The organism is Streptomyces corynorhini, assembly GCF_003346515.1.
Lineage (GTDB): Bacteria > Actinomycetota > Actinomycetes > Streptomycetales > Streptomycetaceae > Streptomyces > Streptomyces corynorhini.
The window spans coordinates 1-40,835 of record NZ_QQNA01000064.1 but is presented as its reverse complement, the minus strand read 5'-3'; the positions used below and the strand labels follow the sequence as shown (position 1 = coordinate 40,835).

At 70.8% G+C, this 40,835-nt stretch carries 30 protein-coding genes and 1 tRNA gene; 18 read left to right on the top strand and 13 right to left on the bottom strand.

What is annotated here, in order from left to right:
• Positions 1-216: 216 nt before the first annotated feature.
• Positions 217-289 (top strand) — tRNA-Thr (locus DVH02_RS10240).
• Positions 290-349: 60 nt separating this feature from the next.
• On the opposite strand, the gene DVH02_RS10235 is transcribed toward DVH02_RS10240, so the two are convergent.
• Positions 350-2,977: a SpoIIE family protein phosphatase gene (locus tag DVH02_RS10235; RefSeq protein ID WP_114623455.1), complete on the bottom strand. Its 2,628-nt coding sequence runs from the start codon at positions 2,975-2,977 to the stop codon at positions 350-352.
• 475 nt (positions 2,978-3,452) lie between these two features.
• Here DVH02_RS10235 and DVH02_RS10230 point away from each other — a divergent pair, with 475 nt between their 5' ends.
• The 10 genes from DVH02_RS10230 (at position 3,453) to DVH02_RS10185 (ending at position 18,667) form a co-directional block, all read left to right on the top strand.
• Complete coding sequence (locus DVH02_RS10230) at positions 3,453-8,915, top strand: hybrid sensor histidine kinase/response regulator (RefSeq protein WP_233518137.1); 5,463 nt, start codon at positions 3,453-3,455, stop codon at positions 8,913-8,915.
• Between the two features lie 277 nt (positions 8,916-9,192).
• Positions 9,193-9,861: a response regulator gene (locus DVH02_RS10225; protein WP_114623453.1), complete on the top strand. Its 669-nt coding sequence runs from the start codon at positions 9,193-9,195 to the stop codon at positions 9,859-9,861.
• 165 nt (positions 9,862-10,026) lie between these two features.
• Positions 10,027-12,891 carry a DNA translocase FtsK gene (locus tag DVH02_RS10220; RefSeq protein ID WP_114623460.1) on the top strand — a complete coding sequence of 955 codons (2,865 nt, stop codon included), beginning with the start codon at positions 10,027-10,029 and terminating at the stop codon, positions 12,889-12,891.
• A 335-nt stretch (positions 12,892-13,226) separates the two neighbouring features.
• Positions 13,227-14,144, top strand: coding sequence for a helix-turn-helix domain-containing protein (locus DVH02_RS10215; protein WP_114623452.1), 918 nt, complete (start codon positions 13,227-13,229; stop codon positions 14,142-14,144).
• Positions 14,145-14,192: 48 nt separating this feature from the next.
• Positions 14,193-15,710, top strand: coding sequence for a 30S ribosomal protein S12 methylthiotransferase RimO (gene rimO / locus DVH02_RS10210; protein ID WP_114623451.1), 1,518 nt, complete (start codon positions 14,193-14,195; stop codon positions 15,708-15,710).
• Positions 15,707-16,456, top strand: coding sequence for a CDP-diacylglycerol--glycerol-3-phosphate 3-phosphatidyltransferase (pgsA, locus tag DVH02_RS10205; protein WP_114623450.1), 750 nt, complete (start codon positions 15,707-15,709; stop codon positions 16,454-16,456). The genes rimO and pgsA overlap by 4 nt, the downstream gene beginning before the upstream one ends.
• Positions 16,453-17,013, top strand: coding sequence for a CinA family protein (locus tag DVH02_RS10200; protein WP_407697607.1), 561 nt, complete (start codon positions 16,453-16,455; stop codon positions 17,011-17,013). The genes pgsA and DVH02_RS10200 overlap by 4 nt, the downstream gene beginning before the upstream one ends.
• 109 nt (positions 17,014-17,122) lie before the next feature.
• Entirely contained in the window at positions 17,123-17,506 is a 384-nt protein-coding gene (locus DVH02_RS10195) for a helix-turn-helix domain-containing protein (RefSeq protein ID WP_114623449.1), read from the top strand.
• Between the two features lie 180 nt (positions 17,507-17,686).
• Positions 17,687-18,157 carry a Dps family protein gene (locus DVH02_RS10190; protein WP_114623448.1) on the top strand — a complete coding sequence of 157 codons (471 nt, stop codon included), beginning with the start codon at positions 17,687-17,689 and terminating at the stop codon, positions 18,155-18,157.
• Positions 18,158-18,421: 264 nt separating this feature from the next.
• Complete coding sequence (locus DVH02_RS10185) at positions 18,422-18,667, top strand: hypothetical protein (RefSeq protein ID WP_114623447.1); 246 nt, start codon at positions 18,422-18,424, stop codon at positions 18,665-18,667.
• A 122-nt stretch (positions 18,668-18,789) separates the two neighbouring features.
• On the opposite strand, the gene DVH02_RS10180 is transcribed toward DVH02_RS10185, so the two are convergent.
• The 3 genes from DVH02_RS10180 to DVH02_RS10170 form a co-directional block, all read right to left on the bottom strand.
• Entirely contained in the window at positions 18,790-19,548 is a 759-nt protein-coding gene (locus DVH02_RS10180) for an Fpg/Nei family DNA glycosylase (protein ID WP_114623446.1), read from the bottom strand.
• Between the two features lie 61 nt (positions 19,549-19,609).
• Positions 19,610-24,226, bottom strand: a complete 4,617-nt coding sequence (locus DVH02_RS10175) for an ATP-dependent helicase (RefSeq protein WP_114623445.1) — start codon at positions 24,224-24,226, stop codon at positions 19,610-19,612.
• 108 nt (positions 24,227-24,334) lie between these two features.
• Positions 24,335-25,276, bottom strand: coding sequence for a prenyltransferase/squalene oxidase repeat-containing protein (locus DVH02_RS10170; protein ID WP_114623444.1), 942 nt, complete (start codon positions 25,274-25,276; stop codon positions 24,335-24,337).
• 79 nt (positions 25,277-25,355) lie between these two features.
• On the opposite strand from DVH02_RS10170, the gene DVH02_RS10165 reads away from it, so the two are divergent.
• The 4 genes from DVH02_RS10165 (at position 25,356) to recX (ending at position 28,787) form a co-directional block, all read left to right on the top strand.
• Complete coding sequence (locus DVH02_RS10165; RefSeq protein WP_114623443.1) at positions 25,356-25,550, top strand: DUF3046 domain-containing protein; 195 nt, start codon at positions 25,356-25,358, stop codon at positions 25,548-25,550.
• A gap of 201 nt (positions 25,551-25,751) precedes the next feature.
• On the top strand, positions 25,752-26,867 hold the full coding sequence (locus DVH02_RS10160) for an AI-2E family transporter (RefSeq protein WP_114623442.1): 1,116 nt from the start codon (positions 25,752-25,754) through the stop codon (positions 26,865-26,867).
• Positions 26,868-27,068: 201 nt separating this feature from the next.
• Entirely contained in the window at positions 27,069-28,196 is a 1,128-nt protein-coding gene (recA, locus tag DVH02_RS10155) for a recombinase RecA (RefSeq protein WP_114623441.1), read from the top strand.
• Between the two features lie 9 nt (positions 28,197-28,205).
• Positions 28,206-28,787, top strand: a complete 582-nt coding sequence (gene recX / locus DVH02_RS10150) for a recombination regulator RecX (protein WP_114623440.1) — start codon at positions 28,206-28,208, stop codon at positions 28,785-28,787.
• 97 nt (positions 28,788-28,884) lie between these two features.
• On the opposite strand, the gene DVH02_RS10145 is transcribed toward recX, so the two are convergent.
• The 8 genes from DVH02_RS10145 to DVH02_RS10115 all read right to left on the bottom strand — a co-directional run bounded on the left by DVH02_RS10145 (position 28,885) and on the right by DVH02_RS10115 (position 35,408).
• Positions 28,885-29,274, bottom strand: coding sequence for a rhodanese-like domain-containing protein (locus DVH02_RS10145; RefSeq protein WP_114623458.1), 390 nt, complete (start codon positions 29,272-29,274; stop codon positions 28,885-28,887).
• Between the two features lie 53 nt (positions 29,275-29,327).
• On the bottom strand, positions 29,328-29,903 hold the full coding sequence (locus tag DVH02_RS10140) for a cupin domain-containing protein (protein ID WP_114623439.1): 576 nt from the start codon (positions 29,901-29,903) through the stop codon (positions 29,328-29,330).
• A gap of 77 nt (positions 29,904-29,980) precedes the next feature.
• On the bottom strand, positions 29,981-30,052 hold the full coding sequence (locus tag DVH02_RS36925; protein ID WP_310851512.1) for a putative leader peptide: 72 nt from the start codon (positions 30,050-30,052) through the stop codon (positions 29,981-29,983).
• A 47-nt stretch (positions 30,053-30,099) separates the two neighbouring features.
• A complete protein-coding gene (locus DVH02_RS10135; protein ID WP_114623438.1) occupies positions 30,100-31,779 on the bottom strand; it encodes an FAD-dependent monooxygenase in 1,680 nt (559 codons plus the stop codon).
• A 143-nt stretch (positions 31,780-31,922) separates the two neighbouring features.
• Positions 31,923-32,828 carry an amino acid ABC transporter permease gene (locus tag DVH02_RS10130; RefSeq protein WP_114623437.1) on the bottom strand — a complete coding sequence of 302 codons (906 nt, stop codon included), beginning with the start codon at positions 32,826-32,828 and terminating at the stop codon, positions 31,923-31,925.
• The gene (locus DVH02_RS10125; RefSeq protein ID WP_114623436.1) at positions 32,825-33,499 is read right to left on the bottom strand and encodes an amino acid ABC transporter permease; all 675 of its coding nucleotides are present in this window, start codon (positions 33,497-33,499) and stop codon (positions 32,825-32,827) included. Before DVH02_RS10125 ends, DVH02_RS10130 begins: the two co-directional genes overlap by 4 nt.
• A gap of 75 nt (positions 33,500-33,574) precedes the next feature.
• Entirely contained in the window at positions 33,575-34,408 is an 834-nt protein-coding gene (locus tag DVH02_RS10120) for a glutamate ABC transporter substrate-binding protein (RefSeq protein WP_114623435.1), read from the bottom strand.
• A 214-nt stretch (positions 34,409-34,622) separates the two neighbouring features.
• Positions 34,623-35,408: an amino acid ABC transporter ATP-binding protein gene (locus DVH02_RS10115; RefSeq protein WP_114623434.1), complete on the bottom strand. Its 786-nt coding sequence runs from the start codon at positions 35,406-35,408 to the stop codon at positions 34,623-34,625.
• A 305-nt stretch (positions 35,409-35,713) separates the two neighbouring features.
• Here DVH02_RS10115 and DVH02_RS10110 point away from each other — a divergent pair, with 305 nt between their 5' ends.
• Both DVH02_RS10110 and DVH02_RS10105 read left to right on the top strand, forming a co-directional pair.
• Positions 35,714-36,427, top strand: coding sequence for a response regulator transcription factor (locus DVH02_RS10110; RefSeq protein ID WP_114623457.1), 714 nt, complete (start codon positions 35,714-35,716; stop codon positions 36,425-36,427).
• A 6-nt stretch (positions 36,428-36,433) separates the two neighbouring features.
• The gene (locus tag DVH02_RS10105; RefSeq protein ID WP_114623433.1) at positions 36,434-37,825 is read left to right on the top strand and encodes a sensor histidine kinase; all 1,392 of its coding nucleotides are present in this window, start codon (positions 36,434-36,436) and stop codon (positions 37,823-37,825) included.
• A gap of 96 nt (positions 37,826-37,921) precedes the next feature.
• On the opposite strand, the gene DVH02_RS10100 is transcribed toward DVH02_RS10105, so the two are convergent.
• Positions 37,922-38,923 carry a TAXI family TRAP transporter solute-binding subunit gene (locus DVH02_RS10100; protein WP_114623432.1) on the bottom strand — a complete coding sequence of 334 codons (1,002 nt, stop codon included), beginning with the start codon at positions 38,921-38,923 and terminating at the stop codon, positions 37,922-37,924.
• Between the two features lie 117 nt (positions 38,924-39,040).
• On the opposite strand from DVH02_RS10100, the gene miaB reads away from it, so the two are divergent.
• Positions 39,041-40,528, top strand: a complete 1,488-nt coding sequence (gene miaB, locus DVH02_RS10095; RefSeq protein WP_114623456.1) for a tRNA (N6-isopentenyl adenosine(37)-C2)-methylthiotransferase MiaB — start codon at positions 39,041-39,043, stop codon at positions 40,526-40,528.
• Positions 40,529-40,835 lie beyond the last annotated feature (307 nt).

Genomic DNA, 40,835 nt, shown 5'->3' with positions numbered 1-40,835 from the left:
CCTGTGGGAGAGTAGGACGCCGCCGAACAATTATTGTGGGAATGCCCCGCACCTTCTGGTGCGGGGCATTTCTGCGTTCACGACCCAAAACTCTCAGTTCGCTCGGAGGAGCCATGTTCATGGGACAGGTCCCTCCCGTCGACGTGCCGGCCTGAGAGTAGCCAGGACCCGTGGTGAGCACGCCTGATCATCAGGTATGCTTCTTCTTGTTGCCGCGCCCCAATAGCTCAGTCGGTAGAGCGTCTCCATGGTAAGGAGAAGGTCTACGGTTCGATTCCGTATTGGGGCTCAACAAAGAGAAAGGCCCCCGCCGGTTGGCGGGGGCCTTTCTCTCTGTCCGTCCCTCGGCTCAGTCGGTCGGCAGCGGTTCCGGTACCCGCATCGCGAGGATGGCCATGTCGTCCGAGGCCGGTTCCGCCGCGAAGCGTTCCACGGCACGCAGCACGCGCGAGGCGACCGCGCCGGCCGTGAGTCCCGTACACGTCGTCAGGACATCGGCCAAGCCGTCGTCGCCCAGCATGCGGGTGCCCTCCCTGCGCTCCGTGACACCGTCGGTGACGCACAGGAGGACGTCTCCCGGGTCCAGGGTGACCGTCTGCTCGTACAGCTCCAGATCCTCCATGACGCCCAGCAGCGGCTGTGGTTCCGCGGCCGGTTCCACGGTGCCGTCCTGGCGGAGCCTGAGCGGCAGCGGGTGGCCCGCGCAGACCACCTTCAGGAGCGCGCTGCCGTCCTCCTGCGGCCACAACTCGCCGTAGAGCAGCGTCAGGAAGCGGCTGCGGGAGCCCTCGTCGAGGATCGCCGCGTTCAGCCGCTCCAGCACCGCCGGCCCGCTGAAGCCCTCGCGAGCCAGCAGCCGCAGGGCGTGGCGGGCCAGACCGGTGACGGCCGCGGCCTCCGGGCCCGTACCGCAGACGTCTCCGATGGCGAAGCCGTAGGAGTCGTCCCCGATGGGGAACAGGTCGTAGAAGTCGCCGCCGACCTCGTTGCCCTCGCCTGCCGCGCGGTAGATCACGTCGACCTCCACGCCCGGCACCTGGGGCAGGCCCGGCGGCAGCAGGCTGCGCTGGAGGGCCTGGCTGATGGCGGTCCGCTCCGAGTACAGCCGCGCGTTGTCGAGGGCGAGGGCCGCGCGGCGGGAGAGATCCTCGGCGAGTTCCAGGATCTCCTGACGGAAGTGGTCGTCGGAGGGCTTCCCGAGGGTCAGCATGCCGATGACGCGATTGCGCGCCACCAGGGGCAGGACCACGGTCTCGCCGCCGACCGCGGCGGCCGTGGCGAGCGTGGTGCCGACGCTGGACAGCGCGTGGTCGGAGCTTCTGCCCAGATCACGCATGGACGTGCGCAGCGCCGCCCGGTGGGCGGCGTCGGCGGGGGCGGTCCAGACGCGGGCGCCGGGGGCCGGAACCGGTTCCGGCGGGTCGATCTTGGACAGGAGGGCCTTGAGGCCGTCGATGCGGTCCTCGTCCTCGTGCAGCACGAAAGAGAGGTACGGGTCCGACGCCTGGTCCGCGATCGTGTAGACGGCGCACCAGGTGGCCAGGGTCGGCACGGTCATCTGGGCCATCAACGCGAGCGTCTGATCGCGGTCCAGGGTGCCCGCGAGGAGGTCGGACGCCTCCACGAGGAAGGAGAGCGAGCCGCGGCGGAGCCGCTCCAACTCGCCGAGGCGGGCCGATTCGACGGCCAGGGCGATACGGTCCGCGGCGAACTGGAGGCGCAGCGCCTCCTCGTTCGAGTAGCGCGCGGCGCCTTCGGCCGCGACGCCCAGCGACCCGGTGAGCCGGCCCTCGACCTTGAGCGGGACGGTCACGACGGAGCGCATCCCGGTGTTGTCGAGGAGCGGGACGGCGCCGGGGACGGCCGTGAGGTCCTCGTGGACGGCGGGCATCCTGGCCGAGCCGTAACGTCCCGTGCCGGCTTCCACCGGGACCCTGGCGAACCGCTGGCGGGCCGAGGGCAGCCCGGTGGAGGCCCGCACCTCCAGCTCCGTCTCGTCGTCCGTCGCGAGCAGCAGGAAGGCCGAGTCGCCGTCGAGCATGTCGCGGGCGCGTTCCACCGTGCGCTGGAGCAGGCCGTCGAGGTCGTCCGGGGCGGGGGAGCCGATGAAGACCTCGAAGGGGTCCGCCGCACGGCTCTCCGTACCGGCCTCGCTCACGGGGGCGCGCAGAGGCGTCTGGATGACGGCGCGCTCGTAATCCCGTACGAGAAGACAGACGGTGGAGGGCTCGCCGTGGGTGTCGCGGACCCGCAGATGGGTGGCGTACACGGGAATGACCCGGCCGTCGGCTCCCCTGATGCCGTAACTGCCCTCCCAGCGCGAGAGCCGGAGCGCCTCGTCGAAGCCGGTGCCGATACCGGGCGTCTGGGGCCAGGCGGCGATATCGGCGAGAGGCTTTCCGACGATCTTGTCGGCGGAGTATCCGAAGACGCTCTCGGCGTCCTCGTTCCAGTTGACCACCGTGCCGCCGCCGTCGATCTGGACGACGGCGACCCTCACGCGTTCGTCGGCGACCGGCAGCAGGTCGGTGGGGAGGACGGGGCCGGACGAGCGCGTGCCCACCTGGCGCTGCGGAAGTTCGAGCTGGAACCACACCTGTTTGAAGGTCGGCGTGTACTCGACGCCCCAGCGTGAGGCCAGGGCGGCGCACAGCAGCAGCCCCCGGCCGTTCTCCTGGTCGGGCGAGGCGAAGGACCGGCCCGACGCCTGGACGGGCACCTCGCGCTCCGGATAGCGGTCCGCCACCTCGATGCGTACGCCGTCCTCCGTGCGCAGACAGAGCACGTCGGCCGCGGTGCCCGCGTGGATGACGGCGTTGGTGACGAGTTCGCTGGTGAGTACGACGGCGTCGTCGACGACATCCGAGTATCCCCACCCCTGGAGCGTGTCACGGACAAAGGCACGGGCCGTCGCCACGGACCGCCCTACCGGGTCGAAGGTGGCAGCCGCACGCGCGGTGATCACAGCACTCCCCATTGGTCTTTCGTCGCTCCCCCGAGTTCTGTGCCCGTTTCTCGCGGCTTCGATTCGCTTGCCAGGCTAGACGGTCGCCCTGGGCCACGTGTGACGGAGTCCCGACTCGGTGGAGGCGAGGTGCGGTCCGCGGTCGTGCGCGGTGCCTCGGCGGGGGTGCGTGAGAGGTACGGGCCCTCGCGCCGGACCCTGGGGTCGGGGCGAGGACATGACCGCCCTTGTAGGCTTCAACGATTTGACGCTCACGTGGTCACGCGCCAACTGTTGGTGGTGACGGTGAGCCGCAGTGAAACACTGGGCAGGCTTGCCCAGAAGGCTCGGGCAGTTCGGAAGACCCTGCGGGAGGGACACGGTGGAGTCTGGCACGGCAGCGCGTGGCACGAGCACGCGCGCGAAAGGCGGACGGTCCCGGAGCGGGGGCGCGGTGGTCGACGTGGACGCGGCCGAGCTGAGCAGGCTGCTCGCGGCCCTGGTCGCGATGCGGGACGGGAACTTCCGCAAGCGCCTGACCGTCTCGGGCGACGACGTGATGGCGGAGATCGCCGCCGTCTTCAACGAGGTCGCCGACCGTAATCTGCACCTCACCGGGGAGCTGGCCCGGGTACGGCGGGTGGTCGGGCGCGAGGGCAAGCTCACGGAGCGGCTGGAGACCGGGACCTGCGAGGGCTCCTGGGCCGCCGCGATCGACGCGTCGAACGCCCTGGTGGACGATCTGGCGCGGCCCGTCTCCGAGGTGGGCCGGGTGCTCTCCGCGGTCGCGGACGGCGATCTGGAGCAGCGCATGGAGCTGCGCTCCCAGTCCTCGGACGGGCCGGAGCGCCCGTTGCGCGGCGAGTTCCTCAAGGTCGCCCGTACCGTCAACAACCTGGTCGACCAGCTCTCCGCGTTCACCGACGAGGTGACCCGGGTGGCCCTGGAGGTCGGTACCGAGGGCAAACTCGGCGGCCAGGCCAAGGTGCGCGGGATGTCCGGGTCCTGGAAGGACCTCACGGACTCCGTCAACACGATGGCCTACCGGTTGACCGCTCAGGTGCGTGACATCGCGCTCGTCACGACGGCCGTCGCCAAGGGCGATCTGTCGCGCAAGGTCACGGTCCATGTCGCCGGCGAGATGCTCCAGCTGAAGAACACCGTCAACACCATGGTGGATCAGCTGTCGTCGTTCTCCTCCGAGGTCACCAGAGTGGCCCGTGAGGTGGGTACCGAGGGCGAGCTGGGCGGTCAGGCGACCGTGCCGGGCGTCGCCGGGGTCTGGAAGGACCTCACCGATTCGGTGAACACGATGGCCGGGAACCTGACGAGCCAGGTGCGGGGCATCGCCGAGGTGACGGCCGCGGTCGCCAGCGGTGACCTGTCGCAGAAGGTCACGGTGAGCGCGCGCGGCGAGATGGCGCAGCTCGCCGAGACGATCAACCAGATGACCGAGACGCTGCGCACCTTCGCCGACGAGGTGACCCGGGTCGCCAGCGAGGTCGGGGCCGAGGGGCTGCTCGGCGGTCAGGCGCAGGTGCCGGGGGCGGCGGGTACGTGGAAGGACCTGACGGACTCCGTCAACACGGCCTTCCGCAATCTCACGGGTCAGGTGCGGGATATCGCGCAGGTGACGACGGCGGTGGCCAACGGTGACCTGTCGCAGAAGGTCACCGTGGACGTCGCCGGGGAGATGCTGGAGCTGAAGAACACCGTCAACACGATGGTGGACCAGCTCTCGGCCTTCGGTTCCGAGGTGACGCGCGTCGCCCGTGAGGTCGGCGTGGAGGGCCGGCTCGGCGGCCAGGCCGAGGTGCCGGGGGCGGCGGGCACCTGGAAGGACCTGACGGACTCCGTCAACACCGCTTTCCGCAATCTCACGGGTCAGGTGCGGGATATCGCGCAGGTGACGACGGCGGTGGCCAACGGTGACCTGTCGCAGAAGGTCACCGTCGATGTCGCGGGCGAAATGCTGGAGCTGAAGAACACCGTCAACACGATGGTGGCGCAGCTGTCCTCGTTCGCCGACCAGGTGACGGTGATGGCCCGGGACGTGGGGACGGAGGGCCGGCTCGGCGGTCAGGCGCGGGTCGACGGCGTCAGCGGTACGTGGAAGGAGCTGACGGACTCCGTCAACTTCATGGCGGGGAACCTCACCGATCAGGTCCGTAACATCGCGCAGGTGACCACGGCGGTGGCGCGGGGGGATCTGTCGCAGAAGATCGACGTGGACGCGCGCGGCGAGATCCTGGAGCTGAAGAACACGATCAACACGATGGTCGACCAGCTCTCGGCCTTCGCCGAGCAGGTCACCAGGGTCGCCCGCGAGGTGGGTACGGACGGCCGGCTCGGCGGTCAGGCGCAGGTGCCCGGTGTGGCCGGGGTCTGGCGGGATCTGACCGACTCGGTGAACGGTATGGCCGGCAATCTGACCGACCAGGTCCGTAACATCGCCCAAGTCGCCACGGCGGTGGCGCGGGGGGATCTGTCGCAGAAGATCGACGTGGACGCGCGCGGCGAGATCCTGGAGCTGAAGAACACCCTGAACACGATGGTGGACCAGCTGTCCAACTTCGCCGAGCAGGTGACCCGCGTCGCCCGTGAGGTGGGCACGGAGGGCATCCTCGGGGGTCAGGCCGAGGTGCAGGGCGTCTCGGGCACCTGGAAGGACCTGACGCAGTCCGTCAACTTCATGGCGAACAATCTGACCTCCCAGGTGCGCAACATCGCCGAGGTCACGACGGCCGTCGCCAAGGGCGATCTGTCGAAGAAGATCACCGTCGACGCGCGGGGCGAGATCCTCGATCTGGTGACGACCGTCAACACGATGGTCGATCAGCTGCTGAACTTCGCCGACGAGGTGACGCGGGTCGCGCGTGAGGTGGGCACGGAAGGCATTCTGGGCGGCCAGGCCAGGGTCCGGGGCGTCACCGGGATCTGGAAGGACCTCAGCGACAACGTCAACACCATGGCCAACAACCTGACCAGTCAGGTGCGGAACATCTCGCGCGTCTCCTCGGCCGTGGCCAACGGCGATCTGACCAAGAAGGTGACGGTGGAGGCGCGCGGCGAGGTCGCGGAGCTGGCCGACACCGTCAACACGATGGTGACGACGCTGTCGTCCTTCGCGGACGAGGTGACGCGGGTCGCCCGCGAGGTGGGTACCGAGGGCGAGCTGGGCGGCCAGGCCCGGGTGCCGGGTGTCTCCGGTACGTGGAAGGACCTCACCGAGTCCGTGAACTCGATGGCGTCCAATCTGACCGGTCAGGTGCGTCAGATCGCCACGGTCACCACCGCCATCGCCAAGGGCGATCTCACCAAGAAGATCGACATCGACGCGCGGGGGGAGATCCTGGAGCTGAAGAACACCATCAACACGATGGTGGACCAGCTCTCCTCGTTCGCCGACCAGGTCACCAGGGTGGCCCGTGAGGTGGGTACGGACGGCCAGCTGGGCGGTCAGGCCCGGGTGCGGGACGTCGACGGGACCTGGCGCGACCTCACCGAGTCGGTGAACGAGATGGCCGGGAACCTGACACGTCAGGTACGGGCGATCGCCGCCGTGGCCACCGCGGTGACCAGGGGCGATCTCAACCTCAAGGTCGATGTCGACGCGGCGGGCGAGATCCAGGTCCTCCAGGACAACATCAATACGATGATCGCCAATCTCCGGGACACCACGCTCGCCAACGAGGAGCAGGACTGGCTGAAGGGCAACCTCGCCCGGATCTCCGGTCTGATGCAGGGCCGGCGCGACCTGGAGGACGTGGCCTCGCTCATCATGAGCGAGCTGACCCCGGTGGTGTCGGCGCAGCACGGCGCGTTCTTCCTGGCGATGCAGACGGGCACGGTGCCCCAGGTCGGCACGGATGTGGGCAGGGACGGTTCGTACGAGCTGTGCATGCGCGGCAGTTACGGCTACTCGGCCGGTTCGATGCCGACGTCGTTCCGGCCCGGTGAGACGCTCATCGGTACGGCGGCCGAGGAGAAGCGCACCATCCAGGTCAATGTGCCGCCGGGGTATCTGAAGATCTCGTCCGGTCTGGGGGAGGCGTCCCCGGCGCATGTGATCGTTCTTCCGGTGCTCTTCGAGGGGAAGGTCCTCGGCGTGATCGAGCTGGCGTCGTTCCAGCCGTTCACCCAGATCCAGCGGGACTTTTTGAACCAGATCGCCGAGATGATCGCGACCAGCGTCAACACCATCAGCGTCAACTCGAAGACCGAGGTGCTGCTGAAGCAGTCGCAGGAGTTGACCGAGCAGCTGCGGGAGCGGTCGGCGGAGCTGGAGAACCGGCAGAAGGCCCTTCAGGAGTCCAACGCGGAGCTGGAGGACAAGGCCGAGCTGCTGGCGCAGCAGAACCGCGACATCGAGGTGAAGAACACCGAGATCGAAGAGGCCAGGCAGGTGTTGGAGGAGCGGGCCGAGCAGCTCGCCGTCTCCATGCGCTACAAGTCGGAGTTCCTGGCGAACATGTCGCACGAGCTGCGCACGCCGCTCAACTCGCTGCTGATCCTGGCGAAGCTGCTGGCGGACAACGCGGAGTCGAATCTTTCCCCGAAGCAGGTGGAGTTCGCGGAGACGATCCACGGCGCGGGGTCGGACCTGTTGCAGCTGATCAACGACATCCTGGATCTGTCCAAGGTCGAGGCGGGGAAGATGGACGTGAGTCCGACCCGGATCGCCCTGGTCCAGCTCGTCGACTATGTGGAGGCGACGTTCCGGCCGCTCACGGCGGAGAAGGGGCTCGACTTCTCGGTGCGGGTCTCGCCCGAGCTGCCCGCGACGCTGCACACGGACGAGCAGCGGCTGCTGCAGGTCCTGCGCAACCTGCTCTCCAACGCGGTGAAGTTCACCGACGGAGGCGCGGTGGAGCTGGTGATCCGGCCGGCGGGCACGGATGTGCCGGACGCCATCAGGGAGCAGCTGCTGGAGGCCGGTTCGCTGCGTGACGCGGACGGTGACCTGATCGCGTTCTCGGTGACGGACACGGGCATCGGTATCGCGGCGAGCAAGATGCGGGTGATCTTCGAGGCGTTCAAGCAGGCCGACGGCACGACGAGCCGGAAGTACGGCGGTACGGGGCTGGGGCTGTCCATCAGCCGTGAGATCGCCCGGCTGCTCGGCGGTGAGATCCACGCGGCGAGCGAGCCGGGGCGCGGTTCCACCTTCACGCTGTATCTGCCGCTGCACCCGAGCCAACTGCCTCCGCAGGGCTATCCGCAGCTGCCGCCCGCGGGGATGCAGTCGCCGTCACGGGCGGCGGAGGACGCGGCGGCGGAGGACGCGGCGGCGGAGGCGGCCGGACAGGCGCGCCCCGAGGCGTCTCCTCCGGCGGAGCTGCCGGGGCCCGCGGCGCTGTTCAGGCGGCGCCGCAAGGGCGTCGGCGCCGGTTCAGGGGCGCAGGGCGTGGGCGAGTCCGGCCAGGCTCCGGGCTCCCGCACCTGGGAAGCCGCCTCAGCGGCCGCTGAGGCGGCTGCAGGGGAGGTGTCCGGGGGCGGAGCCATGTGGGGGGCCGGGGCCGCTGTGCCCGTGCACCAGGAGCCTTCGGGCGAAGCGGCCGGGGAAGCGCCGGTGGAGAGCCGTCAGTTCATGTTCACCGGGGAGAAGGTGCTGATCGTCGACGACGACATCCGTAACGTCTTCGCTCTCACCAGCGTGCTGGAACAGCACGGTCTTTCGGTGCTGTACGCGGAGAACGGCCGCGAGGGTATCGAAGTCCTCGAGCAGCATGACAACGTGACGGTCGTTCTGATGGACATCATGATGCCGGAGATGGACGGTTACGCGACGACGTCGGCGATCCGCCGGATGCCGCAGTTCGCCGGACTGCCCATCATCGCGCTCACCGCGAAGGCGATGAAGGGCGACAAGGAGAAGGCCCTGGACGCCGGTGCTTCCGACTATGTGACGAAGCCTGTCGATCCGGATCATCTGCTGTCGGTGATGGAGCAGTGGATGCACGGCGAGTGACCGAACCACATGACAATCGGATCGCAATGGAGCCCAAGTGCGTCCGTGGGCGTGTGAGCCACCGATATCCGGGGAACCTTCTGGGCTTCCGCGACGTTTCCGCTTCGGACACAGTGACATCACAGTGACAGGGTGTGGCGACGGGCGGGGTGCGGCTACCATGACCGGCACAAGGACGGACGGCGTAAGGGAGTCGTTTCCTGCGGTGGCGCCCGGTGTTGCACCGGGCCTCGCGAACAGGGAACGCCCCGTGCCGGGGCGAGGAGGGCGGGCGGCCATGGTGCAGAAGGCCAAGATCCTCCTGGTCGATGACCGGCCGGAGAATCTGCTGGCGCTGGAGGCCATTCTCTCCGCGCTCGATCAGACGCTGGTGCGGGCATCGTCAGGGGAGGAAGCGCTCAAAGCGCTGCTGACGGACGACTTCGCGGTCATTCTGCTGGATGTCCAGATGCCGGGGATGGACGGGTTCGAGACCGCCGCGCACATCAAGCGGCGCGAGCGCACCCGCGACATCCCGATCATTTTTCTCACAGCGATCAATCACGGCCCGCATCACACCTTCCGGGGATACGCGGCGGGTGCGGTGGACTACATCTCGAAGCCGTTCGACCCCTGGGTGCTGCGCGCCAAGGTGTCGGTCTTCGTCGAGCTGTACATGAAGAACTGTCAGCTGAAGGAGCAGGCCGAGCTGCTCAGACTTCAGCTCGCCGGGGCGGGCGAGGCCAGCGAGCCCACCGGTCTGCTGGCCGAACTGTCCGCGCGGCTGGCGGCGGTTGAGGAGCAGGCGGAAGCGCTCTCCAAGCAGTTGGACGACGACGCGGCGGATGCCTCCGCCGTGGCGACCGCCGCCCATCTGGAGCGCAAACTCACCGGCCTGCGCCGGGCGCTGGACGCGCTGGAGCCCGGGGCGGGAAGCGGTATGCCCCCGCTTCCCTCGCAGAACTGAGCACGGTCCGCCGGACCCGGAGCGCGAGCGCGCCCGGCCCGGTGGCCCGGCCGGGGCCGCCCCCTGTGAAGCCGCGTCAGTTTCCCGCCGAGTTGCCCACGACACGAACGGGTGAAGCGGTAGTGACACGTGTCCCCGGCCGTTCACACCGGTAACCTCACCACCATGGCCTCACGTACGTCCGGCAATGGCTCCCAGGGCACGGCGGGCACCGCGAAGCCGCGGGCCGGCCGTACGAGCGGCGCCGCGAAGGCGGCGCCCGCCAAGAAGACAGCGGCGAAGAAGACAGCACCCGCGAAGAAGGCCCCGGCCAAGAAGACGGCGGCCAAGAAGACCGCCGCCAAACCGGCGCCCAGGCCCGCACCGTCCCCCACCGGGGGCGTCTACCGCGTGGTCCGCGCCGTATGGCTCGGGGCGGCCCACGGAGTGGGCGCGATGTTCCGCGGCATAGGGCGCGGCGCCAAGGGGCTCGACCCGGCGCACCGCAAGGACGGCGTGGCGCTCCTGCTGCTCGGGATCGCGCTCGTCATCGCCGCGGGCACCTGGTCGAATCTGCACGGCCCGGTCGGCGATCTGGTCGAGATGCTCATCACCGGCGCCTTCGGACGCCTCGATCTGCTCGTACCGATACTGCTGGGCGTCGTCGCCGTACGGCTGATCCTCTATCCCGAGAAACCCGACGCCAACGGCCGGATCGTCATCGGTCTCTCCGCGCTGATCATCGGCGTCCTCGGGCTGGTCCACATCGCCTGCGGCGCCCCGGGACGCGGCGAGGGCACGGCCGCGATGCAGGACGCAGGCGGCCTCATCGGCTGGGCCGCGTCCATGCCGCTGATCTTCACCACCGGCGAGGTGCTCGCCGTACCGCTGCTCCTGCTCGTCACGGTCTTCGGCCTGCTGGTCGTCACCGCGACCCCCGTCAACGCCATTCCCCGCAGGCTGCGGCAGCTCGGCGTCAGACTGGGCATCGTCGAACCCACCCACGAACGCGACCGGTTCGACGACGGCTACGACGAGCGGTACGACGACGGGCCCTTCGACGACGACGAGCGCTACGACGAACAGTGGCGCCAGGCGCTGCCGAGCGCGGGCGCCCGCCGCTCGCCCGGACGGCGCGGCGGGCCGCCGCGGGAGTACGACGCGGACCAGGCCGAGTCCGAGGCGCTCGCCAAGCGGCGCAGGCCGCGCAGGCCCTCCGTACAGCCCTCCATGGAGCGCTCCATGGATCCGGTGGACGTGGCGGCCGCCGCGGCGGCGGCGCTCGACGGCGCCGTGCTCAACGGCATGCCGCCCTCGCCGATCGTCGCCGACCTCACCCAGGGCGTCTCCGTCGAGCGCACGCGCTCCCCCGGACAGCGCCCGGGGGAGCGCGCCGACCGCCCGGCACCGGCGGACGACGCGCAGTCCTCGGCGCCCGTACCCGCGGCGCGCGAGGAGCGGTCCCGGCCCGCCGGGGCGCGCCCCGGCGCCGCCCCCGTCGCGGACCTCACCAAGCCGGCCCCCGCCCTGGACAAGCCACTGCCCGCGCGGGCCGAGCAACTCCAGCTCCGCGGCGACATCACCTACTCACTGCCCTCGCTCGACCTGCTGGAGCGCGGCGGCCCCGGCAAGACGCGCAGCGCCGCCAACGACACCGTCGTCGCCTCGCTGACCAACGTCTTCCAGGAGTTCAAGGTCGACGCGGCCGTCACCGGCTTCACCCGCGGTCCGACGGTCACGCGGTACGAGGTGGAGCTGGGCCCGGCCGTGAAGGTCGAGCGGATCACGGCGCTCACCAAGAACATCGCCTACGCCGTCGCCAGCCCCGACGTGCGGATCATCTCCCCGATCCCCGGCAAGTCCGCCGTCGGCATCGAGATCCCCAACACCGACCGCGAGATGGTCAACCTCGGCGACGTGCTGCGCCTCGCGGACGCGGCCGAGGACGACCATCCGATGCTGGTGGCGCTCGGCAAGGACGTCGAGGGCGGCTACGAGATGGCCAATCTCGCGAAGATGCCCCATCTGCTCGTGGCGGGCGCCACCGGCTCGGGCAAGTCCTCCTGCATCAACTGCCTGATCACCTCGGTGATGGTCCGGGCCACCCCGGAGGACGTCCGGATGGTCCTGGTGGACCCCAAGCGGGTCGAGCTGACCGCGTACGAGGGCATCCCGCACCTGATCACACCGATCATCACCAACCCGAAGCGGGCCGCCGAGGCGCTCCAGTGGGTCGTGCGCGAGATGGATCTGCGCTACGACGATCTGGCCGCCTACGGCTACCGGCACATCGACGACTTCAACAAGGCCGTGCGGGACGGCAAGGTCAAAGTGCCCGAGGGCAGCGAGCGCGAGCTGTCGCCCTATCCGTATCTGCTGGTGATCGTGGACGAGCTGGCGGACCTGATGATGGTCGCGCCGCGCGACGTCGAGGACGCCATCGTCCGGATCACCCAGCTGGCGCGGGCCGCCGGCATCCACCTGGTGCTCGCCACACAGCGGCCCTCGGTCGACGTGGTCACCGGGCTGATCAAGGCGAACGTCCCCTCGCGGCTCGCCTTCGCCACGTCCTCCCTGGCGGACAGCCGGGTCATCCTCGACCAGCCGGGCGCGGAGAAGCTGATCGGCAAGGGGGACGGCCTGTTCCTCCCGATGGGAGCGAACAAGCCCACCCGCATGCAGGGCGCCTTCGTCACCGAGGACGAGATCCAGGCGGTCGTCCAGCACTGCAAGGACCAGATGGCGCCGGTCTTCCGCGACGACGTCGTCGTCGGCACGGCGAAGAAGAAGGAGATCGACGAGGACATCGGCGACGATCTCGATCTGCTCTGCCAGGCCGTCGAACTGGTGGTCTCCACCCAGTTCGGGTCGACCTCGATGCTCCAGCGGAAGCTGCGCGTCGGATTCGCCAAGGCGGGCCGGCTGATGGACCTCATGGAGTCGCGGAACATCGTGGGACCGAGCGAGGGGTCCAAGGCCCGCGACGTGCTCGTCAAGGCGGATGAACTCGACGGGGTGCTCGGTGTGATCCGGGGGGAGAACCCGGCCTGACCCGGCCCCGGCCTGACCCCGGCCCCGGCCCCGGCCTGACCCCGGCCCGGCCCCGGACGGAGCCCGCCTGACGGCCGGGGCTGCTCCACCCCGGCTGTCGGGGGCGCCGGGGGCCAGTCGGCGACTCGCCGGAAGAGTGAGGCCGTACGGAGGAATCTTCACCGGTTTCGGGGGAACGCGGAGAGCAACCGTTTCCCTTGGGCAGGCGTCAAGTTGGGGAGGGGAAAAGCATCGCGTTCCCCCCTCGCGCCGTCCGGCCCTTCTGATGGCGTACAAAGTGCATCCGCCCGGTTGCCCCACCCTTTCGTACCACCCATAGACTGAACCTCCAGCAGGTGGCTACACGCTCGAAAGGCGCCCCCGTGTCCATCGGCAACTCCTCCGACGGCAATTCCCCAGACGGAAATTCCTCAGACGGCAACGCCCCCGACGACCAGGCTCCCGACGGTCAGCAGGCCGCCGGAAGCCCTCCCGAAGACGAACGGCCCCCGATCGGCCGCGCGCTCCGGCAAGCGCGTGTCGCGGCGCGTCTGACGGTCGACGAGGTCAGCGCCTCCACCCGGGTGCGCGTCCCCATCGTGCAAGCGATCGAACAGGACGACTTCTCCCGCTGCGGCGGCGACGTCTACGCCCGCGGCCACATCCGGATGCTCGCCCGTGAAGTGGGACTCGACCCCGAACCCCTCATCCGGCAGTTCGACTCCGAGCGTGGCGGGCGTCCCGCGCCGACCCCGGCCGCGCCGATGTTCGAGGCCGAACGGATCCGGCCCGAGCGGCGCCGCCCCAACTGGACCGCCGCCATGGTCGCCGCGATCGTCGCCGTGGTCGGCTTCGTCGGCTTCACCCTGTTCAACGGCGGCGGCGACACGACGAAGACCAAAGAGGTCGCCGAGGGCCCCAAGCCCGAGAAGAGCGACGTCAAGCCAAGCGCCACCAAGAAGACCGAGCCCAAGCCCGAACCGTCCGACAGCGCCATCGCCGCGGCCCCGCGCGACAAGGTCACCGTGAAGCTGTCGGCCATGGACGACAAGAGCTGGATCTCCGCCAAGGCGCACAACGGCCGACTGCTGTTCGACGGAATCCTGCTCAAGGGTGATTCCAAGACCTTCCAGGACGACGAACAGATCGATCTGATCCTCGGAAACGCGGGCGCGATCGAGCTGTACGTGAACGGCAAGAAGGTCGAGGACGAGTTCCAGTCCGGCCAGGTGGAGCGCCTCTCGTACACGCAGGGCGACCCCGAGGCGGGCTGAGCACCCTGCACGGTAAGGGCAGGGCCGGGACAAAGTAGTCTTGAGCCCATGCCCGAACGCCGTACCGTCGCCCTTGTCACTCTTGGCTGCGCCCGTAACGAGGTGGACTCGGAGGAGCTTGCAGGCCGCTTGGCAGCGGACGGCTGGGAGCTCGTCCAGGACGCCTCCGGGGCGGATGTCGCCGTCGTCAACACCTGCGGATTCGTCGAGGCCGCGAAGAAGGACTCCGTCGACGCCCTGCTGGAAGCCAACGATCTCAAGGATCAGGGCAGAACCCAGGCCGTGGTGGCCGTCGGCTGCATGGCCGAGCGCTACGGCAAGGAGCTGGCCGAAGCCCTGCCCGAGGCGGACGGTGTGCTCGGCTTCGACGACTACGCCGACATCTCCGACCGGCTCCAGACCATCCTGAACGGCGGCGTCCACGCCTCGCACACCCCGCGCGACCGGCGCAAGCTGCTGCCGCTCAGCCCGGTCGAACGGCAGAGCGCCGACGTGGCGCTGCCCGGCCACGCGCAGACCCTCGACGACGTGGCACCGGCCCCGGCGGACCTGCCGGACGGCATCGCCCCGGCCTCCGGGCCGCGCGCACCGCTGCGGCGCCGCCTGGACACCAGCCCCGTCGCCTCCGTGAAGCTGGCCTCCGGCTGCGACCGGCGCTGCTCGTTCTGCGCCATTCCCTCCTTCCGTGGCTCGTTCATCTCCCGGCGCCCCTCCGACGTGCTCGGAGAGACGCGCTGGCTGGCCGAGCAGGGCGTCAAGGAGGTCATGCTCGTCTCCGAGAACAACACCTCGTACGGCAAGGACCTCGGCGACATCCGGCTCCTGGAGACCCTGCTGCCCGAGCTGGCGGCCGTCGACGGGATCGAGCGGGTACGGGTCAGCTACCTCCAGCCCGCCGAGATGCGGCCGGGACTGATCGACGTCCTGACCTCGACGCCCAAGGTCGCGCCGTACTTCGACCTCTCCTTCCAGCACTCGGCCCCCGGCGTGCTGCGCGCGATGCGGCGCTTCGGGGACACCGACCGCTTCCTGGAGCTGCTGGAGACCATCCGCGGCAAGGCGCCGCAGGCCGGGGTGCGCTCCAACTTCATCGTCGGTTTCCCCGGTGAGACCGAAGCGGACTTCGCCGAGCTGGAACGCTTCCTCACCGGGGCCAGGCTCGACGCCATCGGTGTCTTCGGCTACTCAGACGAGGACGGCACCGAGGCCGCGACGTACGACGGCAAGCTGGACGAGGACGTGGTCTCGGAGCGGCTGGCGCATCTGTCGCGGCTGGCCGAGGAGCTGACCGCGCAGCGGGCCGAGGAACGGCTCGGTGAGAGTCTGGAGGTGCTCGTCGAGTCCGTCGACGCGGAGGGCGCCGACGGCGAGGCCGCGGTGGGCCGGGCCGCCCACCAGGCACCCGAGACGGACGGCCAGGTGATCTTCACCTCGCGCGCGGGTCTGCGCCCCGGACTTATGGTCGGGGCGAAGGTGATCGGCACCGAGGGCGTGGACCTGGTCGCCGAGTGCTACGAGCTTCCGGGGGACGAGCCGCGGACCCCGGGCGAGGAGGCGGCCAGATGACCGGAGTGCCGGCGTCCGCGGCGGGCGGCACCGGTGCGACGCCGGTGACCGGCGGTTCCGGGGGCAAGTCCGGGCCCGGCGGCAACCCGGGGCCCGGCCGTAAGCCGGAGCCCGGCCGTAAGCCGGGGCCAGGCGGCAAGCTGGGGGCCGCGGCGGTCAATCAGGCCAGCCTGTGGAACATCGCCAACATCCTCACCATGGTGCGGCTGGTCCTCGTGCCCGGCTTCGTCCTGCTGCTGCTCCAGGACGGCGGTTTCGACCCCGTCTGGCGCGCCTGGGCCTGGGCCGCGTTCGCCGTCGCCATGATCACGGACATCTTCGACGGGCATCTCGCCCGGACGTACAACCTGGTCACCGACTTCGGGAAGATCGCCGACCCGATCGCGGACAAAGCGATCATGGGAGCGGCGCTGGTCTGCCTGTCCGCGCTCGGCGATCTGCCGTGGTGGGTGACCGGCGTCATCCTTTTCCGTGAACTCGGCATCACACTGATGCGGTTCTGGGTGATCAGACACGGAGTGATTCCCGCCAGCCGCGGCGGCAAGATCAAGACGCTGGCCCAGGGCACGGCCGTCGGCATGTATGTGCTCGCGCTGACCGGGCCGCTGGCCACGCTGCGCTTCTGGGTGATGACGGTGGCCGTCGTCCTGACGGTCGTCACCGGGCTCGACTACGTGCGCCAGGCGATCGTGCTGCGGCGGCAGGGGATCGCCGCCGAGCGGGCCGAGACGGAGTCCGCGCGGTGACGGGCGAGCCGGACCGGGCAGAGCCCGGCACGGGGGAGAGGAGGCCGCACGGCGAGGCGGCCGCCGTACTGGCGGCGCTGGAGGAGCACGGCGGAACGCTGGCCGTCGCGGAATCCCTCACCGGCGGTCTGGTGGCCGCGGAGCTGACAGCCGTCCCCGGCGCCTCCCGCACCTTCCGCGGCTCCGTCACGGCGTACGCGAGCGACCTCAAGCGGGACGTGCTCGGCGTCGACGGGACTCTTCTGGAGGAGCGCGGCGCGGTCGATCCCGAGGTCGCGCGTCAGATGGCGGCGGGCGTGCGGCGGCTGCTGGGCGCCACCTGGGGTGCCGCGACCACCGGCGTGGCGGGCCCCGACCCGCAGGGCGGTCAGCCGGTCGGGACCGTGTACGTCGCGGTCAGCGGAGCACGGGGCGCCGGGAAAGTGGTCGCACTGAGGTTGAACGGCGACCGGGCGGACATCCGTAAAGAGAGTGTGCGGATCGTGCTCGGGCTACTCCTCAGCGAACTGTCCGGTAACGGGCGGGCACAGGATACGGAACAGAACGGGGGGAATTGATGTTTACAGCCCTGAGTGAACACGACATCACTCCCCGCACGGCCGCGGCGCGAGGCGGTACGGTGGGGCGTGAAGGATGCGGCTACGCGGTCCGAGGAGGGAGCCACCGATGATTCTGCTCCGTCGCCTGCTGGGTGACGTGCTGCGTCGGCAGCGCCAGCGCCAGGGCCGTACTCTGCGCGAAGTCTCCTCGTCCGCCCGAGTCTCGCTCGGCTATCTCTCCGAGGTGGAGCGGGGGCAGAAGGAGGCTTCCTCCGAGCTGCTCTCCGCGATCTGCGACGCGCTTGACGTACGGATGTCCGAGCTGATGCGTGAAGTGAGCGACGAACTGTCGTTGGCGGAGCTGGCCGCGTCGGCGGCGGCGAACGAGCCGCTGTCTGCGCCAGTACGCCCCATGCTCAATTCCGTCTCTGTGACGTCGGTGGCCGGAGTGCCGACGGAACGGGTGACCATCAAAGCGCCTACGGAAGCGGTGGACGTCGTCGCCGCCTGACAGTGCTGGGTTCCGCTCAGTTTCGAGCAGTTCCAAGAGGTTTGCCGAGAGCCCCGGTTGGTACCCGTACCGACCGGGGCTCTCGTTCTCCCGTCAGGAGCCCGCTTTGTGCTATTTGTGCCATGGTGGGAACTGAGAAGTGAACTGAGACCGGAAGAGCACGGAACTGGAGGATCTTGCATGTCTGTCGTGAAGAGTTCCTTGTCCGAGGAGAATCTGAAGCTGGTCGGTGAGGCGCTTCAGGGCGCGCTGGTCGACCTGGTCGACCTCTCGCTGGTGGCCAAGCAGGTCCACTGGAACATCGTCGGGCCGCGCTTCCGCTCCGTACACCTCCAGCTCGACGAAGTCGTGACCACGGCGCGGCAGCACTCGGACACCGTCGCGGAGCGGGCCTCCGCGATGGGCGTGACGCCGGACGGGCGGGCGGCGACCGTGGCCGCGACGAGTGCGATCGGTACCGTTCCCAACGGCTGGATCAAGGACGTGGACGCGGTACGGATCCTGGTGGACGCGCTCGGCGCGGTGGTCACCCGGATGCGTGAGCGGATCGAGGTGACGGATGCCCCGGACCCGGTGACGCAGGATGTGCTGATCCAGGTGGCCGCGGACCTCGAGAAGCACGCCTGGATGTTCCAGGCGGAGAGCGCCTAGAGCGGGATCTCGGCCGGGTGACGCGGGACGTCGGCCGGGTGAGGGGGCGGGAGCCGGGACGGGGCGGGGTCGTCCCGGCTCCCGCTCCGGGTCCCCGCGGGGACCCGGAGCGCGCGTTGCCGCGCGCCGGAGCGTGCATCCGATGCGCCCTCCGTGTGGGTGATTCTGCCGGGCCGGATGGACGAGTCTGAAGTAGCGTCGGCTCCCCCTCCCGTAGGCGGGTGGGGGGACTCGCTCATCCAGCGTTGGCCGGAGGAGGCAGCCATGGCACGGCGATGGGCCCTTCTGCCGGCGCTGGCATCGGCCGGCCTGTGGTGGTGGGCGGTGCTGCGGCTGGCTCTGGAGCCCGAGCACACCGGGCTGGTGGAAGGGGCGGTGGCGGCGGGTGGCTGGGGACTGAGCCTGCTGCCGATCCATGTCGCGGCGTCGCGGCGGCCGGCCGGGGTCCGGGCCGAGCGGCCGGCGGGCGCGGATGAGCCGCCGGGACCGATGCGGCGTCAGGATCGATGAACCGCGGGGCTCGACGTGGAGCAAGGCCGACGCGATATCAGGTCCGGCCTGGTGTCAGGTGCGACCTGGCGTCAGATCCGACGCGGCGTCACGATCGATGAGGTGCCAGGTTCGACGAGGCGTCAGGGACTGGGCCCCGACTGGCAACCGGGGCACCAGTAGGTGGGGCGCCCGTCCTGGTCCGCGCCGCGGATACCGGTACCGCACCGGGGACAGGCGCTGCCGGCGCGACCGTACACGTACAGTCGCCGCGACCCGCCGGGCCGGGTCCGGTTGGCTTCCAGCGCTCTCTTCGCCGCGGCCACCAGGCGCTCCGGCTCGGGGAGCCGGCCGATGGGCAGCCACGGGGTCGCGCGGACCAGGAAGCAGGTCTCGGACTTGAAGATGTTGCCGACCCCGGCGAGATTGCGCTGATCGAGCAGGGCCTCTCCGAGCGAGCGGGACGGCTCGGCCAACAGGTTGCGCAGGGCGATGTCCGGGGCCCAGTCGGGTCCGAGCAGATCGGGTCCCAGATGGCCGACGACCCGTTCCTCCTCGCTGGTGCGCAGCAGCTCCAGGACGGGCAGGCGGTAGCCGACCGCCGTGCGTGCGGCCGTACCGAGAATGGCCCGGATCTGATGCGCCGCGCCGCCGCGCCACCGCTCGCCGGGCTCGTACACCTTCCAGGAGCCGTCCATGCGCAGGTGCGAGTGGAGGGTGAGACCGCCTTCGACCCGGGTGAGCAGGTGCTTGCCGCGCGGGGTGACGTCCAGCACCGTACGGCCCGTGAGGTCGGCGGTCGCGAACCGGGGGACGCGCAGCTCGGAGCGGGTCAGCCGCTGCCCGGCCAGGGCAGTGTGCAGGCGGCGGGCGGTCTGCCAGACGGTGTCTCCTTCGGGCATGTCTTCCATGATGCGGGACGGGCGGCGGCTCGCGGGGGACGGGCGGCGGCGGGGCGCGGGCTCAAGGACGCAGCCGCAGTCCTCTGGGGGTGGCGTGGAAGCCGGCCGCCTCAAGGGCGCGGCCCAGGGGAGCGGTCAGCGCGGGGACCCCGTTGATCCGCTCCACGGTCACGGTGCCGAGGGCACCCGCGCGGGCCGCGCCCGCCAGGGCCTCGGTCGCCGAGCGCAGCGCGGGGTCCTCCGGGTCGGTGGGCCACGCCAGCAGCGTCTTGCCGCCGCGCTCCATGTAGAGCGTCAGCTCGCCGTCGACCAGGACGACCAGCGCACCTGCCTTGCGGCCCGGTTTGTGCCCGGCACCGGTCGGTGGTTCCGGCCAGGGCAGCGCCGCCCCGTAGGCGTTGGCGGGGTCCGCGGCGGCCAGGACCACGGCCTGCGGGGAGGGCGGCGACGGCGCGCGGTCGCGCGCCGTCGCCGCCGCGCGCAGCCGGTCGACGGCACCGTCCATCGCGAACTGGGCGGCGCCCAGGCCCTCCACGACATAGCCGCGGCGCGCCTGCCCGCTGTCCTCGAACGCGGACAGCACCCGGTAGATCGCGGAGAAGCCGCCCGTCACCCCTTCGGCTGTGACGGCGCCCCGGGTCACCACGCCGTGCCGGTCCAGCAGCGTGCGGGCCAGCGCGTGGGCGCGGTGCGTGGGATCGGGCTCGACGGCGGGGAGCAGCGACCAGCGGCCGCTGACCGTGGGCGGGCCGGTGCGGGAGGCGGGTCTTGCCGCGGCGGTCGGCGTGCCGTACCGCCCGCGCGGCACCGTCCGCCGGGCGCGGTGGGCGGTGGAGCCCGCGGTGCGGCCCGAGCCGAGCAGGGCGCGCAGCGGAGCCAGCGTGTCATTGGTGAGCAGACCCGCCCAGGCGAGGTCCCAGAGGGCGTCGGCCAGCAGCGGGTCCGTCGCGTCGGGGTGGGTGGTGGCGCGGACCTGGTCGGCGATCTGCCGGAAGAACAGGCCGTAGCCGCCGGAGAGCGTGGTCAGCACGGAGGCGTGCAGAGCGGTCTGCTCCAATGGGTGCGCGGGCGGCAGCAGCAGGGGAGCGGCGTCCGCCAGATACAGCGACACCCAGCCGTCCTTGCCGGGCAGGGAGCCCGCGCCCGCCCACAGGACTTCGCCGGTGGTGGTCAGCTCGTCCAGCAGCGCGGGCGTGTATCCGGAGACACGGGAGGCGAGAACCAGCTTCTCCAGCGCCGAGGCGGGGACGGGAGCGCCCTGCAACTGCTCGATGGCGCGGGCCAGCCCGTCGATGCCCCGCAGACTGTTGCCGCTCAGATGCTGCCACTGCGGGAGGAAGGTGGCGAGCGCGGCGGGCGGCACCGGCTCCAGCTCCTGACGCAGCGCGGCCAGGGACCGGCGGCGCAGCCGACGCAGCACCGTGGCGTCGCACCACTCCTGGCCGATACCGGAGGGATGGAACTCGCCCTGGACGACGCGGCCGCTCGCCGCGAGCCGCTGGAGCGTGCCGTCCGTGACGGCGGAGCCGAGGCCGAAGCGCTCGGCGGCCGCGGATGAGGTGAACGGGCCGTGCGTCCGCGCGTAGCGGGCCAGAAGGTCGCCCAGGGGGTCCTTGACCGGCTCGGTGAAGGCTTCGGGCACGCCGACGGGCAGCGCCGTGCCCAGGGCGTCCCGCAGCCGCCCCGCGTCCTCGATGGCCGCCCAGTGATCGGCTCCGCCGATCCGCACCCTGATGGCGCGGCGGGCCGAGGCCAGCTCCCGCGCCCAGGAGCCGAGCGCGCCGCGCTCGGCCAGCTCGGCGTCGGTCAGCGGGCCCAGCACCCGCAGCAGGTCCGCGACGCCTTCGAGGTCCTTGACGCGCCGGTCCTCGGTGCGCCATCGCAGCTCGCTCTCCAGCTCGGTGAGGACCTCAGGGTCGAGCAGCTCCCGCAGCTCGGCCTGGCCGAGCAGCTCCGCCAGCAGCCGGGAGTCCAGCGACAGCGCGGCGGCCCGCCGCTCGGCGAGCGGGGAGTCGCCTTCGTAGAGGAACTGGGCGACATAGCCGAAGAGCAGCGACCGGGCGAACGGGGAGGGCTCCGCCGTCGTGACCTCGACCAGCCGGACCCGGCGCGATTCGATGTCCGTCATCAGCGCGCTGAGACCGGGGACGTCGAAGACGTCCTGGAGGCACTCGCGCACCGCTTCCAGCACGATGGGGAACGAGCCGAACTCGCTCGCCACCTGGAGGAGCTGGGCGGCGCGCTGGCGCTGCTGCCAAAGAGGTGTGCGCTTGCCGGGGCTGCGACGCGGCAGCAGCAGCGCCCGCGCCGCGCACTCCCGGAACCGGGAGGCGAACAGCGCGGAGCCGCCCACCTGATCGGTGACGATCCCCCGGACGTCGCCTCCTTCGAACACCACGTCCGCGGCTCCGACCGGAGCCTGCTCGCTGTCGAAGACCGCGCTGCCGCCGTCCCGTTCGTCGTCGAGGCCGAACCCCATCAGGTCGGCGTCGGGCAGCCGCAGCACGATGCCGTCGTCGGCGTGCATGACCTGCGCGTCCATGCCGTACCGCTCGGAGAGCCGGGCGCCCAGGGCCAGCGCCCACGGGGCGTGCACCTGGGCGCCGAACGGGGAGTGGATCACCACCCGCCAGTCACCCAGCTCGTCGCGGAACCGCTCGACCAGGATCGTCCTGTCGTCGGGGACATGACCGCACGAGCGGCGCTGCTCATCGAGGTACGAGAGCAGATTGCCGGCTGCCAGAGTGTCCAGGCCGGCCGCCGTCAGACGCAGCCGGGCGTCCTCCTCGGGAAGGGAGCCGACCTCGCGCAGGAAAGCGCCCACGGCGCGCCCCAGCTCCAGGGGGCGGCCCAGTTGGTCGCCCTTCCAGAACGGCAGCCGTCCGGGGACACCGGGGGCGGGGGAGACCAGCACGCGGTCGCGGGTGATGTCCTCGATCCGCCAGGACGAGGTACCGAGAGTGAAGACGTCTCCGACCCGGGACTCGTAGACCATCTCCTCGTCCAGCTCGCCGACCCGGCCGCCGCCCTTCTTGGGGTCGGCCCCGGCGAGGAAGACACCGAAGAGGCCCCGGTCGGGGATGGTGCCGCCGGAGGTGACGGCCAGGCGCTGGGCACCCGGGCGGCCCGTGACCGTACCGGTGACGCGGTCCCACACCACGCGCGGGCGCAGCTCGGCGAAGGCGTCCGAGGGATAGCGTCCGGCGAGCATGTCCAGCACGGCGGTGAAGGCTGACTCGGGCAGGGAGGCGAACGGCGCGGAGCGCCGGGCCAGGGCGAGCAGGTCGTCGGCCTGCCTGCTGTCCAGCGCGACCAGGGCCACCAGCTGCTGGGCCAGCACGTCCAGCGGATTGGCGGGCACCCGCAGTGCCTCGATCTCCCCGCCGCGCATCCGTTCGGTGACCACGGCGGCCTGCACCAGATCGCCCCGGTACTTCGGGAAGACCACACCGGTGGAGACCGCGCCCACCTGGTGGCCCGCCCGGCCGACCCGCTGGAGGCCGGAGGCGACCGAGGGCGGCGACTCGACCTGGATGACCAGGTCCACCGCGCCCATGTCGATCCCCAGCTCCAGACTGGACGTGGCCACGACGGCGGGCAGCCGGCCCGCCTTGAGGTCCTCCTCCACCTGGGCGCGCTGCTCCTTGGAGACCGAGCCGTGGTGGGCGCGGGCCAGCAGGGGCGGCGCGCCTCTGGCCGCGCCCGACTGGGCCATCAGCTGGGCGGGGGAGTGCTCCTCCGGCATCGGCTCGCCGGTCGCGCGTTCGTAGCCGATCTCGTTGAGCCGGTTGCACAGGCGCTCGGCCAGTCTGCGGGAGTTGGCGAAGACGATCGTGGAGCGGTGGGCCTGGACGAGATCGGCGATGCGCTCCTCCACATGCGGCCAGATCGACGGCTTCTCCGCGCCGCCCGCGTCCGACGCCGGGGAGCCGCCCAGCTCGCCGAGGTCCTCGACCGGGACGACCACCGAGAGGTCGAACTCCTTGCCGGAGGCGGGCTGGACGATCTCCACCCTGCGCTGCGGCGACAGATAGCGGGCCACCTCCTCGACCGGACGCACCGTCGCCGACAGCCCGATGCGGCGGGCCGGGCGCGGCAGCAGCTCGTCCAGCCGCTCCAGGGACAGCGCCAGGTGCGCGCCGCGTTTCGTCCCCGCGACGGCGTGCACCTCGTCCAGGATCACCGTCTCGATACCGGCGAGCGCGTCCCTGGCGGAGGACGTGAGCATCAGGAACAGCGACTCCGGGGTGGTGATCAGGATGTCGGGCGGCCGGACGGCCATCGAGCGCCGCTCGGCGGCCGGGGTGTCGCCCGAGCGGATACCCACCCGCACCTCGGGCTCGGGCAGCCCGCGCCGCACCGACTCCTGCCGGATCCCGGTGAGCGGGCTGCGCAGATTGCGCTCCACGTCGACGGCGAGGGCTTTCAGCGGCGACACGTACAGCACGCGGCACCGCTTCTTCGTTTCGGCGGGCGGTGGCGCCGAGGCCAGTCGGTCCAGGGCGGCGAGAAAGGCGGCCAGCGTCTTTCCCGAGCCGGTCGGGGCCACGACCAGCACGTCCGACCCCTCCCCGATGGCACGCCACGCGCCCTCCTGCGCCGCGGTGGGTGCGGAGAAGGCCCCCGTGAACCAGCCGCGGGTCGCGGGGGAGAAGGAGTCGAGCGCGGTGCGTGCCATGCCCCCATCGTGCACCCGGCCACTGACAATCGCCCGGACCTGGGCAAACGCCCCTTGCCGCGGGATCCGGCTGCCGTGACGAGGGACGCCGCGGGCGCCCCGGGCCGGTCAGCCGATGGCGCGCCCGTACGCCCGCAGGGTCAGCAGCGCGTCGATGGTCACGATCGGCCGCGACTCCAGCGCGGTCCCCGGCGCCCACTCGCGCCGGGTCACCGGCCAGCCGCCGTCCTCGCGCTGGCGGCCGGCGAGGAGGCCGAGCGAGCGTTCCATCTCCTCGTCGGTGAACCAGCCCCGGGCCAGAGAGCCGGGCACGCGCGCGAAGTCGTGCGGGAAGTGGTGCTCGCCCGGCGCGTATCCCGGGTAGACGGGCCGGTCCGCCGGACGCGCCGGATCGAGCACCGCCAGCCCGCGCTCCCGGACCAGCCGTCCGAGCCGGTCGGCCGCCGCCTCGGCCCGCGCGCGGTCGGGAACACCGTCCAGGAACGCCACCGCGGCCTCGACCTCGTACGGATGCGTGTCCTCCAGGGCGTCGACGGCGGCCCAGCAGAAGTCGGTGGCCCGGAACAGCCAGGCGTGCCAGACCTCGTTGCGGTGCAGCAGGCCGACGACGGGGCCTGTCGACAGCAGATCTCCCGGCGGGTTGTCGGTGACCGGCAGGAAGGGCGCGTGCGGATAGCCCCGCAGCGAGGGGTGGAGCGCGGGCAGCGCGCCCTCGGGGGTGGACACCGAGGTGAGATAGCGGCAGATCCGCTCGACCCGCGGCCCGTCGCAGCGGCCGATGGAGTCCAGGACCCGCAGCGCGTGCGCCGTGTGGAGGGGCTGGCTGACGGGGCCGCGCAGATCGGGTTCGAGTCCGTGCCCGTACCCCCCGTCCTCCTCGCGGTACGCGGTGAGCGCGGCCTCGACCGCCTCCTTCCCGCGGTCCGCTCCCGCTCCGGCACCGAGGAAGTGGTAGGCGAATCGGCGCTGTTCGAGCACGCGGGCCGTCAGCCAGACGAAGCGCTCGGCGCGGGCGAGGGGGGACGTGGGGGATCCTGCGGTGCCAGCCATGTTCCGACCGTAGGCCGGAAACGGCGGGGGACAAGGGGGACGGGCCCGGCTGCACTCTCAGGGGCGGGATACTGATGGCATGCGGTTGACGATTTTCTGGGAACGGATGGCGGACCACTTCGGCGCCTCCTACGCCGACTCCTTCGCCCGGGACCATGTGATGGCCGAACTGGGCGGCCGTACGGTGCACGAGGCACTCGACTCCGGCTGGGAGGCGAAGGACGTCTGGCGCGCGGTCTGCGCGGCCATGGGAATTCCGGCCGAGAAGCGCTGACACGCCTGTGGGCCCGGTGTCACAGAGGTAGGCCACACTGGGCCCGTGGCACCGACTGACAACACCGCATCGGGTGTACAACCGCCGATTCCCCCGCCGTCCTCCCCTGTGACCGCTCCGCGGGCCGCGCCGTCCGGGACGCCTCCGGCGGCACGTCCGGCCCCGCCCGACGACGGGAACGGCCGACGCGAGCGCGGCCGTATGCCCGGCTGGCTGCCGCGGGCCATGATCCTCGCGCTGACGCTCCTCGCCTGTTTCCAGCTGGGCAGTTGGGCGTTCCATCAGCTCATCGGATTGCTGATCAACATACTGATCGCCTTCTTTCTGGCGCTGGCGGTCGAGCCCGCCGTCGGCCGGATGGCGGATCACGGCATGCGGCGCGGACTCGCCACTTTCATCGTCTTCTTCGTGGTGCTGATCGCGAGCGTCGGCTTCGTCGTGATGCTCGGTTCGATACTGGCCGGTCAGATCGTCGACATGGTCGACTCCTTCCCCCAGTACCTCGACTCGGTGATCAACTGGATCAACGAGACCTTCCACACGGAGCTGTCCCGGGTCGCGGTCCAGGACAGCCTGCTGCACTCCGACTGGCTGCAGCGATACGTGCAGAACAGCGCGACCGGAGTCCTCGATGTCTCCACCACCGTCCTGGGCGGGCTTTTCCGGCTGTTGACGATCTTCCTGTTCTCGTTCTACTTCGCGGCGGACGGGCCCCGGCTGCGGCGCGCGCTGTGCTCCGTGCTGCCGCCCGCCCGGCAGGCCGAGGTGCTCCGCGCCTGGGAGATCGCGGTCGACAAGACGGGCGGCTACCTCTACTCGCGCGGGCTGATGGCACTCATCTCCGGGGTGGCGCACTACGTCATGCTGGAGATCCTGGACGTGCCCTACGCGCCGGCGCTCGCCGTGTGGGTGGGGCTGGTCTCCCAGTTCATCCCGACCATCGGCACATATCTCGCGGGCGCCCTGCCGATGCTGATCGCCTTCACCGTCGACCCCTGGTACGCGCTGTGGGTGCTCGCCTTCGTGGTGATCTACCAGCAGTTCGAGAACTACATGCTCCAGCCGAAGCTGACCGCCAGGACCGTCGACATCCACCCGGCCGTGGCCTTCGGATCGGTCATCGCGGGAACCGCCCTGCTGGGCGCGGTCGGCGCGCTGATCGCCATCCCCGCGATCGCCACGCTCCAGGCGTTCCTCGGGGCGTACGTGAAGCGGTACGACGTGATGGACGACCCGAGGGTGCGGGGCCGCAGGCCACGCGGCGGCACCGCGCCCCTGACGCGGCTGCGACACGCGCTGCGCCGCGAGCGCGCTTGACACCAAAATCGAACATCCATTCTTATGGGGTGGCGGACGGTGTTTCCCGGGCCGGCCGGCGCGGTCGTGTGATGGCGTGGTCCGGCCGGACGGACCCGGCCGGTTTTCCACAGGCCGGGAGGGCGTCGGGGCGCGTTGTCAGTGGCAGGGGATAGCGTCATCGACGTGAAGCGATCGACTCAAGCAAATCGGGTGGAACCCATGGCAGGAACCGACCGCGAGAAGGCGCTGGACGCCGCTCTCGCACAGATTGAACGGCAATTCGGGAAGGGCGCGGTGATGCGCCTCGGTGACCGGCCCAACGAGCCCATCGAGGTCATCCCCACCGGCTCGACCGCGCTCGACGTCGCGCTCGGCGTCGGCGGTCTGCCGCGCGGCCGCGTGGTGGAGGTGTACGGCCCGGAGTCCTCCGGTAAGACGACGCTGACGCTGCACGCCGTGGCGAACGCGCAGCGGCTCGGTGGTTCGGTGGCCTTCGTGGACGCCGAACACGCCCTCGACCCCGAGTACGCGAAGAAGCTCGGCGTCGACATCGACAACCTGCTCCTGTCCCAGCCGGACAACGGCGAGCAGGCGCTCGAAATCGTGGACATGCTGGTCCGCTCCGGGGCGCTCGACCTCATCGTCATCGACTCCGTGGCGGCCCTGGTGCCGCGCGCGGAGATCGAGGGCGAGATGGGCGACTCGCACGTGGGTCTCCAGGCGCGGCTGATGAGCCAGGCGCTCCGGAAGATCACCAGCGCGCTCAACCAGTCCAAGACCACCGCGATCTTCATCAACCAGCTCCGCGAGAAGATCGGCGTGATGTTCGGTTCGCCGGAGACCACGACCGGTGGCCGGGCGCTCAAGTTCTACGCCTCGGTGCGCCTCGACATCCGCCGGATCGAGACCCTGAAGGACGGCACCGACGCCGTCGGCAACCGCACCCGCGTGAAGGTCGTCAAGAACAAGGTCGCGCCGCCCTTCAAGCAGGCCGAGTTCGACATCCTGTACGGCCAGGGCATCAGCCGCGAGGGCGGTCTGATCGACATGGGCGTCGAGCACGGCTTCGTGCGCAAGGCCGGCGCCTGGTACACGTACGAGGGCGACCAGCTCGGCCAGGGCAAGGAGAACGCCCGGAACTTCCTCAAGGACAACCCCGACCTCGCCAATGAGATCGAGAAGAAGATCCTGGAGAAGCTGGGCATCGGCGTCAGGCCGCAGACCCCGGGAACGGAGCCCGGCGCGGACGCGGCGGGCGGTCCCGCCACGGCCGACGACGCGCCCAAGTCCGTGCCCGCCCCCGCCGCCAAGGCCAAGGCGGCCAAGGCGGCAGCGGCCAAGAGCTAGTCCGGGACCGTGCCTTACACACAGAGGCGGCGGACGGAAGAGCCGGGCGGCAGCTCCGACTCGTCGAGGGCCGAGCGGGAGCTGTCGCCCCAGGATCCGGCGGAGCGGGCGCGGGCGATCTGTCTGCGCCTGCTCACCGGCACCCCGCGCACCCGCAAGCAATTGGCGGACGCGCTGGCGAAGCGGGAGATCTCCGACGAGGTCGCGCAGGAGGTGCTCTGCCGCTTCGAGGACGTGGGACTGATCAATGACGCGGCGTTCGCGGACGCCTGGGTGGAGTCCCGGCACCACGGCCGGGGCCTTGCCCGGCGAGCCCTCGCGCGGGAGCTGCGTACGAAAGGCGTGGACGCCGCGCTGATCGACGACGCGGTCGGACAGCTGGACTCGGACCAGGAAGAGATGACCGCGCGCGAGCTGATCGCCCGCAAGCTCCGCGCCACCCGCGGCCTGGAGCGCGACAAACGACTGCGCAGGCTCGCGGGCATGCTGGCCCGCAAGGGCTACTCGGAGGGAATGGCGCTGCGCGTGGTCAGACAGGCACTGGAGGAGGAGGGGGAGGACACCGACGGACTGGACGAGGGCTTCGACTGACCGGAAGCCGGAAGCCGGAAGCCGGAAGCCGGAAGCCGGAAGCCGGAAGCCGGAAGCCGCGCCGACCGATCCGCTGCCGGTGCCACTCCGCCACCGGCTACCGGGAGACCGGCAGCCCCGCCGACTTCCACGCCTGGAAGCCGCCCACCAGGTCGGTCGCGCGATCGAGACCCAGCTGACGCAGGGACACCGCCGCCAGGCTGGACGCGTACCCCTCGTTGCAGATCACTATCACCCGCAGTCCGTGCCCCGTGGCCTCGGGGGCGCGATGGCTGCCCTGCGGATCGAGCCGCCACTCCAGCTCGTTGCGCTCCACGACCAAGGCGCCCGGGATCAGCCCGTCGCGCTCCCGCAGCGCCGCGTACCGGATGTCCACCAGCAGGGCACCCTCGGCCGCGGCGTCGAACGCCTCGCGCGGGCTCACACGGTCCAGATCCTCGCGTACCCGTTCCAGCAGTTCGTCTATGCCCACCCGCTCGGCCGTCACGCGCCCCGTCGCCGCCTCGTCCGCTCCCGGCCCACCCGACGCCACGCTGTCGCTCACTGCCACTCCTCGGGACGCTCGACCTGCTCGAGACGGAGCACCGCGCCCGTACGGCTGTAGCGCCGCATCAGGGGCAGCGGCGGGTAGTAGGCGTGCACGGAGATCGCGTGCTCGGCCGGCGACTCGTTGCGGACCTCGTGCACATGGTGCCGGCCGAACGCCCGGCCCTCGCCCGCCGACAGGCGCCGCTCGCGGTCCACGTCCTCCGCCAGCTCCAGGGTCTTCCACCCCTCGGTCGGCAGCCTGGCCGCCAGCGAGTCCTCCCGCAGCGAGCCCGACGCGGTGGCGAAGGCACCGTGCGAGCCGCCGTGGTCGTGCCAGCCCGTGCCCGTTCCGGGCGGCCAGCCGATCAGCCACGCCTCGCTGCCCGCGGGCCCGTCGAGCCGCACCCAGGTACGGCCCTCGGGGTCGAGGGGGAGGGAGGCGATCAGGGTGCCGTCGCCGACCGTCCTGCGGACGAAGTCCAGCAGCTCGGCGGGGGACGGCCCGGAGACCGGGGGAGAAGCGACGGGACGCGCACCGGCCGCCGGGACGGCGGCCGCGGGCGCGGAGGTACGTACGGAAACAGACATGGTGACCGTCCTGAGAAGTTCGCGAGGGTGTGCCTGCCACGAGCACGGCGCGGCAGGCACGTGAAGAGAAGGGCGAATCAGCAGGACGGGCGACAGACGCAGCCCGCATAGCGGAGCAGGTCCATATGGACTCTCCGCCACAGGCGCACATCGGTGTCGGTCACAATTCGGAGTACACCATGTGAGCCCGCGACGGTCAATTGATGTTCGCGGTGCGGTCGCGCGTCGGCCGGGTCTCTTCCTCCCGCCCGGCCGAATCCTCCGGCGCCTGCCCCTCCGCGCGCTCCCCCGCGCCCTCCCCCGCGGGCCGCGCCGCCGGAGCGCCGCCGCGCGCCGCGTCCGCCGCCGCGTAGAGGTCGGCGGGGCGCACTCCGCCGAAAGCCGCCACCAGATGCCCATCCGGGCGCACCAGCAGCACGTTGTGCGCGGAAGCCCCCGGATACGCCTCGGTGACCAGCAGCTCCGCCCGTACCGGCAGAGCCGTCACGGCGGCGGCCAGCCGTGGCATCACCCCCGCCGTCAGCCAGTGCCGCCGGTCCCACACCCCGGTGCCCGGCGCGACCAGCACCACCAGCAGCCGCCCCTGACCGAGCCGGTCCCCGAGCCGCACGGTCGTTCCGTCGGGCGCCGTCACCCGTACGTCCACGACCGGCCCGCCGGGGGGCGTACTCACCTCCGTGCGCGCCTCGGCGCGCGGGGGCGCGAGAGGGGAGTGCGGATAGGACGGCGGTGCTCCCAATGGTCCGTTCCCCAGCTGCCCGTCGGCGAGCAGCATGTCGTGCCCGCGCGTGGCCCCCGGCATGTACGTGCGCAGCCCGCCACCGCCGCGCAGTATCGGCAGCGACTGGTCCGCCGCGCGCAGCCGCGCGGCGACCGCGGTGCGCCGCTCGGCCTGATAGCTGTCGAGCAGGGTCTCCGAGGCGACGTGGTGCCAGTCCTCGGCCAGTTTCCAGGCCAGGTTGCCGACGTCGCGCAGCCCCTCGTCCAGTCCCTGTGTGCCCACCGCGCCGAGCAGGTGCGCGGCGTCCCCTGCCAGGAACGCCCGGCCCGCGCGCCAGCGTCTGGCCAGCCGGTGGTGCAGCGTGTAGACACCGGTGTCGAGCAGCTCGTACGGCGGGGTCTCCCCGCACCAGCCGGCCAGCGTGTCGCGCAGCCGACCCACCAGCGCGTCGGGCGTCACCAGCTCACCGCGCGAGGGCAGCAGCCAGTCCAGCCGCCACACATCGTCCGTCAGCGGGCGCGCCGAGACCTCCTCGCCGCCGCCGCGCCAGGGCGGCTGCCGGTGCAGCAGCGCCTCGCCCGGCCAGGGCAGATCGGCGCGGAGCGCGGCGACGGCGTGCCGCTCCACGGCCGTACGCCCCGGGAAGCGGATACCGAGCAGTTTGCGGACGGTGGACCTGGCGCCGTCGCAGCCCACCAGATGGCTGCCCCGCCAGCGGCCCGCCGCGCCGCCGCGGGTGTGTGCCGTGATCGAGCGGCCGTGCTGCTCCAGCGCGTCGAGCCGGCTGCCGGTGACCAGCCGCACCAGATCCTGGCCCGCGATGGCCTCGCGCAGCCCGCGCGCCAGGGCGTGCTGCGGAATGTGCAGGGGTGCCGGAGCGCCGTCCCGGCCGCCGAGAGGCAGCTCACGCATCAGCTGCTTGCGGCGCATCAGCCGCCATCCGGTCCAGCGGACGCCCTCGGCACCGAGGGTCGTACAGCCCAGCCGGGCGACCAGCGCGGCGGTGTCGGGCCGCAGTATGGCCGTACGGGCCGGGCGGGGATCGTCCGTACCGTCGCCCTCGTCCAGTACGACGGAGGGGACGTCCTGGGCGGCGAGGGCCAGCGCCAGCGCGAGCCCGACGGGGCCCGCGCCGACGACGATCACCGGGTCCACGGCACGACCCCTCCGGCCCGTGCGGTCATACGGTCAAGGGCGGTAGGAGCCCGATGCGTGATCACAGAACGTATGCAACCCACTGGGGGTGCTCGCGTCAAGCGCTGCCCGGCGCGGCGCGCGCACCCCCAGTCCCGTCCGTCTCAGGCGCCGCTGGCGTTCGCCGGGGCGCCCGGCGCGTTGGCCTGATCCGCGTCATCGGCTCCGAGCACCGCGCCCGTGCTCCTCTTGGCGCCGCGCAGCCGCTTCTCCAGCCACCCGGCGAACGTGGTGAGCGCGAAGTTCAGGACGATGTACAGCAGTGCGATGACGACGAGCGTCGCGATCGTGTTCGCGCCGTAGTTGGCGGGAATCGTGTCCTTCTGCGAGAGCAGATCGGCGAACCCGAGGATCGCGCCCCCCAGAGCGGTGTCCTTGACGATCACCACGAGCTGGCTGACCAGGGCCGGGAGCATCGCCGTGACCGCCTGCGGCAGCAGCACGTACCCCATGGTCTGGCCCTTGCGCATACCGATCGCCTTGGCGGCGTCGGTCTGGCCGCGCGGCAGCGTGAGGATTCCGGCGCGTACGACCTCGGCGATGACGGACGAGTTGTAGAGCACGAGCCCCGTCACCACCGCGTAGAGCGGTCGCAGATCGGACGAGACATTGCTGAACTGCACGTACAACGCGCCTGCGAAAATCATCATCATCAGGACCGGGATGGACCGGAAGAACTCCACCACCGCGCCGACCGGCACGCGTACCCAGGCATGATCGGAGAGTCTGCCGATACCGAGCAGCGCACCGAGGGGCAGCGCGATCACGATGGCGAGGGCCGCGGCCTTGATCGTCTCACCGAGGCCCGGCAGCAGATAGGTGGTCCACACCTTGGAGTCCTTGACGAAGGGACTCCACTTCTCGGCCGCCAGCTGGTTCTTGTCGGCCATGACCGACAGGATCCACCAGGCCGCCAGGGCGAACACGACCAGGAACACGACCGTGTAGATCACATTGCGCCGCTTGGCACGTTTCCCCGGGGCGTCGTACAGAACGGACGTCGCGCTCATCGCTTCACCGCCACTCGCTTGCTGACCCAGCCCAGCAGCAGACCGGTCGGAAGGGTGAGAACGATGAATCCGAAGGCGAAGACCGCGAAGACCGCGAAGAGCGCGCTGGATTCGTTCTCGATCATTTTCTTCATCAACGCCGCGGCCTCCGCGACACCGATGGCCGCGGCCACCGTGGTGTTCTTGGTCAGCGCGATCAGTACGTTGGCGAGCGGTGCCACCACGGAGCGGAACGCCTGCGGAAGCACGATCAGCGTCAGAACCTGGCGGAAGCTCAGCCCGAGGGCGCGTGCCGCCTCCGCCTGGCCGACCGGCACCGTGTTGATGCCGGAGCGGATCGACTCGCAGACGAAGGTGCTCGTATAGGCGACCAGCCCCAGAACGGCGAGCCGGAAGCCGATGGACTTGAAGTCCTGGCCGCCGAGCGTGAACTGGAGGGTCTGGCCGAGCCCCAGCGAACAGCCGACCAGCACCAGGGTCAGCGGGGTGTTACGGACCACGTTGACGTACCCGGTACCGAAGGTACGCAGAAGGGGCACAGGACTGACCCGCATCCCGGCGAGCAGGGTTCCCCATATGAGGGAACCGACTGCGGAGTAGAGGGTGAGCTGCACCGTCACCCAGAAGGCGCCGAGCAGGTCGTACTGCCCGGAATCAAGAAAGTCGAACACGATGCCCCGAGCTCTCCCCTGGTTGGCTGGTCGGTACGCGCCGCCGGACCGGCCGGCGGCGCGTCACTGCTGTCGTCAGTCGGCGATCTGCGGGGCGGGCTCGTTCTTGTAGCCGGCCGGGCCGAAGTTGGCCTTCACGGCCTTCTCCCAGGAGCCGTCCGACACCATCTTCTTGAGGGCGTCGTTGACCTTGGTCTTCAGCTCGGTGTCGCCCTTCTTGAGGCCGATGCCGTAGGGCTCGTCACTGAGCTTGAGACCGACCAGCTTGAACTTGCCCTTCAGCTCCGGCTGCGCGGCGTAGCCGGCGAGGATGGAGTCGTCCGTGGTCAGCGCGTCGACGGCCTTGTTCTCCAGACCCGTCAGACACTCGGAGTAGCCGGCGTACTCCTGAAGGTCGGCCTTCGGCGCCAGCGTGTCGTGGATGTTCTGCGCCGAGGTCGAGCCCGTGACCGAACAGAGCTTCTTGGAGTTCAGGTCCTCGGCCTTGGTGATGGAGCCGTCGTCCGCGCGGACCAGCAGGTCCTGGTGGGCGAGGAGGTACGGGCCGGCGAAGTCGACCTTCTTCTTGCGCTCGTCGTTGATCGTGTAGCTGGCGGCGACGAGCTTGACGTCACCGTTGGCGATCAGGTTCTCGCGCTCGGCGCTGGGGGCCTTTTTCCAGACGATGTTCTTGGCGTCGTAACCGAGTTCCTTGGCGACGTACGTCGCCACGTCCACGTCGAAGCCCGCGTACGTGCCGTCCGGCTTCTGCAGGCCGATGCCGGGCTGGTCGAACTTGATACCGATGGTGATCTTGCCGCCGCCGTCACCGCCGCTGCTGTCGTCGCCGCTGTCGCCGCCGCAGGCCGTGGCGGTCAGGGCGATGACCAGGGCGGTGGCGGCCGCCGCGCTTGCCTTCTGAAGCTTCATGGTGGACTTCCCTCGGTGAGACGTGAACGAACAGGTTCTGCCGAACTCGGTAGAGCCGTAAGAAGAGCTGTGAAAGAGCCGTGAGCGGGGCCCCGACCACTGACGCGGTGATCCATGACGCGGACACCGGCGGTACGGATACGGCCGTGCGGGAATCAGTGGGTGAGGACCGGCGGGCGGGGTCGGTGGTACGGGACCAGCGGAGTCGGTGGAATCAGTGGTGCAGGATCTTCGACAGGAAGTCCTTGGCCCGGTCACTGCGCGGATTGCTGAAGAACTCGTCGGGTGACGCCTCTTCGACGATCCGGCCGTCCGCCATGAAGACCACCCGGTTCGCGGCCGAGCGGGCGAAGCCCATCTCGTGGGTGACGACGACCATCGTCATCCCGTCGCGCGCCAGTTGCTGCATGACTTCAAGAACTTCGTTGATCATCTCGGGGTCGAGCGCCGAGGTCGGCTCGTCGAAGAGCATGACCTTCGGGTCCATCGCCAGCGCCCGCGCGATGGCGACGCGCTGCTGCTGACCACCCGAGAGCTGCGCCGGGTACTTGTCGGCCTGTGAGCCGACGCCCACCCGGTCGAGCAGCGCCCGCGCCTTCTCCTCGGCCGCCTTCTTGTCGGCCTTGCGGACCTTCAGCTGGCCCAGTGTGACGTTCTCCAGCACGGTCTTGTGCGCGAAGAGGTTGAACGACTGGAAGACCATGCCGACATCGGCGCGCAGCCTGGCCAGCTCCCTGCCCTCGTCCGGCAGCGGCTTCCCGTCGATCGTGATGGCGCCCGAATCGATCGTCTCCAGGCGGTTGATGGTGCGGCACAGTGTGGACTTGCCGGACCCGGAGGGTCCGATGACGACCACGACCTCGCCACGGGCGATGGTCAGGTCGATGTCCTGGAGCACATGCAGCGCGCCGAAGTGCTTGTTCACGTTGCTCAGTACGACCAGGTCGCCCGTCGCCGGCCCGGCGTCCTCGGTGCCCTTGGTCGCTGACACTCCGCTCATCGGCTTTTTGCTCCGTCCTCCTCGGTTGGGAGGACCTTAGTCACGCACTGCGATCAGCGTCATTACATCTGAGCTGAAATTGAGCATAACGATCCGGCCGCAATCGGACACTCCGTGTGAAGAGGGCGGTGCGGGGAGTACCGGGTGGGTAACGGAAACCTCGGCGTAACGGGAAGACACTTGACTGGCGCGGCACCATCGGCGTGGATGCCAGGTACGTACTTATTCGAAGACGTACCGAAACACGTACTCGTTCATGACCGCGACCGCGAACGTTCATGACCGCGACCGCGAAGAGGGGGCTCGTGAGACTGCTGCTCGTGGAGGACGACGACCATGTCGCCGCCGCCCTGTCGGCCGTGCTCGCCAAGCATGGATTCCAGGTCACCCATGCCCGCAACGGCGAGGAGGCGCTCCAGGCGCTCCTTCCCGCCGCCACCGCCGGGAAATCACCGTTCGGGGTGGTGCTGCTCGATCTCGGCCTGCCCGACCAGGACGGCTACCAGGTCTGCGGCAAGATCCGGAAGATCACGGCGACTCCGGTGATCATGGTGACGGCGCGTGCCGATGTCCGGTCCCGGATCCACGGCCTCAACCTGGGAGCCGACGACTACGTCGTCAAGCCGTACGACACCGGCGAACTGCTCGCCCGGATCCACGCCGTCAGCCGGCGCACGACGAGCGGGGACGAGCCGGGGTCCGGTCCCGAGGCCGCCCAGCGACTGGGCCGGCTCACCCTGGAACTGCCCACCAGACGCGTCACCGTCGACGGTGACGCGGTCCAGCTGACCCGCAAGGAATTCGATCTGCTGGCGCTGCTCGCCCAGCGCCCCGGCGTGGTCTTCGGCCGGGAGCAGATCATCAGCGAGGTGTGGCGCACCAGTTGGGAAGGCACCGGCCGCACACTCGAAGTCCACGTCGCCTCGCTGCGGGGCAAGCTCGGCATGCCCGCGCTGATCGAGACCGTACGGGGGGTCGGCTACCGGCTCGTCGTCCCGGCCGCGCCCCCGGGGCCGTAGCCGCCCGTGAGCAGCCGCCTGTTCCCCCTGCTGATCGTTCTCATGGCGGGCGTACTCCTCGCGCTGGGGTTTCCGCTCGCCGTGCGGCTGGCCGCCGCGGAACAGCAGAAGGTCGTCGTGGACCGCATCGACGACACGGCCCGCGTCGCGGCGCTCGCCCAGTTCGTCGCCGAGGGCGCCTCGGGCACCGAGGAGCGCCGCGAGCTGCTGGAGGAGGAACTCAAGCGTTACCACGACGTGTACGGCATCAAGGCCGGCGTCTTCTACCGCGACGACGACGCCATGGCCAAGGCCCCGTGGAACTGGAGCGTGCCGGCGGACGGGCAGGGGCGCACCTCCTTCAAGGAGGCGCTGCTGGGCCGACGCAGCGGCGACCCCGAGCAGGTCTGGCCCTGGCAGACCGGCCGGCTCATCGTCGACTCGCCGGTGGTACGGGACGGGGACGTCGTCGCGGTCGTGGTGACCGACTCCCCGACCGGCCAGATGCGGTCGCGGATCCTGCGGGGCTGGCTGTACATCGCCGCGGGCGAGGCGCTGGCCATGCTGGTGGCCGTGGGACTGGCCGTCCGGCTGACGGGCTGGGTGCTGCGTCCCGTACGGGTGCTGGACGCGGCCACCCACGACATCGCCACCGGCCGGATGAAGTCCCGCGTCGCCGCGGCGGGCGGACCGCCGGAACTGCGCCGACTGGCCGACTCGTTCAACGAGATGGCCGACAACGTCGAGAACGTGCTGGAGCAGCAGCGCGCCTTCGTCGCCGACGCCTCCCACCAACTGCGCAATCCGCTGGCCGCCCTGCTGCTGCGCATCGAGCTGCTCGGCCTCGAACTGCCCGAGGGGAACGAGGAGATCGCCGCCGTGCGGACCGAGGGCAAACGGCTCGCCCAGGTCCTGGACGACCTGCTGGGGCTGGCGCTGGCCGAGCACAGCGACGCCGATCTGCGGCTCACCGACATCGGTCAGCTGGCCAGCGAACGCGTCGCGGCCTGGCGGGCCCTCGCCGAGGAGAAGGGGATCCGGCTGACCGAGCACCGCGCCGCCGTCACGGCCTGGGCCGACCCCATCGCGCTCTCCAGCGCGCTGGACGCCGTGATCGACAACGCGCTGAAGTTCACTCCGGCGGGCGAAGAGGTCACCGTCACCGTCGCCGGTGAGGGCGCGACCTCCACGATCGTCGTCAGCGACGGCGGCCCCGGACTCACGGACGACGAGATCGCCCGGATCGGGGACCGCTTCTGGCGCAGCGGGCGGCACCAGAACATCAAGGGCTCGGGACTCGGCCTGTCCATCACCCGGGCGCTGCTCACGGCGGGCGGCGGCTCGATCTCGTACGCGCACGGGCGGCCACGCGGTCTGCGGGTGACCCTCAGCGTCCCGCGTTCCGCCCCGGCGCCCTGAGAGGCGCCGGTCCGCGCGCCCGCGCCCCCGGCTTGGGCGCCCGGTCCGTGCCCCCGGTCCGCGTCCCCGGTCCGTGCGCCCGCGCCAGGCGGACCGTCAGGGCTTGACCGACTGGTAGTACTGCTGGGCGCCGTCGTGCAGGGGGAGCGGGTCCGTGTATATCGCGGTCCGCAGGTCCACCAGCTGAGCCGGATGGACCTTCTCGCCTATGCGGTCCCTGCTCTTGATCACGGTACGGGTGAAGCCCTTGACCAGCTCTTCCGAGACCCGGTCCGTGGTGACCAGGAGATTGGCCACCGCGATGGTCCGCACCGCCTTGTTCCCCTGCGCTTCGCCGTAGGCGTCCGCGGGCATCGCGGCGGACCTGTAGTAGCGCGCGCTCGCCCCGCCCGTGTCGTGCAACTGGGCGATCAGGGACGGCGTCAGCGGGACCAGGCTGATGGAGAAGCGCCCGGCCAGCTTCTGGACCGTGCTGGTCGGCAGCCCTCCCGACCAGAAGAAGGCGTCCAGCTCGCCCCGCTCCAGCTGGACCGGCATCGTGTCTATGCCGGACGAGACCGGGGTGATGCCCTTCAGCGGGTCTATCCCCGTGGCCGTGAGGATCCGGTCGGCCAGCAGACGCACCCCCGACCTCTCCTGCCCCACGCCCACGCGCAGGCCGGCCAGATCGGCGACGGAGCCGATCTTCTTGTCCTTTGCGGTGACCAGCTGCACGTAGTCGTCGTACAGGCGCGCGCAGCCGCGCAGCCGCTCCGCGCCCGGCTTGCCGTCCATCTGGTACTTGGCCACGGCGTCGGCGGTCGCGATGGTGAACTGGGCCTCGCCGGAGGCCACCCGGGCGATGTTCTCCTGCGAGCCCTCGCTGCTGCGCAGCGTGACCGACACCTCGGGCAGATCGCGGCCGAGATCGTCCTTCAGCATCTTCCCGTACCGCTCGTAGACCCCGCTGTTCACCCCGGTGCTGAACACGACCGAGCCGCTCGGCGTGGGCTTCCCGATCGGCAGCAGCCACCACAGCAGCAGCCCGAGCACCACCAGGAACGCGGCGGCGCCCTGGAGGACACGGGCCCCGCGGAGCCGGGCCGGGAAAGTGAACATGCGCCGATCCTGTCAGCTCACTCCCCGTGATGACCAGGGCTTGGCAGGAGGTCGCCACGGCCTCCCCGGGAATCCCCGGACGCCGGGCGCGCGGGACCCCGTACCCTGGTGGGCGAGATGAGCGCGAAGACTTACGAGGTGCGCACCTACGGGTGCCAGATGAATGTCCACGACTCCGAGCGGCTGTCGGGCCTGCTGGAGGGAGCCGGATACGTCCGCGCGCCCGAAGGCGCCGACGGGGACGCCGATGTCGTCGTCTTCAACACCTGTGCGGTGCGGGAGAACGCCGACAACAAGCTGTACGGCAACCTCGGCCGGCTGGCGCCGATGAAGACGAGGCGACCAGGCATGCAGATCGCCGTCGGCGGCTGCCTCGCGCAGAAGGACCGCGACACCATCGTGCGGCGCGCGCCCTGGGTCGACGTCGTCTTCGGCACACACAACATCGGCAAGCTGCCGGTCCTCCTGGAGCGCGCCCGCGTCCAGGAAGAGGCACAGATCGAGATCGCGGAGTCCCTGGAGGCGTTCCCCTCCACGCTGCCGACCCGCCGCGAGTCCGCCTACGCCGCGTGGGTCTCCATCTCCGTCGGCTGCAACAACACCTGCACCTTCTGCATCGTCCCCGCGCTGCGCGGCAAGGAGAAGGACCGCCGCCCCGGCGACATCCTGGCGGAGATCGAGGCGCTGGTCTCCGAGGGCGTCTCCGAGATCACGCTGCTCGGCCAGAACGTCAACGCGTACGGCTCCGACATGGGCGACCGCGAGGCGTTCTCCAAGCTGCTGCGCGCCTGCGGCGCGATCGAGGGGCTGGAGCGGGTCCGCTTCACCTCGCCGCATCCGCGCGACTTCACGGACGACGTGATCGCGGCGATGGCCGAGACCCCCAACGTGATGCCGCAGCTCCACATGCCGCTGCAATCCGGCTCGGACCCGATCCTGAAGGCGATGCGCCGCTCGTACCGGCAGGACCGTTACCTGGGCATCATCGACAAGGTGCGTGCGGCGATCCCGCACGCGGCCATCTCCACCGACATCATCGTGGGCTTCCCCGGCGAGACGGAGGAGGACTTCGAGCAGACGATGAAGGTGGTGCGCGAGGCGCGTTTCGCGCAGGCGTTCACCTTCCAGTACTCCAAGCGCCCCGGCACCCCGGCCGCCGACATGGACGGGCAGATCCCCAAGGCGGTCGTCCAGGAGCGCTACATGCGGCTCTCCGCCCTCCAGGAGGAGATCTCCTGGGAGGAGAACAGGAAACAGGTCGGCAGGGTGCTCGACGTCATGGTCGCCGAGGGCGAGGGCCGCAAGGACGGAGCCACCCACCGGCTCTCCGGACGCGCCCCCGACAACCGGCTCGTCCACTTCACCAGGCCGGACGAACAGGCACGGCCCGGCGATGTGGTGACCGTGGAGATCACCTACGCGGCCCCGCACCACCTGCTCGCCGAAGGACCGGCCCCCGCGGTGCGCCGTACCCGTGCCGGTGACGCCTGGGAGCGGCGCACCGCCGCTCCCGCCGCGCAGCCGGCCGGGGTGCTGCTGGGACTGCCCACGGTGGGCGTTCCCGCGCCGCTTCCGGCGGTCACGGGTGGGTGCGCCGTCGAGTGACGGCCACCGGACCGGGGACGTACCGCGGACGCCTTCGCGGCCCGGCCGTGGGGGCGTGCCGGGCGCGCGGTGACGCGCTCCGCGCGAGGGGGCGCGGTCTCGCGTGGGGGCGCGGTCTCGCGTGGGCGTCGGCCGGGCGCCGCGCCGTTTAGGCTGCCGATCATGCTCGTATCCGCCGCGGTGTGCCCCGGTCCGCCCCTGCTCGTGCCCGCCGTCGCCGCAGGTGCGGCCCCCGAACTCGACGCCGCGCGCGCCGCGTGCGCGCGGGCGCTCGTAGCGCTGGCCGCCGCGCGCCCCGACCGGCTGG

Excerpts from the sequence above, each read along its gene's own strand:
- DVH02_RS10235 (WP_114623455.1), bottom strand. The coding sequence starts at position 2,977 with ATGGGGAGTGCTGTGATCACCGCGCGTGCGGCTGCCACCTTCGACCCG.
- DVH02_RS10230 (WP_233518137.1), top strand. The coding sequence starts at position 3,453 with ATGCGGGACGGGAACTTCCGCAAGCGCCTGACCGTCTCGGGCGACGAC.
- DVH02_RS10225 (WP_114623453.1), top strand. The coding sequence starts at position 9,193 with ATGGTGCAGAAGGCCAAGATCCTCCTGGTCGATGACCGGCCGGAGAAT.
- DVH02_RS10220 (WP_114623460.1), top strand. The coding sequence starts at position 10,027 with ATGGCCTCACGTACGTCCGGCAATGGCTCCCAGGGCACGGCGGGCACC.
- rimO (WP_114623451.1), top strand. The coding sequence starts at position 14,193 with ATGCCCGAACGCCGTACCGTCGCCCTTGTCACTCTTGGCTGCGCCCGT.
- pgsA (WP_114623450.1), top strand. The coding sequence starts at position 15,707 with ATGACCGGAGTGCCGGCGTCCGCGGCGGGCGGCACCGGTGCGACGCCG.
- DVH02_RS10195 (WP_114623449.1), top strand. The coding sequence starts at position 17,123 with ATGATTCTGCTCCGTCGCCTGCTGGGTGACGTGCTGCGTCGGCAGCGC.
- DVH02_RS10190 (WP_114623448.1), top strand. The coding sequence starts at position 17,687 with ATGTCTGTCGTGAAGAGTTCCTTGTCCGAGGAGAATCTGAAGCTGGTC.
- DVH02_RS10185 (WP_114623447.1), top strand. The coding sequence starts at position 18,422 with ATGGCACGGCGATGGGCCCTTCTGCCGGCGCTGGCATCGGCCGGCCTG.
- DVH02_RS10180 (WP_114623446.1), bottom strand. The coding sequence starts at position 19,548 with ATGCCCGAAGGAGACACCGTCTGGCAGACCGCCCGCCGCCTGCACACT.
- DVH02_RS10175 (WP_114623445.1), bottom strand. The coding sequence starts at position 24,226 with ATGGCACGCACCGCGCTCGACTCCTTCTCCCCCGCGACCCGCGGCTGG.
- DVH02_RS10170 (WP_114623444.1), bottom strand. The coding sequence starts at position 25,276 with ATGGCTGGCACCGCAGGATCCCCCACGTCCCCCCTCGCCCGCGCCGAG.
- DVH02_RS10165 (WP_114623443.1), top strand. The coding sequence starts at position 25,356 with ATGCGGTTGACGATTTTCTGGGAACGGATGGCGGACCACTTCGGCGCC.
- DVH02_RS10160 (WP_114623442.1), top strand. The coding sequence starts at position 25,752 with ATGCCCGGCTGGCTGCCGCGGGCCATGATCCTCGCGCTGACGCTCCTC.
- recA (WP_114623441.1), top strand. The coding sequence starts at position 27,069 with ATGGCAGGAACCGACCGCGAGAAGGCGCTGGACGCCGCTCTCGCACAG.
- DVH02_RS10140 (WP_114623439.1), bottom strand. The coding sequence starts at position 29,903 with ATGTCTGTTTCCGTACGTACCTCCGCGCCCGCGGCCGCCGTCCCGGCG.
- DVH02_RS10130 (WP_114623437.1), bottom strand. The coding sequence starts at position 32,828 with ATGAGCGCGACGTCCGTTCTGTACGACGCCCCGGGGAAACGTGCCAAG.
- DVH02_RS10120 (WP_114623435.1), bottom strand. The coding sequence starts at position 34,408 with ATGAAGCTTCAGAAGGCAAGCGCGGCGGCCGCCACCGCCCTGGTCATC.
- DVH02_RS10115 (WP_114623434.1), bottom strand. The coding sequence starts at position 35,408 with ATGAGCGGAGTGTCAGCGACCAAGGGCACCGAGGACGCCGGGCCGGCG.
- DVH02_RS10100 (WP_114623432.1), bottom strand. The coding sequence starts at position 38,923 with ATGTTCACTTTCCCGGCCCGGCTCCGCGGGGCCCGTGTCCTCCAGGGC.
- miaB (WP_114623456.1), top strand. The coding sequence starts at position 39,041 with ATGAGCGCGAAGACTTACGAGGTGCGCACCTACGGGTGCCAGATGAAT.